The 57,671-nt window shown below is 30.2% G+C and carries 62 protein-coding genes (2 of these 62 cut by a window edge); 7 read left to right on the top strand and 55 right to left on the bottom strand.

Annotation, left to right across the window (positions count from 1 at the left end; genetic code table 11):
* From mreC to L8X30_RS06220, 8 genes are all read right to left on the bottom strand, one after another.
* Positions 1-618, bottom strand: the 5' portion of a protein-coding gene (gene mreC / locus L8X30_RS06185) for a rod shape-determining protein MreC (protein ID WP_263679500.1). Its footprint begins 126 nt before the window's first position; the window shows 618 of its 744 coding nt (coding positions 1-618); the start codon lies at positions 616-618; its stop codon lies off the left edge, out of view.
* Positions 608-1,645 (bottom strand): rod shape-determining protein, encoded by a 1,038-nt coding sequence (locus L8X30_RS06190; RefSeq protein ID WP_012662095.1) that lies wholly within the window; start codon positions 1,643-1,645, stop codon positions 608-610. The genes mreC and L8X30_RS06190 overlap by 11 nt, the downstream gene beginning before the upstream one ends.
* A gap of 2 nt (positions 1,646-1,647) precedes the next feature.
* On the bottom strand, positions 1,648-2,877 hold the full coding sequence (gene clpX, locus L8X30_RS06195) for an ATP-dependent Clp protease ATP-binding subunit ClpX (RefSeq protein ID WP_039619273.1): 1,230 nt from the start codon (positions 2,875-2,877) through the stop codon (positions 1,648-1,650).
* Positions 2,870-3,661, bottom strand: coding sequence for an acyl-ACP--UDP-N-acetylglucosamine O-acyltransferase (lpxA, locus tag L8X30_RS06200; protein ID WP_257942047.1), 792 nt, complete (start codon positions 3,659-3,661; stop codon positions 2,870-2,872). The genes clpX and lpxA overlap by 8 nt, the downstream gene beginning before the upstream one ends.
* A complete protein-coding gene (gene fabZ / locus L8X30_RS06205) occupies positions 3,661-4,101 on the bottom strand; it encodes a 3-hydroxyacyl-ACP dehydratase FabZ (RefSeq protein ID WP_257942656.1) in 441 nt (146 codons plus the stop codon). The genes lpxA and fabZ overlap by 1 nt, the downstream gene beginning before the upstream one ends.
* 68 nt (positions 4,102-4,169) lie before the next feature.
* Positions 4,170-5,243, bottom strand: coding sequence for an epoxyqueuosine reductase QueH (locus L8X30_RS06210; RefSeq protein ID WP_263679501.1), 1,074 nt, complete (start codon positions 5,241-5,243; stop codon positions 4,170-4,172).
* The gene (gene bcp, locus L8X30_RS06215; RefSeq protein WP_263679502.1) at positions 5,237-5,698 is read right to left on the bottom strand and encodes a thioredoxin-dependent thiol peroxidase; all 462 of its coding nucleotides are present in this window, start codon (positions 5,696-5,698) and stop codon (positions 5,237-5,239) included. Before bcp ends, L8X30_RS06210 begins: the two co-directional genes overlap by 7 nt.
* A complete protein-coding gene (locus L8X30_RS06220; protein ID WP_263679503.1) occupies positions 5,695-5,901 on the bottom strand; it encodes a tautomerase family protein in 207 nt (68 codons plus the stop codon). The genes bcp and L8X30_RS06220 overlap by 4 nt, the downstream gene beginning before the upstream one ends.
* A 97-nt stretch (positions 5,902-5,998) precedes the next feature.
* Here L8X30_RS06220 and ilvE point away from each other — a divergent pair, with 97 nt between their 5' ends.
* Genes ilvE through L8X30_RS06240 form a run of 4 tightly spaced genes read left to right on the top strand, consistent with a single transcriptional unit; the run spans position 5,999 to position 9,080 of the window.
* Complete coding sequence (gene ilvE, locus L8X30_RS06225; protein ID WP_012662102.1) at positions 5,999-6,913, top strand: branched-chain-amino-acid transaminase; 915 nt, start codon at positions 5,999-6,001, stop codon at positions 6,911-6,913.
* A 12-nt stretch (positions 6,914-6,925) separates the two neighbouring features.
* The gene (locus tag L8X30_RS06230) at positions 6,926-7,996 is read left to right on the top strand and encodes a prohibitin family protein (RefSeq protein ID WP_039619283.1); all 1,071 of its coding nucleotides are present in this window, start codon (positions 6,926-6,928) and stop codon (positions 7,994-7,996) included.
* Positions 7,997-8,013: 17 nt separating this feature from the next.
* Complete coding sequence (locus L8X30_RS06235; protein ID WP_263663890.1) at positions 8,014-8,550, top strand: DUF2393 domain-containing protein; 537 nt, start codon at positions 8,014-8,016, stop codon at positions 8,548-8,550.
* A complete protein-coding gene (locus L8X30_RS06240) occupies positions 8,550-9,080 on the top strand; it encodes a DUF2393 domain-containing protein (RefSeq protein ID WP_263663889.1) in 531 nt (176 codons plus the stop codon). Before L8X30_RS06235 ends, L8X30_RS06240 begins: the two co-directional genes overlap by 1 nt.
* 3 nt (positions 9,081-9,083) lie before the next feature.
* Here L8X30_RS06240 and purF read toward each other — a convergent pair whose 3' ends face one another.
* The 22 genes from purF to mqnP form a co-directional block, all read right to left on the bottom strand.
* Positions 9,084-10,424 carry an amidophosphoribosyltransferase gene (purF, locus tag L8X30_RS06245; RefSeq protein ID WP_263679504.1) on the bottom strand — a complete coding sequence of 447 codons (1,341 nt, stop codon included), beginning with the start codon at positions 10,422-10,424 and terminating at the stop codon, positions 9,084-9,086.
* Positions 10,425-11,153 carry a 4-hydroxy-tetrahydrodipicolinate reductase gene (gene dapB, locus L8X30_RS06250; protein ID WP_263679506.1) on the bottom strand — a complete coding sequence of 243 codons (729 nt, stop codon included), beginning with the start codon at positions 11,151-11,153 and terminating at the stop codon, positions 10,425-10,427.
* A 70-nt stretch (positions 11,154-11,223) separates the two neighbouring features.
* Positions 11,224-11,523, bottom strand: coding sequence for a PepSY-like domain-containing protein (locus L8X30_RS06255; RefSeq protein WP_263679507.1), 300 nt, complete (start codon positions 11,521-11,523; stop codon positions 11,224-11,226).
* A 64-nt stretch (positions 11,524-11,587) separates the two neighbouring features.
* Positions 11,588-12,526, bottom strand: coding sequence for a thioredoxin-disulfide reductase (trxB, locus tag L8X30_RS06260; protein ID WP_149062791.1), 939 nt, complete (start codon positions 12,524-12,526; stop codon positions 11,588-11,590).
* A 118-nt stretch (positions 12,527-12,644) separates the two neighbouring features.
* The gene (gene trxA, locus L8X30_RS06265) at positions 12,645-12,959 is read right to left on the bottom strand and encodes a thioredoxin (RefSeq protein WP_012662110.1); all 315 of its coding nucleotides are present in this window, start codon (positions 12,957-12,959) and stop codon (positions 12,645-12,647) included.
* A 51-nt stretch (positions 12,960-13,010) separates the two neighbouring features.
* Entirely contained in the window at positions 13,011-13,349 is a 339-nt protein-coding gene (locus L8X30_RS06270; protein WP_220555475.1) for a YraN family protein, read from the bottom strand.
* The gene (locus L8X30_RS06275) at positions 13,350-14,603 is read right to left on the bottom strand and encodes a homoserine dehydrogenase (RefSeq protein WP_263679509.1); all 1,254 of its coding nucleotides are present in this window, start codon (positions 14,601-14,603) and stop codon (positions 13,350-13,352) included.
* A gap of 1 nt (position 14,604) precedes the next feature.
* Complete coding sequence (locus tag L8X30_RS06280) at positions 14,605-15,807, bottom strand: LL-diaminopimelate aminotransferase (RefSeq protein WP_263679511.1); 1,203 nt, start codon at positions 15,805-15,807, stop codon at positions 14,605-14,607.
* 12 nt (positions 15,808-15,819) lie between these two features.
* Positions 15,820-16,626 (bottom strand): hypothetical protein, encoded by an 807-nt coding sequence (locus L8X30_RS06285; RefSeq protein ID WP_263663884.1) that lies wholly within the window; start codon positions 16,624-16,626, stop codon positions 15,820-15,822.
* Positions 16,620-17,498, bottom strand: a complete 879-nt coding sequence (locus tag L8X30_RS06290; protein WP_263679513.1) for a hypothetical protein — start codon at positions 17,496-17,498, stop codon at positions 16,620-16,622. The genes L8X30_RS06285 and L8X30_RS06290 overlap by 7 nt, the downstream gene beginning before the upstream one ends.
* A complete protein-coding gene (gene rlmB / locus L8X30_RS06295) occupies positions 17,491-18,171 on the bottom strand; it encodes a 23S rRNA (guanosine(2251)-2'-O)-methyltransferase RlmB (RefSeq protein ID WP_263663882.1) in 681 nt (226 codons plus the stop codon). Before rlmB ends, L8X30_RS06290 begins: the two co-directional genes overlap by 8 nt.
* A gap of 19 nt (positions 18,172-18,190) precedes the next feature.
* Positions 18,191-19,009, bottom strand: coding sequence for a 16S rRNA (cytidine(1402)-2'-O)-methyltransferase (gene rsmI, locus L8X30_RS06300; RefSeq protein ID WP_263679514.1), 819 nt, complete (start codon positions 19,007-19,009; stop codon positions 18,191-18,193).
* The gene (gene rpmE / locus L8X30_RS06305) at positions 19,009-19,209 is read right to left on the bottom strand and encodes a 50S ribosomal protein L31 (protein WP_012662118.1); all 201 of its coding nucleotides are present in this window, start codon (positions 19,207-19,209) and stop codon (positions 19,009-19,011) included. The genes rsmI and rpmE overlap by 1 nt, the downstream gene beginning before the upstream one ends.
* Before the next feature lie 77 nt (positions 19,210-19,286).
* Positions 19,287-19,949: a 16S rRNA (uracil(1498)-N(3))-methyltransferase gene (locus L8X30_RS06310; RefSeq protein WP_263679515.1), complete on the bottom strand. Its 663-nt coding sequence runs from the start codon at positions 19,947-19,949 to the stop codon at positions 19,287-19,289.
* Positions 19,949-20,359, bottom strand: coding sequence for a hypothetical protein (locus L8X30_RS06315; RefSeq protein ID WP_263679516.1), 411 nt, complete (start codon positions 20,357-20,359; stop codon positions 19,949-19,951). The genes L8X30_RS06310 and L8X30_RS06315 overlap by 1 nt, the downstream gene beginning before the upstream one ends.
* Positions 20,359-20,559 carry a cytochrome C gene (locus L8X30_RS06320; RefSeq protein ID WP_263679517.1) on the bottom strand — a complete coding sequence of 67 codons (201 nt, stop codon included), beginning with the start codon at positions 20,557-20,559 and terminating at the stop codon, positions 20,359-20,361. Before L8X30_RS06320 ends, L8X30_RS06315 begins: the two co-directional genes overlap by 1 nt.
* A complete protein-coding gene (locus L8X30_RS06325) occupies positions 20,559-21,143 on the bottom strand; it encodes a 6-pyruvoyl trahydropterin synthase family protein (RefSeq protein WP_012662122.1) in 585 nt (194 codons plus the stop codon). The genes L8X30_RS06320 and L8X30_RS06325 overlap by 1 nt, the downstream gene beginning before the upstream one ends.
* Positions 21,140-21,889 (bottom strand): 7-carboxy-7-deazaguanine synthase QueE, encoded by a 750-nt coding sequence (locus tag L8X30_RS06330; RefSeq protein ID WP_263679518.1) that lies wholly within the window; start codon positions 21,887-21,889, stop codon positions 21,140-21,142. The genes L8X30_RS06325 and L8X30_RS06330 overlap by 4 nt, the downstream gene beginning before the upstream one ends.
* Positions 21,889-22,857: a GTP 3',8-cyclase MoaA gene (gene moaA / locus L8X30_RS06335; protein ID WP_263663879.1), complete on the bottom strand. Its 969-nt coding sequence runs from the start codon at positions 22,855-22,857 to the stop codon at positions 21,889-21,891. The genes L8X30_RS06330 and moaA overlap by 1 nt, the downstream gene beginning before the upstream one ends.
* A 9-nt stretch (positions 22,858-22,866) precedes the next feature.
* Positions 22,867-23,388 (bottom strand): hypothetical protein, encoded by a 522-nt coding sequence (locus L8X30_RS06340; protein ID WP_263679519.1) that lies wholly within the window; start codon positions 23,386-23,388, stop codon positions 22,867-22,869.
* Positions 23,381-23,884 (bottom strand): hypothetical protein, encoded by a 504-nt coding sequence (locus L8X30_RS06345; protein WP_263679520.1) that lies wholly within the window; start codon positions 23,882-23,884, stop codon positions 23,381-23,383. Before L8X30_RS06345 ends, L8X30_RS06340 begins: the two co-directional genes overlap by 8 nt.
* On the bottom strand, positions 23,875-24,750 hold the full coding sequence (gene mqnP / locus L8X30_RS06350; protein ID WP_263663876.1) for a menaquinone biosynthesis prenyltransferase MqnP: 876 nt from the start codon (positions 24,748-24,750) through the stop codon (positions 23,875-23,877). The genes L8X30_RS06345 and mqnP overlap by 10 nt, the downstream gene beginning before the upstream one ends.
* A gap of 69 nt (positions 24,751-24,819) precedes the next feature.
* On the opposite strand from mqnP, the gene miaA reads away from it, so the two are divergent.
* Positions 24,820-25,695 carry a tRNA (adenosine(37)-N6)-dimethylallyltransferase MiaA gene (gene miaA, locus L8X30_RS06355; RefSeq protein ID WP_263679521.1) on the top strand — a complete coding sequence of 292 codons (876 nt, stop codon included), beginning with the start codon at positions 24,820-24,822 and terminating at the stop codon, positions 25,693-25,695.
* On the opposite strand, the gene L8X30_RS06360 is transcribed toward miaA, so the two are convergent.
* The 25 genes from L8X30_RS06360 to L8X30_RS06480 all read right to left on the bottom strand — a co-directional run bounded on the left by L8X30_RS06360 (position 25,686) and on the right by L8X30_RS06480 (position 56,050).
* Positions 25,686-28,049, bottom strand: coding sequence for a tetratricopeptide repeat protein (locus L8X30_RS06360; RefSeq protein ID WP_263679523.1), 2,364 nt, complete (start codon positions 28,047-28,049; stop codon positions 25,686-25,688). The genes miaA and L8X30_RS06360 overlap by 10 nt on opposite strands.
* A gap of 24 nt (positions 28,050-28,073) precedes the next feature.
* Positions 28,074-29,471, bottom strand: coding sequence for an NADH-quinone oxidoreductase subunit N (locus tag L8X30_RS06365; protein ID WP_263679524.1), 1,398 nt, complete (start codon positions 29,469-29,471; stop codon positions 28,074-28,076).
* Positions 29,471-30,940 carry a complex I subunit 4 family protein gene (locus L8X30_RS06370; RefSeq protein WP_263679525.1) on the bottom strand — a complete coding sequence of 490 codons (1,470 nt, stop codon included), beginning with the start codon at positions 30,938-30,940 and terminating at the stop codon, positions 29,471-29,473. Before L8X30_RS06370 ends, L8X30_RS06365 begins: the two co-directional genes overlap by 1 nt.
* A gap of 1 nt (position 30,941) precedes the next feature.
* Positions 30,942-32,744, bottom strand: coding sequence for an NADH-quinone oxidoreductase subunit L (gene nuoL / locus L8X30_RS06375; RefSeq protein WP_263679526.1), 1,803 nt, complete (start codon positions 32,742-32,744; stop codon positions 30,942-30,944).
* Positions 32,732-33,043 carry an NADH-quinone oxidoreductase subunit NuoK gene (nuoK, locus tag L8X30_RS06380; RefSeq protein ID WP_263679549.1) on the bottom strand — a complete coding sequence of 104 codons (312 nt, stop codon included), beginning with the start codon at positions 33,041-33,043 and terminating at the stop codon, positions 32,732-32,734. The genes nuoL and nuoK overlap by 13 nt, the downstream gene beginning before the upstream one ends.
* Complete coding sequence (locus L8X30_RS06385; protein WP_263679527.1) at positions 33,043-33,549, bottom strand: NADH-quinone oxidoreductase subunit J; 507 nt, start codon at positions 33,547-33,549, stop codon at positions 33,043-33,045. Before L8X30_RS06385 ends, nuoK begins: the two co-directional genes overlap by 1 nt.
* Positions 33,542-34,174, bottom strand: a complete 633-nt coding sequence (gene nuoI, locus L8X30_RS06390) for an NADH-quinone oxidoreductase subunit NuoI (RefSeq protein WP_039629100.1) — start codon at positions 34,172-34,174, stop codon at positions 33,542-33,544. Before nuoI ends, L8X30_RS06385 begins: the two co-directional genes overlap by 8 nt.
* An 8-nt stretch (positions 34,175-34,182) precedes the next feature.
* Complete coding sequence (nuoH, locus tag L8X30_RS06395; RefSeq protein WP_039619340.1) at positions 34,183-35,181, bottom strand: NADH-quinone oxidoreductase subunit NuoH; 999 nt, start codon at positions 35,179-35,181, stop codon at positions 34,183-34,185.
* Complete coding sequence (locus L8X30_RS06400) at positions 35,178-37,631, bottom strand: NADH-quinone oxidoreductase subunit G (protein ID WP_263679529.1); 2,454 nt, start codon at positions 37,629-37,631, stop codon at positions 35,178-35,180. Before L8X30_RS06400 ends, nuoH begins: the two co-directional genes overlap by 4 nt.
* A complete protein-coding gene (locus L8X30_RS06405) occupies positions 37,628-38,344 on the bottom strand; it encodes a hypothetical protein (protein ID WP_263679531.1) in 717 nt (238 codons plus the stop codon). The genes L8X30_RS06400 and L8X30_RS06405 overlap by 4 nt, the downstream gene beginning before the upstream one ends.
* The gene (locus L8X30_RS06410) at positions 38,341-38,568 is read right to left on the bottom strand and encodes an NADH-ubiquinone oxidoreductase subunit E family protein (RefSeq protein WP_039642382.1); all 228 of its coding nucleotides are present in this window, start codon (positions 38,566-38,568) and stop codon (positions 38,341-38,343) included. Before L8X30_RS06410 ends, L8X30_RS06405 begins: the two co-directional genes overlap by 4 nt.
* Positions 38,565-39,791 carry an NADH dehydrogenase (quinone) subunit D gene (gene nuoD, locus L8X30_RS06415; RefSeq protein ID WP_039619347.1) on the bottom strand — a complete coding sequence of 409 codons (1,227 nt, stop codon included), beginning with the start codon at positions 39,789-39,791 and terminating at the stop codon, positions 38,565-38,567. The genes L8X30_RS06410 and nuoD overlap by 4 nt, the downstream gene beginning before the upstream one ends.
* Position 39,792: 1 nt before the next feature.
* Positions 39,793-40,584 (bottom strand): NADH-quinone oxidoreductase subunit C, encoded by a 792-nt coding sequence (locus L8X30_RS06420; RefSeq protein WP_263679532.1) that lies wholly within the window; start codon positions 40,582-40,584, stop codon positions 39,793-39,795.
* The gene (locus L8X30_RS06425) at positions 40,584-41,081 is read right to left on the bottom strand and encodes a NuoB/complex I 20 kDa subunit family protein (protein WP_039619352.1); all 498 of its coding nucleotides are present in this window, start codon (positions 41,079-41,081) and stop codon (positions 40,584-40,586) included. Before L8X30_RS06425 ends, L8X30_RS06420 begins: the two co-directional genes overlap by 1 nt.
* Positions 41,060-41,479 carry an NAD(P)H-quinone oxidoreductase subunit 3 gene (locus L8X30_RS06430; protein ID WP_263679533.1) on the bottom strand — a complete coding sequence of 140 codons (420 nt, stop codon included), beginning with the start codon at positions 41,477-41,479 and terminating at the stop codon, positions 41,060-41,062. Before L8X30_RS06430 ends, L8X30_RS06425 begins: the two co-directional genes overlap by 22 nt.
* Before the next feature lie 119 nt (positions 41,480-41,598).
* A complete protein-coding gene (locus L8X30_RS06435) occupies positions 41,599-42,267 on the bottom strand; it encodes an ATP-binding cassette domain-containing protein (protein ID WP_263679534.1) in 669 nt (222 codons plus the stop codon).
* Positions 42,251-43,024 (bottom strand): ATP-binding cassette domain-containing protein, encoded by a 774-nt coding sequence (locus L8X30_RS06440; RefSeq protein ID WP_263679536.1) that lies wholly within the window; start codon positions 43,022-43,024, stop codon positions 42,251-42,253. Before L8X30_RS06440 ends, L8X30_RS06435 begins: the two co-directional genes overlap by 17 nt.
* The gene (locus tag L8X30_RS06445; RefSeq protein WP_263679538.1) at positions 43,021-43,797 is read right to left on the bottom strand and encodes an ABC transporter permease; all 777 of its coding nucleotides are present in this window, start codon (positions 43,795-43,797) and stop codon (positions 43,021-43,023) included. Before L8X30_RS06445 ends, L8X30_RS06440 begins: the two co-directional genes overlap by 4 nt.
* Positions 43,790-44,728: an ABC transporter permease gene (locus tag L8X30_RS06450; RefSeq protein WP_318529750.1), complete on the bottom strand. Its 939-nt coding sequence runs from the start codon at positions 44,726-44,728 to the stop codon at positions 43,790-43,792. Before L8X30_RS06450 ends, L8X30_RS06445 begins: the two co-directional genes overlap by 8 nt.
* A gap of 11 nt (positions 44,729-44,739) precedes the next feature.
* On the bottom strand, positions 44,740-46,275 hold the full coding sequence (locus L8X30_RS06455; protein WP_263679540.1) for an ABC transporter substrate-binding protein: 1,536 nt from the start codon (positions 46,273-46,275) through the stop codon (positions 44,740-44,742).
* 43 nt (positions 46,276-46,318) lie between these two features.
* Positions 46,319-48,262 (bottom strand): BCCT family transporter, encoded by a 1,944-nt coding sequence (locus L8X30_RS06460; RefSeq protein ID WP_263679541.1) that lies wholly within the window; start codon positions 48,260-48,262, stop codon positions 46,319-46,321.
* Between the two features lie 57 nt (positions 48,263-48,319).
* Positions 48,320-48,895 (bottom strand): DUF3226 domain-containing protein, encoded by a 576-nt coding sequence (locus L8X30_RS06465; protein ID WP_263674924.1) that lies wholly within the window; start codon positions 48,893-48,895, stop codon positions 48,320-48,322.
* Positions 48,885-49,922, bottom strand: a complete 1,038-nt coding sequence (locus L8X30_RS06470) for an AAA family ATPase (protein ID WP_114640696.1) — start codon at positions 49,920-49,922, stop codon at positions 48,885-48,887. The genes L8X30_RS06465 and L8X30_RS06470 overlap by 11 nt, the downstream gene beginning before the upstream one ends.
* A 108-nt stretch (positions 49,923-50,030) precedes the next feature.
* A complete protein-coding gene (locus L8X30_RS06475; RefSeq protein ID WP_263679542.1) occupies positions 50,031-52,298 on the bottom strand; it encodes a pentapeptide repeat-containing protein in 2,268 nt (755 codons plus the stop codon).
* The gene (locus L8X30_RS06480) at positions 52,298-56,050 is read right to left on the bottom strand and encodes an Eco57I restriction-modification methylase domain-containing protein (RefSeq protein WP_263679543.1); all 3,753 of its coding nucleotides are present in this window, start codon (positions 56,048-56,050) and stop codon (positions 52,298-52,300) included. Before L8X30_RS06480 ends, L8X30_RS06475 begins: the two co-directional genes overlap by 1 nt.
* Before the next feature lie 206 nt (positions 56,051-56,256).
* On the opposite strand from L8X30_RS06480, the gene L8X30_RS06485 reads away from it, so the two are divergent.
* Positions 56,257-56,835, top strand: coding sequence for a cytochrome C (locus tag L8X30_RS06485; protein WP_263679544.1), 579 nt, complete (start codon positions 56,257-56,259; stop codon positions 56,833-56,835).
* Between the two features lies 1 nt (position 56,836).
* A protein-coding gene (locus tag L8X30_RS06490; protein WP_263679545.1) for a molybdopterin guanine dinucleotide-containing S/N-oxide reductase crosses the window boundary here: on the top strand, positions 56,837-57,671 show its start. It continues 1,685 nt past the right edge of the window; the window shows 835 of its 2,520 coding nt (coding positions 1-835); it begins with the start codon at positions 56,837-56,839; its stop codon lies beyond the right edge, outside the window.

A 57,671-nucleotide genomic window follows, 5' to 3' on the forward strand; every position in this document is an offset into this window, starting at 1 on the left:
GAAAATTTCATCTAAGCCACTTGTATAAACCTTATCACCCATTTTAAGCTCAAGCCATTTAGGGATATATTTAACTAAAACATAATCATTTCTCCCATGAGCTATACCTGGTGCTTGTTCTTTACCTATATAAACAGAAAAAATACATTCTTCATCACCTTGCAAAAGCCCCAAGGCTCTTCCATTTTTTTCTATGACTATGCCTGCTGTATAGCCATTATAAATCAAGCCTTTGATTTTTCCTTTATAATCAACATCAAGCCAAACCTTATGATAATCACTAATTTGCGCATAAGAAGTTGCCTTAACTAAACTCACATTAGGATAATAAAAACTTGAATTTTTATCGCTTAAAATATTATTTAGCTCATTAGCAAAGTTTTTCATGTAGATATTATTTTTTTCAAGCTCAGTATTTCTTTCTCTTAAAGTTCTAATTTCTTCAGCTTGATTAAAATGTTCGTTGAATTTGTTTTTTAAAAGATCAATACTTTGAGAAAATTGATTAACAATAGCAATATTTAAATCTAAAACATTTCGTTTTATTACATCTCCATAATAAAACGAAATAAATACTAAAAAAGATAATATTAAAACGCTAAGAATTTTACTCTTCATTCGTTAGCTGGTGTAATAATGAAATTTCTTCTAAAGCTTTACCTGTACCTTTTGCAACTGCTAAAAGTGGCTCATCAGCTACATATACTGGAAGTTTTACAATTTCAGATAAATATTTATCAAGCCCGCGTATTAAAGCTCCACCTCCTGTTAAAACAACACCATTTTCAACAATATCAGCTGCAAGATCAGGCGGCATCATTTCAAGAACGATTTTTAAAGCATCAGCGATTTCTTTTAAATGTTCGCGCATAGCTTCTCTTACATCTTCACTTGTTAGTTCGATTCTATTTAACAAGCCTGTTACTTGATCACGCCCTTTAACCACCATAGAAAGCTCTTTTGGAAGCTGAACTGCTGAACCAATAGCGATTTTAATTTCCTCGCCAGTTCTTTCACCTATGACAAGATTATATTTTTCTTTTACATAATTTACTATACTAGTATCAAGTTTATCACCGGCTGTGCGGATAGATTTTGAAATCACAAGCCCGCCCAAAGAAGTAACACCAATTTCAGTTGTACCACCACCAATATCTACCACCAAGCTCCCTTGAGGCTCTCTGATTGGTAAATTTGCACCAATAGCTGCTGCCATAGGCTCTTCTATCAAAAATACTTCTCTAGCACCCGCACTTAAAGCACTTTCTCTAACTGCTTTTCTTTCAACTTGAGTTAAACCATAAGGTACTGAAATGATAATTCTAGGTCTTAAAAAAGATTTTCTTCTATGAGTTTTTTCTATAAAATAACGGATCATTTTTTCAGTCATATCAAAATCAGCAATCACACCATCTTTCATAGGACGGATTGCTTCGATATTACCTGGGGTTTTTCCTACCATTTCCTTAGCTTCTTTTCCAACAGCTAAAATTTTAACCCTACCATATCTTTCACGCTCTACTGCAACAACCGAAGGTTCATCAATCACTATACCTTTATCTTTTACCAAAACTAAAGTATTTGCAGTACCTAAGTCAATCCCCATATCACTTGAAAAAAATCCAATTATTTGATCTAAAATCATTCTCAGCCTTTAACTTTTTTATTTTTTATAAATAAAGGTTTTGCACCTTCTTTGATTACCTCTTTGGTAATTACTATACTATATCCATTATACTCTGGCAAATCAAACATCAAATCTACCATCATCTCTTCAATAATACTTCTTAAACCTCTAGCCCCTGTTTTACGCTCCAATGAAAGCTTAGCAATCTCTCTTAGTGCTTCATCTTCAAATTTTAATTCCACATTATCAATAGCAAAAAGTTTTTGATATTGTTTAATAATGGCATTTTTTGGCTCTGTTAAAATACGCACCATGCTTTCTTCATCAAGCTCTTCTAAAGAAGCAAGCACATGCAATCTTCCTATAAGTTCAGGGATAAGCCCAAAATGCACTAAATCATCAGGTTCTAATCTTTGAAGTAAAGCTTCTTTTTCATCTTTTTTATCATCAGTAAAAAAGCCCATGACATTATCGCCTAGTTTTCTTTTAATGATATCACTAATACCATCAAAAGCTCCACCACACACAAATAAAATATTAGTCGTATCTATTTGTATAAAATCTTGATTTGGGTGTTTTCTACCACCTTTTGGTGGGATATTTACTAAAGATCCTTCTATGATTTTAAGTAAAGCTTGTTGCACACCCTCACCGCTCACATCTCTTGTAATGGAGCGATTTTCACCCATCCTTGCGATTTTATCTATCTCATCGATAAATATAATCCCTTTTTGAGCTCTTTGCACATCTCCATCAGCAGCTTGCAAAAGACGAGTAAGGATATTTTCAACATCTTCTCCTACATAACCTGCTTCAGTTAAAGAAGTCGCATCGCAAATTGCAATAGGCACATCTAAAAATCTAGCTAAAGTCTGTGCTAGTAAAGTTTTTCCACTTCCTGTTGGACCTACTAATAAAATATTTGATTTTGCTAATTCTGTATCATCATCTTCTAAGTCAGATCTAAAAAGTCTTTTGTAGTGATTATACACCCCTACACTAAAGATTTTTTTAGCCCTATCTTGCCCGATGACATATTTATCTAAATATGCTTTTAATTCTTTAGGGGTTATGTCTTTAAAATTTTCTTTATCAACTTCTTTATTTTTTAGCTCTTTTTCCTCTCCAAAGAAAATATTGCAAGCACTTTCAGCACAATACTCACATATAAAGGCATTATTATAATCATTTACTAAAATTCTTCTTTCGCTTGTTTCTATTTCGTTACAAAAACTACATCTTTTAACCATGGTTTTTTTCCTTATATATAGGAATTCCTCTTTTTGTTTCTAAGATAAAATTACACATTTTTTTAACATTTTCACTAGAAGTACTTTCTAATAAATTCAAAGCATTATCTTTTAAATTTCCTTGTCTGAATAAAAATTTAAAAGCTTTGCTTAAAACATCCACTTCTTCTTTATCAAAGCGTCTTCTAATGCCTACTAAATTCAAACTTCTAATGCTTGCACGATTTCCCTCAGCCAAGCAAAATGGCACCACATCTTGAGAAAGTGCGCTAGCACCTGCTATCATACACCCTTCTCCTACTTTTACAAATTGATGTATTGGAGTAAGCCCACCTACTACAGTATAATCTCCAAGTTCTACATGGCCTGCTAAAGTAGCATTATTTGCTAAAATGATGTGATCTCCTAAAGTACAATCATGCGCAATATGAGAATAAGCCATGATAAAAGCATTATCGCCTATCCTTGTGAAGCCATCGCCTTTAGCTGTACCTGAGTTAATAGTAACAAATTCTCTAATAACTGCATTCTTTCCTATGATAACACCTGAGCTTATCTCATCTTTATAAGATATATCTTGCGGGATATCTCCAACTATAGCATAAGAAAACACTTTTGAATTCTCACCTATAGTTACATTAGGTAAAATTCTTGCACCTTGTTTGATGATGGTATTTGCACCTATGTTAGCATTTTTACCAACATAAGCATAAGCTTCTACTACAACATCATCTGCTATAATAGCTCCATCTTCTATAACTGCACTTGGATGAATTTTGCTCATCATTTATCTACTATCATGGCTTTAAGTTCAGCTTCTGCAACTAATTGTCCATCTACAAAAGCTTTTCCTTGGAAAATCCACATATTTCCACGATTTTTTACTACACTCATTTCATAATCAAGTCTATCGCCTGGACGCACTGGATTTCTAAATTTAGCATTATCAATACCTGTAAAATATACTACTTTGATACTTGGATCTACTTTATCATCCATACTTTCAAATGCTAAAACCCCTCCAGTTTGTGCCATGCCTTCTAAAATTAACACACCCGGATAAATTGGATGATCTGGAAAATGTCCCATAAAAACATGATCGCTTATACTAATATTTTTATAACCTCTAACAACTTCTTTGTTTTTTAATTCTACGATTTTATCTACAAGTAAAAATGGATACCTATGTGGTAAAATTTTTTGAATTTGCATTACATCTATCATAAATTTAGCCTTAAAATATATTCAAAATTCAGATTTTACAAAAAAAATATTAATAAATTAATTAAGTTTTATAACTTCACAATCTTTTCTTTACTATCAAAATAAATTTCACTTTTTGCCATAAATTCATAAGCACCTTTAATAATATTTTCAACAATAATCACCGGTGAAAGATCATAAGCACCAAAATGTTTTTGCCTTATTTTAATTTCTTGCTCTATTTTTAAAGGATTTTGTAAAAAATCTTCGTAATTTTTAAATTGCATTTTACATAAGCTATTGAAATAATCAAAACTCCATAAATTAATCTCATCCTTTGCACTTTTATAATGCTTTAAACCCTCATCTAAAATACTAAATTTAGTGTAAGAATTTTTAAAATGTGAGTAAAATAAAACATGAGTTTTTATAGCTTGTTTGTTTTGTTTTATCAAGGCTCTTAGCAAGCGGTAATTTAAAAATTTTTCTCTTTGAATTTCAAATTTAATGCCTTTTTTTTCTAAACTTTTTACTTGGTTGTAGAATTTAATTTTTTCTTCTATACTTGAAGGCAATATTTGTTTATTAATAGGACTCATAAGCTCATCTATAAAGGCTTTTTGACCTTTTTGTTTAGAAAGTGCATAAATACATCCGCAATAATTTTGATGATAAAGCATATCTTGCTTTGCTAGGGCAAATTGTCTTTGCGTACCTCCATTTTTTCTAAAATCAGGCGCTAAAAACTCTATGCCAAATTTATCACATTCTTTTTGCAAAGCTAATTTTAGTTGCTCTAAATCTTTTTTAGGAGATGTTAAAAGAGTTGTTGTAAGTTTTTTTTCTCCTATTTTTTGAGCAAATTCAACACTTTTATGCATTCTAAAATCAAAACAAATTTGACATCTTGCACCTTTTTCAGGCTCATCCTCATAACCCTTTACACTCTCAAGCCATTTTTCATACTCATATTCACCCTTATAAAGTTTAATGCCTAATTTATCACAACTGCGTTTAACATCTAAAAATCTAAGTTCATGCTCACTATATGGATGGATGTTTGGATCATAAAAATACCCGATGATTTTCTCATCAGGATAAGCTTTGCTTAATTCTTGTATAAAATAATGACTATCCACGCTACAACAAATATGAACTAACATAATTCTTTTAACACCTTAAAAGCATGATCTTTAGCTTTTACATTTTTATAAATTTTTGCGATATTTCCTTCCTCATCAACTACAAAAGTAGATCTTATAAGCCCTTCATACTCTTTTCCATAATTTTTCTTTAAACCCCAAGCACCATAAAGTTTGCAAATTTCTTTTTCGCTATCACTTAACAAAGTGTGCTTTAAATCATATTTTTTTATGAAATTTTCATGTGATTTCACACTATCTGGACTAATACCTATAATCACAGCATTTTGCCCTAAAAAATCTTCATAATTTTGACTAAATTCACAAGCTTGTGTAGTACAACCTGGGGTATTATCTTTTGGATAAAAATACAAAATAATTTTTTTACCCAAAAAATCACTTAGAGAAATTTTAACCCCATCTTGATTTAAAAGTTCAAAAACTGGGGCTTTATCGCCAATTTGCAATTCTTTCATTTTTTACCTTTCAATCTTAATTTTTCTACACTTTCACCACCAAAAGCAATATTATATGGCTCAATATCTTCTAGCATTATGACTATATTTTGCTTTGGTTTATTATATTTTGTATACAAAAGCTCTGTAATATCTGCTATTAACTCTTCTTTTTGTACTTTGCTAAATTCTGGTTTAGCGAGTTTGATACTAATAATAGGCATTGTTTTTCCTTGCTTTAAATAAAGAATTTTACTATATTCTAGCAATTATTAGTATATTTTTGATAAAATTAGTTTTATTTTCAATAAAGGCTTACTCATGATTAGGGCAAAAAAAATTTGGATGGATGGAAAAATCATTGATTTTGATGATGCGAAAATTCATGTTTTAACACATTCATTACATTATGCAAATGCAGTTTTTGAAGGAACAAGAGCTTATAAAACACAAAATGGTTTAGCAATTTTTAGATTAAAAGAACACACCAAAAGACTTTTAGAGTCTGCAAAAATCACTTTAATCAACTCACCTTTTTCTCAAGAAGAACTTGAAAATGCACAAGTTGAACTTTTAAGAGCAAATGATTTTCAAAATAACACTTATTTGCGCCCATTGATCTTTTTGGGTGATGGAACTATGGGAGTTTATCATGCTAAAGCTCCTGTTAGAGTAGCTATTGCTGCTTGGGAATGGGGCGCTTATTTGGGCGAAGAAGGCTTAGAAAAAGGTATTAAGGTTAAAATTTCTTCTTTTGCTAGAAATAGCGTAAAATCTAGCCTAGGTAAAGCCAAAGCAAGTGCAAATTATTTAAATTCTCAAATGGCTAAATATGAAGCTATAGAAGCAGGATATGAAGAAGCTTTAATGCTTGATGAAGAAGGTTTTGTAGCAGAAGGGACAGGCGAGTGCTTTTTTATGGTTAAAGATGGGAAATTAATCACCCCGCCAAATGATTTTTCATTAAAAAGTATTACCCAAGATACTGTTTTAAAAATTGCACATGATTTGGGCATAAGCGTAGTGCGCCAAAGAATTTCAAGAGATGAAGTTTATGTGGCTGATGAGGCATTTTTCACAGGAACTGCAGCAGAAATAACCCCAATAAATAATATTGATGCAAGAATTATAGGAAATGGAAAAAGAGGTGAGCTAACGACAAAGCTCCAAAATGCGTATTTTGATATAGTTTATGGACGCAATGAAAAATACGCTTCTATGCTAACTTATATTTAACAAAGGAACTAAATGCCAGCTGATTTGAATGATTATTTTAATAAAAAAAACAATCAAAACAACAATAAGCAAAATTTAAATTTCAAAGCCCCAGAATTTAATTTCAAAGGTTTTGGGAAATTTTCTCCATTAATTTATAGCGCGATTGCAATTATTTTAGTCTTTGCGCTTTTTAAACCTTTTGCAATAGTTAATTCAGGAGAAATGGGGATCAAGTCTACCACGGGTAAATACAGCCCTACTCCGCTTGAGCCAGGACTTCATTTTTTTATGCCGGTATTACAAAAAATCACTATCGTAGATACTAGAGTAAGACAAATTAATTATGCTTCTATTGAAGGCGTAAATGAAAATTTACAAATAGGCTCAGGGGTTGTAAATAAAAATAGTATTTCGGTGCTTGATTCGAGAGGTTTGCCTGTGTCTATTGATGTAACTGTTCAATATAGATTAAATCCTTTACAGGTTCCTCAAACTATCGCGACATGGGGGCTTAATTGGGAAAATAAAATCATTGACCCAGTTGTAAGAGATGTAGTAAGAAATGTGGTAGGTCAATATACTGCAGAAGAGCTTCCAACAAATCGTAACACCATAGCAGTGCAAATTGATCAAGGTATTAGAAAAACTATAGAAAGCCAACCAAATGAGCCTGCTGAGCTTCAAGCAGTTCAACTTAGAGAGATTATCTTGCCTATAAAAGTAAAAGAGCAAATTGAAAGAGTACAAATTGCTAAACAAGAAGCTGAAAGAACCAAATACGAAGTAGAAAGAGCTAATCAAGAAGCACTTAAAAAAGCAGCTTTAGCTGAAGGGGAAGCAAATGCAACCATAATTAGTGCTAAAGGTAGAGCAAGTGCGGTTAAAATAGAAGCTGATGCACAAGCGTATTCAAATAGAGAAATAGCAAAAAGTTTAAATAATCCTTTGCTTGATTTAAAACAAATTGAAACTCAAAAGCAGTTTAACGAAGCACTTAAGGTTAATAAAGATGCCAAAATTTTCTTAACACCTGGTGGAGCTGTGCCAAATATTTGGGTTGATAGCAAAGATAGTAAAAGAACAAGCTCAGTAGCAAATTAAAAACTAAAGAAGTGATAATGAATGCCCAGCACATTCGAGAGCAAATGATTTTTTATACTACTCATTTACACTTAATAGATTTTTTATTAATGGCCTTGGTTGTATTTTTTTTCATTATCACTTTATTTTTAGCTTTAATCATCAGAAACAAGCCTGCTTTTGCCTTTATGGTGATTTTTTTAGGAATTTTATGTTCAGCAGGTATCGCTTATTTAGGATATTTTTTAATTGATACTAAAGTTAGATCAAGAATAACCAGCTTAGATAATGCTCAATTTTTTGTATATGATAACTCACTCAGCGTTGATTATAGCTTAACAAATACTTCTAAAAAAAGCTTTAGATACTGCAAATTAAAAGTAGAAGTTTTTAAGAAAAGTGATGATAATAGTACTTTTAAAAATTTAATACATACTATAAAACCTCTAAGAAGCAAATCAACCATGATAGAAAAAACAATAAATCCACAACAAACTATTAATTTAAAAACCAAATTTTCCGATTTTAAAGAAGGTCAAAATTTTGACATTGAGATTAGTTCAAAGTGTTTTTAATGGGATATTTTACATTTTTTCATATTTTAATCATTGTTATTATGTTAGCTTCTACAGGTTTAACTTGGGTTTTGCTTTACTTAAAAGTTCAAAATAAAAAATATATGATTATTTTTTGCATAGTGAGCTTTATACTAGCATTAATTTTAACCATTTCATTACTATTAACTATAGATCAATATACCAAAAAAGCAAGTTTGAGTAATTTTTCAACCTACAGACGCTTAGCAACAGAAAGTATTATTGTAAAAGGTAGAGTAACTAATGATACTAATTTTAAAATTTCTGAATGCTTTTTAGAACTTAGGATAATTGATGATAACAAAAAACATGAGGTAAGTGGTGAAATCTTTAATCAACAAAATTTTGATAGCATAAAAAGAGCAAATCAAGAACAAAGAGATGCTTCATATAATATCAATATTGCAAAAAATTTACCAGGGCATACTTATAAAGATTTTTCATTTGAAGTGGGATTACCGCCTCATTTTCAAAGCTATAAGGTATTTAAACAATTAAAATGCAGATAAGGATTATTTAATAAAATAATCCCCATCAAAACTAATTAAAGAGTATTTTCTTTCATCGCCAATACTTGAAACTAGTTCATTAATATCCAAAAAAGTCAAGCTATCTGCACCTGTATACTCTCTAACCTCTTCAACGCTTTTATTAGCTGAGATTAATTCTTCAAAGGTAGGTGTATCTATACCATAAATATCAGGAAATTTAATTTCTGGACATGCAATCGCTAAATGGATTTTTCTTGCACCTGCTTGTTTTAAAAGCGCAATAATTTTTTTAGAAGTTGTTCCTCTTACCACACTATCATCAATCACCACTATATCTTTGCCTTCTAAGACTTTTTTCATAGGATTGAGTTTTAATTTTACCTTCAAATTTCTCATTTCTTGAGTTGGCTCTATGAAAGTTCTTCCAACATAGTGATTTCTCACTATTGCCATTTCAAGTGGGATTTTTAAATATTGCGCAAAACCTATAGCAGCACTTACACCACTATCTGGAACTGGCACTACAAAATCCACTTTTTCTTTAAATTTTTTAGCCAAGGCTTCACCCATTTTTTTACGCACTTCATATACGCTTTTACCTTCTATAATACTATCAGGTCTAGCAAAATAAATATACTCAAATGCGCAAATTCTTGGATCTGTCTTATCAAATACTTGAATGCTTTCAAACTCATCACTACCTTGAGTAAAAACTAGCATCTCGCCTGGTTTTACATCGCGGATAAATTCAGCCTCTATCAAATCAAAAGCGCAAGTTTCACTCGCTACAATATACCCACCATCTTTTAATCTACCCAAAGATAAAGGTCTAACCCCATAAGGATCTCTTACTACAAAAAGTTGATTTTTACTAGCAAGCATAAAACAATACGCTCCCTTGCTTTGAGTCAAGCTTTCTATAAATCTATCTTTTAAAGTTTCTTTTTTGCTTTTTGCTATTAAATGTACCACATTTTCTGTATCCATATTAGAATGAAAAATAGCCCCGTTGTTAATCAGTTCTTTTCTAACTTCTTCTTTATTAATCAAATTTCCATTATGCACTAAAGAAATATCACCCAAAGAACAAGTAGCTGCAACAGGTTGGGCATCATGCAAAGAAGAATTTCCTGCAGTAGAATAACGATTATGTCCTATGGCTATCTCGCCTTTTAATCCTGCTAGAATTTGTGTATTAAAAATTTGCCCTACTTCACCTTTAGCTTTGTGTGTTTTGATACCCAAACCATCACTTACGCTAATCCCACTTGCTTCTTGTCCACGATGTTGCATAGCAAACAAAGCATAATAAGCCACCGTACTTGCATTTTTTGAATTAATTACTCCAACTACTGCACACATTTAAATTCCTAAACAATCATCTATATCATATAAGCCATTTTCTTGAGAAGCTAACCATTTTGCACATTTTATCGCACCTTTTGCAAAAGTAGCTCTTGAAGTAGCCGTATGATTTAATTCTATAAATTCACCTTCATTGTAAAAACCAACCCTATGTGAACCTACTATATCACCGCCTCTTAAACTCATCACCGCGATTTCATCTTTACTTCTTTGCCCAATAACCCCATCTCTACCGCTTACTCTGACCTTTTCTAAGTCTAAATTTCTAGCCTTAGCAACATTTTGTGCTAAAGTCATTGCGGTACCACTTGGAGCATCTTTTTTCTTATTATGATGCATTTCAAGTATTTCTATATCAAAATCTCTCAAAGTCTCACTAGCTAAATAAGAAAGCTTTTTTAAAATCGCCACACCAAAAGACATATTAGTTGCATAAAGAATAGGCATAGTAATACTTGCACTTTGCATTAACTCATTTTGCTTAGCATCTAAACCTGTAGTACCTATCACCAAAGGCTTGGGATTACTTCTTGCATATAAAAGCAAATCCTCACAACCCTTTGGAGTAGAAAAATCAATAATTACATCACATTTATTAAAAAAATCTTCATAATTTGATCCTTGATCAAAAAACGCACTAGCCTTTGCCTGCTCATCATCTTCTAGGCAAAGTCTTATTTGAGTACCCATACGCCCATTACTTCCATGGATTCCAATATTAATCATTTTAAATCTGCCTTTTTAGAATTTGAAAAATTGTAGCGTTTATTTATTTAAAAGCAAATAACGCTTTTAATTAATCATCCCATTTTTGCCCTAAAAAATTTCCATTTCTATCAAAAAACATTTCCATATTATTACTTAGTTTAATTTCATAACCAAATTCTTCCCAATCCACATCTACAATAAAAGCTCCAGGAAAAGAACTTTGAATTTTATCCATAATAGGTTTAGAAAGCCCATAATAATTTTGCGCATAAGGATTATACTGAGGCATATGAGGCATATTTTGTTGATATGAATTAGTATTTTGTTGTGTAATATTTGCACTAGCCATTAGCGCTAAAGTTGTACTTAGAATTAGTATTTTTTTCATTTTAGATTCTCCTTGATTTTTTATAGGAGAATCTTAATTAATTTTTGTGAAATTTATGTGAAGATTAATGCAAATTTTCAATATATGCTAAAGCACTAAGTGCTGCTACTGCTCCATCACCTGCTGCACATATTACTTGTTTTGGAGCATCTTTTCTTAAATCACCTGCTGCAAACAACCCTGCTATATTAGTTTGCATTTTAAGATCAACACTCACTTGACCACCTTCTTCCATAGCACATAAAAACTCACCATTTTCTTGTTTTAAGATTTCATTTCTCACATTCAATCCAACAAAGGTAAAAATTCCAGGCACATCAAGATCTCTTTTAGAGCCATCATTAAATGCTATTTTTACCTTATTAACACCCATATTATCACCACAAACCTCATCAACCACTGCATTTGTGATTAATTCTATTTTATCATTATTTCTTACTTTTTCTACCGTTGAAGGCGCTGCTCTAAACTCATCTCTTCTATGGATTAAATATACTTTTGAGCAAATATTAGCTAGATACAATGCCTCTTCTAAGGCTGTATCTCCTCCACCTAAAACAGCTACTTCTTTATTTTTATAAAAAAATCCATCGCAAGTTGCACAAGTACTTACACCTTTGCCAAAAAATTCATCCTCGCCTTTAAAACCTGCACGACGTGGGGTAGAACCTGTACAAACAATAACAGCCTTTGCTTGTTCGACTTTACCATTTTCTAATTTGATATTAAAACTACCATCAGTATTTTTGCTAATTTGTTCTACACCTATCATTTCATGTTTTAAACCAAAACGCATACATTGCTCATTCCATGGAGCCATAAAAGAAATTCCATCTAAAACTTGTGCAACTCCAGGATAATTTTCAATTTCTGAACTTGAAGTTATTTGCCCACCTGGTGTACCTTTTTCAAACATTACAACATTTTTTAATCCGCCTCTAGTAGCATATAATCCCGCACTTAAACCAGCAGGGCCACCGCCTATAATAGCTAAATCTAACATCGTTATTTTCCTTGTGATTTATTTCAGAGATATTATACAAATTTTTCTTTAATTATAAATAATAAAAATTATTAAATAGTAAAAAATATGAAGAAAAGCCACTAAAAGTGGCTTGAGATTATAAAAGTGAGTTTAGTTTATCTGCTAAAACTTGTTTTGATTGAGCACCAACCAATTGATCAACCACTTCACCATCTTTAAAGAAAAAGATAGTTGGAATAGATCTTACACCAAATTGCGCAGCTAAATCACCTTGCTCTTCTGTATTTACTTTGCAAATTTTAGCCTTGCCATCAAAATCATTTGCAAGCTCATCAATTACCGGTGCAAGCATTCTACAAGGTCCGCACCATGGAGCCCAAAAATCTACTAAAGCTACGCCTTCTTTTGCTTGTGCAAAATTTTCTGCAGTTAAATCAATATATTTTCCCATGTTATCTCCTTTAATTTTTTAAGATTTTATTAGATTAAAATAAACATTCTCTTAATAACTAATGTTTTCTAAAAGTTTTATATCATCTTTATACACGCAAAGTAAATCTAATTGAAAATTTTCATTACTTTTGTGTTTCATAAAGTAATACTCTATGGTTTTAATAATTTTGTTAAATTTTTTGCCATCTAGTCTATAGGCTACTTCATAATTTCCTTGTGTACTTTTAACTTCAATAAAATGTAAAATTTTATCTTTTTTAGCAATAATATCAATTTCTCCAAATTTAGAATGAAAATTTCTTTCTAAAATTTCAAAATCTTTATTTTTAAGATATTCACATGCTATATCTTCACCTTTTATACCAAAAAGATACTGTGATAAAGCCATTTAATCTTCTATTCTCATCATAAAAACATCATCTTCAACAAATTCTTGTTCTTTAAGTTTTTGAGTTAAAATTTGTATATTTTTTTCATAAGTTTGATGAGTAATAAAAAATAAAGTACTACAATCTTGCTTTTCTTTTTTTGGCTTTTGCAAAAAAGTATCAATTGAAATTTGATGTTCGCTCATTAATTGTGTAATTTTTGATAAAACCCCTATTTTATCTAATACCTTTAATCTTAGATAATACCTTGTATAAATTTCATCCTTATTTAAAAGCTTATAAGAAGTATCATTTAAATATCCAAAAATAGCACTATTTTTTTCTTTTCTTGCTATATCAATTAAATCTGCTACAACAGCACTTGCAGTTGCCTTACCACCTGCTCCTGGACCATAGTATAAACTTTCGCCCAAAATATCCCCATCTATACTGATAGCATTCATCACCCCATCAACTTTTGCTAACATTTTATCTTTATTTAACATAACAGGATGAACCCTTAATTCTATTTTTTCATCTTTTATTTTAGCAATACCTAAATGTTTTATGGTGTACTCAAATTCCTTTGCAAAATAAACATCCTCATCGCTTACCTTACTAATACCCTCAATCAAGATATCCTCAGGTTTTACTCTTAATCCATAAGCAATATTTGCTAAAATTAAAAGCTTGTGCGCAGCATCAAATCCTTCTATATCAAAAGTAGGATCAGCTTCAGCATATCCTAAATCTTGGGCTTTTTTTAATACTTCTTGAAATTTGGCATTATCTTCTGCCATCTTGCTTAAAATATAATTACTTGTGCCATTTAAAATGCCTTTAATAGAAACGATATTATTGGCACTCAAACCCTCTTTTAAAATTTTAATAATAGGAATTCCACCTGCTACACTTGCCTCATAACCAAAAGCTGTATCTTGTGCTAATTTTTCAAGCTCATAACGATGATAAGCAAGTAAAGCTTTATTAGCAGTTACTACTGATTTTTTTCTTTTTAAAATTTTTGAAATTATCTCAAAGGATAAATCAATACCACCCATTAACTCCACAAATACATCAATATCTTCACACTCTAAAACCTCATCAATATCATTAACCACAGGAATCAATGCATTTGGTTTTGCACTTCTTGCTAAAGCAATTACCGGAATAATTTCTTCATCACATCTTGCTTTAATTAAATCTTGATTTTTTAACAAAGTTTCTACAACAGCACTTCCTACCGTGCCATAGCCTAAAATCGCTATTTTCATTTTATTCTCTTAAGTATTTTTTGATATTTCTTGCTGCTTGACGAATACGGTTTTCATTTTCTATTAAAGCTATTCTAACATACTCATTACCCGCTTCACCAAAGCCAACTCCAGGACTTACTGCTACATTTGCTTTTTGTAAAAGCTGCTTAGAAAATTCCATACTACCAAGATAGGCCTTGCTTTGAGGGAGTTTTGCCCAAACAAACATACTTGCATTAGGTTTTTTTAATTCCCATCCTGCTTGGTAAAATGATTCTAGTAAGACTTCCAATCTTTTTGCATAAGTTGCCTTAATCTCTTCAACACAAGTTTGATCCCCATCTAAAGCTACAGTAGCAGCAACTTGTATAGGCGTATACATACCATAATCAAACCAAGATTTGATCTTTTTCAAAGCCGCAATTAAGCGTTTATTACCCACCACAAAACCTACACGCCAACCTGCCATGTTGTAAGATTTTGAAAGTGTATAGGTTTCTACTGCTACATCTTTAGCACCTTCAACTTCAAAAATCGAAGGAGTTTTATAAGAGCCAAAAGTTAAGTCCGCATAAGCAATATCAGAAATAATATAAAATCTTTCTTTTTTTGCCATAGCAACCAATCTCTCATAAAAACTTTTTTCCACTGTAACTGTTGTAGGATTATGCGGAAAATTTACCACTACATATTTTGGACGCGGAATACTTTCATGCAATGTTTTTTGTAAATTTTCAAAAAAAGTATTTTCGTTTAATTCATAATTTTCATTAAAATCAAAATTCATAGTTGCTACATTACCACCTGCTATGATAAAAGCTTGAGTATGTATAGGATAAGCAGGCGTAGGCACAATAGCTACATCTCCTGGGTTAATAACAGCTCTTGCTAAATTTACAAAGCCTTCTTTAGAGCCCATCGTTGCAACTACTTCACTTTCAGGATCTAAATCAACATCATATTTTCTTTTATACCAATTACAAATTGCAAGTCTTAGTTTATAAATTCCACTCGAAGCAGAATACCCTGAAGTTTTGTCTTTATTTGCACTTTCGCAAAGCTTGTCTATAATATGCTGAGGAGTTTTGCCATCAGGATTTCCCATAGAAAAATCTATTATATCCTCCCCTGCTCTTCTTGCTGCCATTTTAATCGCATTAACTTCAGCAAAAACATAATTTGGAAGTCTTTCTATGGTATTAAAATGAATTTCTTCAAACATCGTCCGTCCTTTTTAGCGTCTTAAGTAAATTTTTAAACCCCTTTTTATATTATCAAGGCTAAACATATCTCCTATAATAGCATATTTTGCGCCCAATGGTATATTTACATTTACTTCATTTTGCTTATGTGTATTTTCTACACCTTGTATAAAATTTAAGTTTTTATCTAAAAATTGAATTTTGCAAAACCAAGAATCAAGATTGTGTGCACTAAGCTCCATACTTTTTGCACCTTGCAAATCAATAATATATTCTCTTAAAGGTTTGTTTAATTGAGTAATAGTATTTAATGGAATTTGAGTATTGACTTTAGGTTTTGCTTTTGAAAAATCTAGCTCATATTCATAATTTAACTCTGAAATTTTATAAATATCTTTAATAAAAACAGAACTACCCAACAAAGCCTTATAAAAAACTCCTGGATCAAGCATGTACTGAGAATCTACGGCTAACTTATATGTGATATAGTTTTCCCTTAAAGTTAATTCAGTTGGTATAAAATAAATATAACCTAGTTCATTTAAAGTATCATTGATTGTTTTAAAAAACAAAACAGAATCAGCTTGGGCTTTAAAACTAAAAGTTAAAGTTTTTGGTTCATTTAATATAAAATTTGCCAAAGAATTGGTTTTTAAAATTTGAGAAATAGTGTAAATATCTACATTTCCGCGCTCATCTTTATAATCATTTCTTGCAAACAAAAGTTCCAATTGTGCATCTTTAGAATTATCATTAACAATATGCTTAGCAACTTCTAAAGCACTTAGCGCAAAAGCATTAAGAGCAAAAAAAATGGAAAATATTAAAATTCTTACCATAATTTTCCTCTATTTTCTTTTATAAACTCAGCTTTTGCAATTTGTTTGATTTTACCATCTTTAATCATTAAAAACTTAGACACGCCATTTTTAAACTCTAAAGTATTATTATTCTCATCATTTAAACTAAAAGCAGCATGACCCGTAGTAATAAGCATATCTTTATCTAAAGATAAAGTATAATCATTTTTAATAGTCAAAGAACTTTTTCTAAAAGTTTTTAAATCTACCATACCAAGCCAAAGCTCTGCACTTGGTCTTATAATACTTTCTTTAAGCAAAACCATATTTTCTTCGGGCATATTTAAACTAGTATTACCCTCTAATGTTTCTTCTATAGTATTATTACTCTCATCTATTGGTTCTAAAATAGCACTTGTGTTTGTTTCATTGTTTTCTGTGGTTTCATCAGCAAAAAAATTAAGAACCGGAGTTTCATTCTCATCAACTTTTTCTTCTAAGATAATTTGTTCTTGATTTAGCACATTAGTAGTATTTTCATCTAGTGTGGAACTTTGGAAAAATCTTGAAACACCCCAAGCTAAAGCCACTATCAAAAGCACTACTACTATAATCACAATATACCATACACTTGAGCTTTCTTTGGTATATGAGTTCATTCTAGGAGCAATATGCACATGATTTTTTTTCTCAATACCATTTTCTTCTAAATAGGCATGATATTCTTCTAAAAAGCTAGAAAAATCAAGCTCATATTCTCTTTGTAAAATTTTGATAAAACCATTTATATTAAAACGAGATAAAGACTTAAAATCTTTTTTAATAATATATTCAAGACAAGTTATTTCTATTTGTGTTCTTTTTTGAACTTCTAATAAATTTAAATCTTCTAATTTTTTCCAACTATCCATTTTTCATCCTATCGCAAAGTATTGCAAATGCTGCACTAACATTTAAACTATCAAAATCATTGTGCATTTTTATCCCTACACATTCATCGCATTTTTTAAGCACCTTTGGCGCTATACCAAAACCCTCACTTCCCATAATCAAAACTTTTTTATTTTTGGCCTTGATAGTATGTATATCACTACCTCCGCTTGCGCTAGCATAGATATAAAAACCTTTTTGTTTTAATTCATTTATCATGCTTAAAATATCATCATTTAAAACTATTTTCATATCTAAAGCCGCGCCACTACTTGCACGAATAACTCCATCCATAGCCACACTTTTAGCTACCAAAATAATCCCATCAGCACCCAAAGCATAAGCACTACGCACGATAGCGCCTATATTTCCAACATCGCTAATATTATATAAAATAACTATAAAATCTTTTTCTTTTAAACTCTCAAAAGAGCTAAATTCAAAATCATCAATTTCCATTAAAAAACCTTGATGATTTCCACCTCTTGCCAAACTTTGCGCGGCCTTAAAATCAAGTTTTTTAATTTTTTTTGACGCCTTTGCTATTTTTGAAAAATCAGCTTTTTCACATTCTTTTGCTAAATAAATTTCTTTAATTTTTTCTTTGTGCTTTTCTAAGATATAAAAAAACACTTGCTTACCATAAACTATCATTTTTAAATAATAACCAAATTCAACTTAAAAGCAGTTTTTGATAATTTTCTTTTGGAGATTTCGCATTGATTTTTGAAAGAAGCTTTGCCTTTGTTTTTAAAGGCAAATCAAGTTCATAAATATCTTGCTCACACAAGGTATTTTGGTGAAATTGCTTTTCTTTAGCACTTACGACTACACACCATTCACCACGCAAGTCCATTGTTTTTAATTTTTCTAAAGCTTCTAAGGCATTTGCTCTAAATTTGGCTTCAAATTTCTTTGTTGCTTCTTTTATGATAAAAATTTCTCTTAAAGGATCAATTTTACTAATTTCTTCTACTAAATTAAGTATCCTAGTAGGTGCTTCATAGACTATACTAGGATAAGGATTAAGCATTAAATTTTCAATATCTTTTTGTCTTTGAGGATTTTTATTAGCCAAAAAACCCATAAAAATAAATTCTTTTTTACAAAATGCACTTGAAACTAATGCAAGTAAAGCAGCATTTGACCCTGCCAAGACTTCATAATCAATATTATTTTTAATGGCATATTCAATTAAAAATTGCCCCGGATCACTAATACCTGGCATACCCGCATCACTCAAATATGCAACATCTTGTTTAAAAAAATCATCATCTATTTTTGCTAAAAAATCTTTTTCATTATGAGTATGTAAGGCTAAATATTTATCAGGTTTTATTTCTAAATTAAATTTTTCATTAAGGAGATGAACTAAGGATTTGCAAACTCTCGTATCTTCGCATAAAAAGAGTTTGCATTTTTGTAAAATTTCTAAAGAATGAAAAGAAATATCGTTTAAATTTCCTATGGGCGTAGGAATAAAATATAACATTATTGCATTGCGTATTTTTTCTTAAATTTCTCTACACGACCCGCAGCATCTACGATTTTTTCACTACCTGTAAAAAATGGATGACAACTTGAGCAAATATCAACTTTAATTTCTGGTTTATTTGACTTAGTAGTAAAAGAATTTCCACAAGCACAACTAACTTTGCATTCTACATATTCTGGGTGAATTTCTTTTTTCATTGTTTATCCTTTTTCAAAACATTAAGGCGTAATTATATAAATTTTTATATAAAAAATAGCTAAATTTAAGCATGTTTTTAAATTATGAATTTTGAAGCAACCCCTATTAAAGCTGTTTGCGCTTTAAGTATAAAACCAGCCTGTAATTTTGCTTTTTTTACATTCTCCTCTCTTTCTTTTTGCGAAAATCCACCTTCAGCGCCTATTAAAAATACATGTTTACTAGGTTCAAATCCCATCAAATCTTCACCTTCAAAGTCTATTAAAACAATATTTTCATAAGCTTGCTGAAATTTTTTAAAATCATCAAAGCTTTCAAGCTCCATTAAAGAGGCACGACCGCATTGCTGGGATGATTCTATAAGAATCTTTTCCATTCTTTTAAAATCTAATTTAAAATTCTTTTGTGAATAATCCATATACACAAAAGAAAGCTTAGCTACTCCAAGTTCATTTAAAAAAGGTAAGGTTTTTTCTATAATCTTTGGATCAATCACCGCTAAAGCTAGGTGTAAATGCGTTTTTAATTCTTGTTTTTCTTCTTTTTTATCAAGTAAATTTAATGCACATGAGCGTCTAGAAAACTCTATGCATTCATAAGTATAAGCAAAAAAATCTTTTAAATTTTTTAATATGATTTTATCGCCTACTTTCATTCTTCTAGCTTTTAAATGCAAGAAAGCTTCATTTTCTAACTCTAAATTTAAAGCACCGCTTTGTGGGTGATACAAAAATCGCATTAAAAATAAAACCTTTGAAGCAAATAAGGCACAAAAAGTAAAAATATTCCTAAACATAAAATAAAAAAGCTTAAAAATCTAAATTTAGCATAACGTTTGAACAATCTTGCTTTTTTAAATAAAACAAATTGATAAATAGCCAAAGCAAAGATAAAAATCCAACAAAACCACATAGAAAGCATGTATAAATTTAGCTCAAAATGCTTTAAAGCCCAAAGCAAACTTCCTGTAAAAAGTGTAATTGCTAAAAATAAATAATAAATTGGCAAAAATAGGCGAATTCTTTTTATAAAAATAAACTCTTGCGAAAAACTACTTTGAGTTAAATACAAATAAAACAACATTAAAAAGCCATTTGCGTATAAACTATATACATGCAATGCTAAAAAAAACTCATAACTTTGATCCATCACTGTCCTTGTGTGTTATTTTCATCTTTGATATCATCATCTACAGGTATAGGAAGCGTATCATCATCTATAATCACATTAGAATCACTTTGCTCAATTTGAACTTGCTCAGTCTGCACCTCTTTTTTTACGTTTGTATCTTCTTGACTTGAGCAAGCAATAAAAAACAATAATGGCACAATCAATAAAATCTTTTTCATTACACCTCCTTTTGATTAATAAAAACAAAATTTGCATCTTGAAGTTTTTTAAAAAAATCTTTATCTTTCCATTCATCGCTTATAGCTTGTGAAAATTCAATATCTGCCAAATTTATCTTTGGTAAAAACTCACTATAAGCATCTTCTCTAAAACCTTGTGCATAGCCTGTTCTTGTTTCATGCACAATAATACTTTTTAAACTAACACCTTGCTCTCCATTGACCATCTTAGTCTTTAAAAGCAAGGTATCTATCAGTACAAAAAATATGCGTACAAAATTTTCTGCACTTACATTCACAGGTAAACTTACCCATCTTTGTGAGTGTTTTTTCATATCTTCTAAATAAACTTTATCATCATCTTTAAAAAGCGTAATAGCATGGTCAAAACTATCAATAATTTGTTTTATTTCATCTTTTAACAAACCAAAATCATATACCATTCCCGCATTGTCAAGGTATTTACTCTCAAGTAAAATTTCTACCTTATAAGAGTGGCCATGTATGCTTGTTTTACATCGCTTGGAGCTACAAAATCTAACAATATGAGCATTTTCAAATTCAAACATTTTTCTAATAATCATACGCCTTCTTTATCTCCCCAAATTCTAATATGCAATCTATCGGAGTAATTATATCCATTTTTTATACAAAATTCAGCAACACTTAAGGCATTTTTAGAAATTTCTTCTTCACTTGACCCCATAGGCATGCAAAATACCTCATTTTCACAAATTTGTAAAATTTCATTAATTTCGCCTAAGGCTTTATTTTCTTGTAAAAAATCCTTATCTAAAACAAATTTATAAAAACTATCTTTAGCATAATATTTAAAAGCTTTCAACGCTTTTTCATTAATCCTTTTTTCTTTTTTAACCCCGCTATTACTAAGCTTTACACCCAAAGCAAAATAACATTTTTTATACAAAGGATATTTTTCAAAATCAATTTCAATGCTTGCATTTGTTTCAAAATGCACTTTAAAATCATTTTCTAAAAGCAAATTAATAAAACACAAAAAATCTTTATTTTGATAATTTAATAAAGGCTCACCACCGGTAATAACAACCATAGCTTTGCGTGAATTTGCTAACTTTAAAACCTCATCAAAAAGCTTTGCTGAAGTATAGGTTTTATAACAAGTTTTAAATTCTTTGGTAAAAACAGCTCTTATAGTATCACAGCCCAAAAGTATTTTAGAATCTTTTTCTTTTTTTACTCCAAAGCCTATACAGTTAAAATTACACCCAGCAAACCTTACAAATACAGCTAAATTTCCACTATATTTTCCCTCACCTTGCAAGCTTAAAAAAGTTTCAACAACTTCCATTATCCACCTGTTTGATAAAAGGCTCTTGTAGAACTTTGATTGGCTTCATTTTCTGCCCATCTATTTTTTTCTGATTTATTTTTTATCACGGTTTTTAAAACCTCACAAGCACCTGCTATGTCTTTATTACGTATAGCCTTTTTAATGCTTAAAGCTTCATCATAATATAAACAAGGTATTAAAAGCCCTTCAGCTGAAAGTCTTATACGGTTACAACTATCACAAAAATCATGGCTATGTGGATCAATAATGCCAAACTCATACCCATCTTCAAGCTCATAAATAGTCGCAGGTGCATTTGGACTTTTTTGTCCTTGTTTAAAAGAATATTTTTGAGCAATAATATTTAAAATTTCTGCTGATTTTAAGCCTTTTAAATCTCCATAAGCATGATAATTTTCCATAAATTCTATAAAGCGAATTTGGCTTTTGCGTGCTTTGGCAAATTCTAAAAGATCGATAAATTCACTATCATTAATCCCTTTAAGAGCTACGGTGTTAAATTTAATATTAAAGCCTAATTCTAAAGCCTCATTAATACCATTTAATACATCTTTAAGTATATTTTTTTGGGCTAACTTAAAAGCCACTTCTTCTTTTAAGGTATCTAAAGAGATATTAATTCTTTTTAAACCTGCCTGTCTTAAATCTTTTGCTTGTTGTTTTAACAAAGAAGCATTAGTAGTAAGTGCTAAGTCTATATCCTGCTTATACTCACTAATCATAGCAATAAATTTATGCAAATCTTTTCTTACTAAAGGCTCACCGCCTGTAATACGAATTTTCTTAACCCCTTCATCAATGCAAACTTTAACAAACATAAAAAGTTCTTCAAATGATAAAAGATTTTCCTTAGCACTCCATTCAAATGGAGTTTTTGGCATACAATAAAGGCAACGAAAATTACATCTTTGTGTTACTGAAATTCTTAAATAATCTATCACTCTTCCATAACTATCTACCAACATCAAAGGCCTTTATAATAATTTATTAAATTTCAAAATAAGCTCAACTCTACCCATACCTATACGCAAATCTTTGGCAATTTGCTCAATGGATTTTTTTTGATTAAAAAGCTCTATTACCTTTTGTTCTTCATTATCATAGCTTGGGCTTAATTTTGTAATGCTTTGAGTTTTTTGTTCTAAATTTAATAAACGATTTTTTTGCTCACTTTGAAATTCTTCAATCACCTCTTCTACTTCTTTTAAAGCACTTAAAATAGGAATGATATTTTGATTAATTTTTTGTTCTAATATCTGCAAAAGTTCTTCTTTTAGCTCTTCTTTAATGGCTTCAGTATCTATTTCCTCTTTTTCTTGCTCTTGTTCATCTAAACTTTCTTTTTTTAAATAATGATATTGCTTGTTTAAATCTTCTATCATCTTACCAAGCTCGTTAATCTTAGCAATACTTTCTTTTTCTTTTATCATCATATAAGCAAACATAGCAAAAATTAATAAAGCTACCACAAGCCACAATAATAAATCACTACCCATTTTCTTGCTCCTTTAAAATCTTAATCATCGCTCTTTGCATATTTGCCACAAAATTATCATACACAAGCTCATCTTCTGCTTTTATTTGTGTAATTTTTGCCTCATTTTCATTTAAAGCTTTAAAAAAAATACTAATTTTTTGACCATTTAACTCAAATCTTGCATAATATTCCTCATCTTGAGTTAAACACTTATCTTTAAATTGAATGTGTGCAAAATTTACACCTACCACAAAAGCTTTATATTTTAAATCTGTAAATAATTTTGTTTTATTGATATCATTTTTTATCAAATACAATTCTTGCTTTAAATCCATAAGCAAATCAAAAATAATTTGCTCACCCTCGCTAAATTCCACTCTTGAGGCAAGCTTTTTCCATTTGCTTAAATTAACATAGTTATTACTTGAAAGATATTCTTGCAAAAACTCTTCATATCTTTCTTTACTCTCTTCAAACTCAAGTTCTAATGAGCTTTTAAAAAAATTTATCTCCATAAAAGATCAACCCAAATAAATATAAAAAACACTATACTTAAATACCCATTTAAAGTAAAAAATGCTTTATCAATTTTTGCAAAATTCTTTCTAACTATGCGGTGCTCAAAAAATAAAATAATCGCACTAATTATCACGCCTAAAAAGGCAATATTTCCCGTTGGAGCCACCCAAACAAATAAAAGCCAAAAAAGTACTGCTAAAACATGACAAAACGCTGAGATAAATAAGGTTGCCTCAAGCCCAAATTTAGCAGGTATAGAGTACAAGCCTGTTTTTTTATCATATTCCATATCTTGCAAAGCATAAAGCAAATCAAAACCAGCTGTCCAAAAAGTAACACCCAAACACAAAATCACACTATAAATTTCAATACTTCCCAAAACTACAATGCTACCTGCAATAGGAGCAAGCCCTAAGCAAAATCCTAATACTAAATGCGCTAAGGATGAAAATCTTTTAAAAGCTGAATAAATAGCTAAAATAAATAATACCGGCAAGGAAAGAGCAAAAGCTAGCTTATTAATAAAATAACTTGCCAAAACAAAAACAATAGCATTTAAAATAATAAAAAGTAAAATACTAGTTTTACCTATACGCCCATCGATATTAGGTCTATTTGCACACCTTGGATTATTTTTATCAATATCCTCATCCATCAAACGATTAATCGCCATTGCAAAATTTCTTGCACTCACTGCACAAATAACACCCAAAAATAAAGCCTTAAAGCCAAACCAAGTGCTATCATTTAAAATAACAGAAGCCACAATCATTGAAGTAAATAAAAAGGGCAAAGCAAAAATAGAATGCTTAAAAACTATCAAGTCTAAAATATCTTTCAATTTTTCTTTTAATATAGGCATTTTTTCTCTTTATAATATATTTTTGTTATGATTTTACTAAAATAATTTTAAATTTAGGATATTTTTACGATGTTTTTTGAATTTGCACTCATTGGAACCACTGCAAGTGGCAAAACAGAACTTGCTAATAAACTAGCCTATGAATTTAACGCAAGTATTTTAAGCCTTGATAGTCTTTGCGTGTATAAACAAATCAACATCGCTTCAGCAAAAACAGAGCAAAAAACCCTAGATGAGCTTGATTATTTTGGTATAAATTTGTTAAATGTCAATGAGCATTTTAACATTGCTTTGTTTTTTGAAGAATACAAAAAAGCAAAAGCCTTTGCTCAAAAAAACAATCAAATGCTTATCATCACAGGTGGAACTAGTTTTTATCTAAAAGCCTTAATGGATGGTTTGAGTGAAAATTTTAAAGAAAGCCAAAGCACACTAAGTAATGATGAAATTTATCATTTAATGATAAAAATTGATCCACAAGCAAAAATAGAAAAAAACGATACTTATCGTTTGAAAAAATGGCTTGGAATTTATGAGCAAACCAATAAAATTCCAAGTGAAGTTTTAAAAGAAACCAAACAAGAAGCTTTGATTAAAAAACTTGATATTTTTGAAATTTCTTGGCAAAAAGATCTTTTAGAAAAACGCATTATCAAGCGCACTAAAAATATGCTAAATGAGGGCTTAATAGATGAAGCTAAAATGTTATTTGATAATTATGATCATCATTTAAAAGCACTAAACTCCATAGGTTTAAAAGAATGCAAAGAGTTTTTAGATAAAAAAATAAATTTAAATGAGCTTGAAGAGCTCATCATCATCCATACAAGACAACTTGCCAAAAGACAAAGAACTTTTAATAAAAAATTCAATAAAGAAATTTTAGATTTTCAAAGTGCTTATGAGAATTTAAAAGCTTATATTTTAAAAAAATATCAAGGCTGAGTATTTAAGACATTTAATTTATCTTTACATAAATTTTGCCAATTACTCGTTACATTAATATCTATACAATTTTGTAAGCTTTGTTTTTGATTTTGCACATCTTTTAAATCTTCATAAATATTGCTTTGCACATAAAAAACTCTTGCGCGCTCATCATCTTTTAAAGGATTAGCAAGTAAGTCTTTAAACAAAGTTAAGGCTTTTTGAGCTTGATTGCTTTGTTTTAAAGCTTTGATATAGATAAATTCTAAATCGGGACTAAAAAGATTTACTCCCTTTAAGTTTTGATAATCAATAGCCTTTGGAGCATAGTTTAAAATACTTGTTAGAAAATTATTTTTTTCACAATAACGCAAAAACTCATAATATAATTCCACCATACGATAATTCATAGGAAATTGCTCTAGTTTTTGTAAAGTTCTTATCATGGCATTATAATCTTGCAATCTAAGTTCGGCAAAAAATTTAATATAATTTGCTTCAAATTTTTCATTATCGCTAATAATCGTTCTTGTGTTTAAAATATCGTTAATTGTTTTTATAACAAAGTTATAGCGTTTATCTTTAAGAGCTAAATCAGCACTTTGAAGCTTATAAAAGATAATATCATCGTTTTCATTTTCCACTATGTATTTTTTAGCTTCTTCTATGCGCGTTGTGCGTTTAAAACACTCAAGCATTTGTTTTTTATTTTGTATTTTGCCTCCTATATTATAAGCTTTAAAATCATCATATATTTTAATAGCAGCCAAACACTCATCATTTTTTAATCTTTGCTCTAAAACCAAAATAGCAGCTTGTTCTAAAAGATTTTTTACTTCTTTATTGGAGTATTTTTCAATGTCTTTTTGATAACTTATAACCTTTTCATAATTTTTTTCTTGAAAATATAATTTGACATTATCAAACAGCGCCTTACTAGAAATTTCTCCAGCGTATTTTTTCATAATTTCTTCATATTTTTGATGCAAAAAGCTTGCATTAGCATCTTTTAAATATAAAAAGTTTTTATCTTGTGCTTCTTTAATTAAACTCACATATTCACCCAAAGGAAAATCTTCTGCATAAAGATCTAAATATTTTTGAGCTTTAATATGCTCATTTGCATTTAATAAAGACAAGGCAAGATCTTTTAATACTCTTTCATATTCTTTATCTACCTTGGTTAAATGCGTAAAAATATACTCATAAATTTTAGAACTTAAATCATAAACCCTATTATTAGCAAAAGCTTTTGCTAATAATAGAGAATTTTCCAAATCACTCATGAAAAATTCAGGGTTTGATTCTAAAATTTTATTTGCTAACTCTTTGGCTTCTTTTATATTTTTTGCCTCTAGATGATTTTTTGATAAAAATAAAGCAGCTCTACTGGCTAAATCTGCATTTGGAGTAGAATAATACACATCTTGATAAATATTATTTGCGGTATTTTTTTTACCCAAATGATACAAATAATCTGCATAATCAAGTAAAGCCATTATAGTATATTTATCGCCTTTGTGTTCAGTATTTAAAGTATCTATAATATATTCAACATTAGATCTTTGCGATAAACCCATATAAACTCTCATCATAATATACATTACTTCTGTATAATCTTTATCGTTAATATAAGTTCTTACCCATCTTTTAGCATCATCTAACATTTGCTCTAAAATTACTTGGTCTTTATCAAGTTCATAAGTGTATAGTTTATTTTGAGCTCTTAATTTATAAAGCTCAAATTCATTCATAAATACACTACCCTGATAACGCTTAATAGCGCTAGTTGCATCCCTTAAAACCTGATCATATTTTTTTGCTTCATATTCTTGTTTTATACTAAAATAAGCATTAAAATCTGCACTTTTTGAAGTTTCCATAGGATTAGAATTTAAATCTAATGCTCCAATATAAGGCATTAATGCATCATCAAAATAAATATCAAAATCAAGCCCATCGCTAGGTTTATAATACCTTAAATCTTTGGTAAAAATAAATACAAAATGCTTAGAAGCATCTTCACTTTGACTTTGAATTTCTTTAGCATTAAAAATATCTTGAGAATAATTAAACATCTTAGCTAAAATTTTAGGATAGATTTTGATTGTCAAAAAAGTTTGGTGCTTTTCAAAATAAATCGTAAAATCATCAAATTCTTTATTTTGAAACTGCATATTGCTAACACCTAAAACATTGCACTCAAAATGGGTTTTTTCAAATTCAAAAACGCTTTTGCAAGTAAAATCCTTATCATCTTTTAAATGCAAAAGCGTAAAAGGGCGTTTATGCTCTTCCCCTTTATTAACAATAATTTCAAAAGAAAATGTATAAGTTATACTTAATAAAAATAAAAATAAAACCCTTATCATAAGCGTGATTATAGCAATATTATTTTACAAAAGCAAAAACACGCAAGAAACACTTCCAATCAAACACAAGCATAAAATAATCTTTTGTTTTACATCTAAGTTTGCACTTTCTATGATTTGAGCCTTTTTGAAAAAAACATAAATTAAAATTTTTAAATAAGCATAAAGCATAATCATAGAACTTAAAGCTATAGCAAATACAAGTACATAATAGCCTGAATTTAAAATAGAAGCTAAAATTAAAATTTTACCCCAAAAAATACCAAAAGGCGGAATACCTGCTATACACAAAATGAATATAGCTAACATTATAGACAATACTGGTCTTTGATCAAACAAACCTGAAAAACTCTCAAATGAACTTTTTTGAAATAAACTCAATATTAAAAAAATTCCATAATTTGCAAAAGCAAAAGATATCCAATACACAAACAAAGCAAAAATTGAAAGCAAATAAGAAGTCCCATCTCCTTGAGAACTCACACTCATACTAGAAACAATAACTGCTAATATAAAAGAAGAATGAGTAATAGAACTATATGCTAGCATTTTTTTCACATCTTTTTGGATTAAAGCTACTATACTTACAACAAGCATAGAAAAAATTGCTAGTAATGCTACTATGTATTCAAATTTTACTCCACCGCCTAAAGCAGAAAAAATTCTTAAAACTACTATTATCATAGCTATTTTTGGTACTATAGATATAAATGCTATAAAATTTGTATGCACTCCACAATACACATCTTTTAACCAAAAATGAAAAGGTGCAATAGAAAGTTTTACTCCAACAATAACTAAAAACATTACCCCAGCACAAAGCAAGATAGGATCTGAAATATATTCAGAATGCAATAGATTATCTAAATCCAAAGATTTTGTTTTTAAATATACAAAAGCACAAGCAAAGACAAAAAACCCAGTGCCTACCGCAGCTAAAGTAAAATACTTTATACTAGAGCTAATAGCATTATGAGTTCCTCTTAGTGCTATTAACGTATAAAGAGCTAAAGAAGAACCTTCTAAAGCTAGGAAAATTACAATTAAATTAGTGCTTGATATCATTAATATCAAAGAAGCAATCATAAATAAAAACAAGGAAAAAAACTCTGCCTTTTGCTCATCTTTATCCATTAATAAATAAAGCATTGAAAAAACTAAAATAACTATTTGAGCAAAAATTGCATAATTATCACTTACAAATAAACCAAAAAAGGCATGAGAATTATCTAAAACAAAGCCATTATAAAGCAATAAAAAACACAAAGCGCTAAATAAAGCTATAACACTTGCTCCTATATAAAAATTTCTAGAAAGTTTTTTAAATGCATCCAATAAAAGCAAAACAATAGCCCAAAAAAACAATGATAACACAGGAAATAATAATACAAAATTGAATTTTTCTAAACTAAAGCCACTCATTAAAAACCTCTTATATCATCTATGATTTTTTGATTTTCTATTGCAATATTTCTTGTTTGCATAACTTCAAGAATGCTATTTACATTCAAAGCAATTTCATCAAGCATAGCACTTGGAGCTATCCCTAAATAAATTACCAAGGCACTTAAAATACTCAAAACAAAAATTTCACCTTTTTTTAATATTATTTTCTCTATTTTTTCTTCACTAGTGGCAAAAAACATATTTCTATAAATATTTAACATATAAATAGCCCCTAAAATAATCACACCACCTGCAAATAATGCATACCATAAATTCACACTTGCTATGCCTTGTAAAATTAAAAACTCACCTACAAAAGAAATAGTCAAAGGTAGAGAAATAGATGAAAATAATAACACCGCAAAGAAAAAGCTAAATAATGGAGCTGTTTTAGCTAAATTTTTATAAAAGTCTAAATCAAAAGTATGATATCTTTTATAAAGCATATAAGCAGCCAAAAACAAACCACCTGTTACTATACCATGTGCAAACATGTAAAATACAGAACCACTAACCCCATTATAAGTAAAAGTCACAATACCCAAAATCACCACACCCAAATGCGAAATTGAGCTATAAGCAATTAATTCTTTCAAATCTTTAGTTTTAAAAGCAATTAAAGCTGCATATAAAATTCCAACTATACATAAAATAGCAAGTAAAGAATAATAATGATTTAAAGTATCAGGTGTTAAAGGCAAGATAAATCTTAAAAATCCAAAAGGAGCCATTTTAAAACTAACAAGCATTACAGATACTAAAGTCGGACTTTTTGCATAAACTTTTGGCGCCCAAGTGTGGAAAGGAAACAAAGGACTTTTAATCGCAAAAGCGATAAAAAATCCTATAAAGATTAAATTTTGCACACTTTCAGGTATGAAAAATTCACTCTTATACCAAGCAAGTAAATCAAAACTCCAATACCCAAAACTTTGATAATACAAAAATCCTACATAAATAATAGCTAAAAGCATGAGCATAGAACCGCAAAATGCATAAATGAAAAATTTAATCCCTGCTTTATAATTATCTGAATATCTGCCTATTAAATAAATAAGAGGTATAAGAGAAAACTCCCAAAATACATAAAACAATAAAGCATCCAATGAAGCAAAAAGTCCTATAATACAAAATTGCAATAAAAATATACTTACAACAACACTTTTATCTTGAATATCCAAACATATAAAAGATAAAAAAATCATAATAGAACAAAGCAACATCAAGTAAAGCGCTATAGCATCTACACCGATATGAAAATTAACTATTAAAGAATTTAAACTAAACTCATAAGCTATACCATTATGATAATTAAACAATAAAAAAACATTAAAAACTAAAATCAAAAAGCTAACTAAAATAGCAAAAGACTTACTATCTTCTTTTTGCAAAAACAAAGCTATAAAAGCTGCAAAAAATGGAAATAACATTAATAAACTAAGCATTCTACACCGCCAACGCTAAACAAAATAAACATACAAAAGCCAACACTGCAATTCTTAAAACCAAAGAATAATCCTTACCTATACTAAGAGTCCTAGCAAAAGTTTTAAGGAAAAATGCAACACTATCTACCAAAGTATCTAAAATTTCTTTATCGCTTTTTCTTAAAAATTCACAAAATAAAGCATATTTACTAACAATAAATTGATGATAAAACCTTGGTATATAGTATTCATTAAACAAAAGCTTATAAATACTTGTTTTAGAAAGTGATGGTTTAAACCAATTTTTCCAATAAGCCATGATAGCCAAAAGCACTCCAAGTACCGCAGCAGCACTTGCAAGCACCATAACTAAAGAATTTTGCCCATCAATAAAAGCTAAATTTTTACTTACAAACTCCATAAAGCTATGCTCAAAAAATCCTACAACAATAGCAAGCAAAGCCAAAGGACTCATCGCAAATAAAGCTATTTTACTAGCTTCATGAGGATGTTCTTCATGTCTTTTTGGAGTAAAAAATACAAGCATTAAAAGTCTAAAACTATAAAAAGCTGTCATAAAAGCTGCTGTTAAAAGTACCAAGAAAATTCCATGATGATGACTTATAAAAGAAAATCCTAAAATTAAATCTTTAGAGAAAAATCCTGCAAAAGGATAAATTCCTGCCAAAGCCAAAGAGCCTATAAGCATTAAAATAGCACTAAAACGCATACTTTTATAAAGTCCACCCATCTTGCTAATATCAAGCTTATCATTCATCGCATGCATAACATTACCTGCACCTAAGAACAATAAAGATTTAAAAAATGCATGGGTTGCTAGATGAAATAAAGCTATAGCATAAGCCCCAAGACCTGCTGCTACAAACATATACCCAAGTTGAGAAAGCGTTGAATAAGCAATAATTCTCTTTAAGTCTTTAGCCACCATAGCCATAGAAGCGGCAAAAAGCGCTACAAAAGCTCCAAGTATAGCGATAAAATACCCTACTTCAGGGACTTGCAAATAAAGCTCTCCAGCACGAATCACCAAATAAACTCCAGCAGTAACCATAGTCGCAGCATGGATTAGTGCTGAAACTGGTGTAGGTCCTGCCATAGCATCAGCAAGCCAAGTATGGAAAGGAAATTGTGCTGATTTACCCATAGCACCTACAAAAAGCAAAACCGCTATTAAAATCAAAATCATATCATTTTCATGCCCTAAAGATAAAAGGGTAAAAAACTCATCGTATTTTAAAGAATTGAACTCTATATAAATTAAGAAAATTCCTAAAAGCAAAGCCAAATCTGCAATTCTATTCATGATAAATGCTTCATTAGCAGCAAAGGTATATTTTTCATTATGATACCAAAAACCTATCAAAAGCCATGAGCAAAGTCCAACGCCCTCCCAACCTATGAAAAGTCCTAAGAAATTATCACTCATAATCAAGAACATCATAGAAAAAACAAAAAGTCCTAAATAACTAAAATAGCGATTAAACCCTTCATCGTGTTCCATATAAAATATACTATATAAATGCACAAAAGTAGCAACTATGCTTACTACATTCATCATAATTAAAGTAATAGAGTCTATTTTAAAACCAAAACTAACATCTACCAAAGATATCCAAGTACCAAGTTCAAAATTAAAATGCACTCCATTGCTTAATAAAATAATTGAAGCAAGTGCCGAAAAAGCTATAAGCAAAGAAGCTAAATAACCTAAAATAATTTTCTTAGCACTAAAAGCAAAAATACCTAAAACAATAGCTGAAACTAAAGGAGAAAAAAGCGCAATTAAAGCTAAATTTTGCATTTTAACTCTCCTTTTTCAGCTAAAGAACTAAGCTCTAGTGTTCCTGTTTTTCTATACCATAAAACACAAAGTGCTATCCCAACAGCTACCTCACAAGCTGCAACCCCCATTACAAATAAAGCAAAAATTTGTCCTTCAATATCTTTATGAGAAACTCCTGCTGTAACTAAAGCTAAATTAGCAGCGTTTAATAAAATTTCACTTGAAATAAAAAGCATAATTAAATTTTGGCGTTTTATAATACCTATTAGACCAATGATAAACATCAAAATAGCCGCAATGTAGTATTTTTCTAACATCATTGCTCATCCTTTTTTATATTTTTTTGAGTAAGTGCTATAGCGCAAATTAAAGCTATTAAAAGTAAAATTGCCATAAATTCAAAAGCAAGCATGTATTTTGTAAATAAAGTAAAACCTATTTGCTGAGTTGAATCAAGATCATAAACTTCACTAGTTTCATTTAAACCAAAGTTATAGCCCATAATAATACTAATTAACAAAATAGCACTAAAAATCACAGCAAAAATAAATACTCTTTTACCTTTTAGACTTTCCTTTACTTTTATCGAAGCATCAAAAAACATCATAGCAAAACTATAAAGACCTAAAATAGCCCCGCTATAAACGATAATTTGAATTGCTCCAATAAATTCAGCATTAAGTAAAAAATAAAATCCGCTCAAAAAAACCATAGCCGCAGCCAAAGAACTAATAGCATAAAGTACACTAGTACTTAAAACGCTAATTAGAAAAAATCCCAATACCAAAACACTTAACAAACAAAAAGCTATCGTTTCAAACATTTTCTTCCTTTGGGGTATCTTGCTGTCTTTGCAAATCTATCTCGTAATAATTTGGAGTTTTCTTCACTAAATCATCAGCATCTTTTCTTAAACTACCACTTCCTTCAAATACCACTTGATTTTTAAGCTCATCAATAGGAGTTAAAAAATCTTGCTTTTGACCAAAATACGATCTTTGCTCTGCTGCATTTTCATACTCTTTACCATGTACAATAGCAAGTTCAGGACAAACATCAGCACAAAAGCCACAATAAATACAACGTCCTAAATTGATACTATAATTTTCAACCTTTTTGCGTCCATCTTCGCTTAAACTTGTTTCCATTCTTATGCAATTACTAATGCAAATTTTTTCGCACAAGCCACAACCAATACAACATTCATTTTCACTTTCAATAAAACGCATCAAACGATGTACCGCACGGTAGCGATTATCTAAAGCAACTTTTTCCATAGGGTATTTAATCGTTGCACTATTATTTTTTTTAAACATTTCTCTTAATACGACAAACAAACCTACAAAAAGTTCTGTATTTAAAGAACGCTTGATTACTTGTATGAATTTTTCATAAGCATTTTGAGGATTTTTACGCTCAAAATCTACTTTAAAATAACCTTTTTTCATTGTTTTTCCTATATCACAAGTACTAAAGCACTAATTAATAAATTTAAAACCGCTAAAGGAATTAAAATCAAATAACACATTCTCATTACTTGATCAGGACGCAGTTGCGGAAAAGCCCCTCTAGCCCAAAAATACCAAAAGAACACAAAAGACACTTTCAAAAGCATCATAATAGCCCCTGGTATAATCCAAAAATCATTAAATCCACCCAAAAATAAAAGCGATATCATAATCGCTCCTGTTATCATGGCTGTATATTCTCCGATAAAAAACATACCCCATCTAAGCCCACTATATTCAGTGCCATAACCTGAAACAAGTTCAGTTTCGTTTTCGCTTAAACAAAGTGGAGTTCTATTGGTTTCTATAAAAATGGCTATTACAAATAAAATAAAAGCTAAAGGTTGTTTAAAAATAAGCCAAGAAAGTATGCCTTCACTTTGATAATTATTAATATCTACTAAAGACAAAGATCCAACAAGCATTACAACACACACCAAAGAAAGTCCTGCAACACTCTCATAAGAAATGATAGAAACAAGCCCTCTTGCCCCGCCTAGCAATGACCATTTATTATTACTAGCCAAACCTCCTAAAAAAATCGCATAAAAACTAACCCCGCCCATACCTATGACAAATAACAAGGCCACATTAATATCAGCGATAATAGGACGAATCACTCTACCAAATAAAGTAAACTCAGGAAAAATAGGTATAGCCGCAATTGCCACAAAAGCACAAATTGCTGCAATCAATGGAGCGATTAAAAACACCACTTTTTGAGCATAAGTTGGAACAATATCTTCTTTAGTAAAAAGCTTAATCATATCAGCAACTACTTGAAGCAATCCAAAAGGACCTACCATATCAGGCCCTAAACGACGATGAAATAAAGCCAAAGCCTTTCTTTCAAGATAAGTTGCCAAGCCTGCTAAAGTTGCAAAAATAGCTATAACAAGCACGCATTTGATAATTGTTTCTATAATAAAAAAAGTAATATCACTCATATTTTAGCTCCTACTTTTTCAAGCCAAACTTTGGCATATCGAGTATTATTAAATAAAGATTTATAATCAATCTTACTATCATAATCCCCCAAATACGCGCCATTTTCTAAAGATTCATCACATTTTACACTTATAGCAATTTGAGTTTTTTCATTTTTTAAAATAACACTATCATCTTGGTTTAAATCAAATTTTTGCATTAAATCAGACGATAAAAATAAAGCTCCAACCTCATTAAAAGCTCTATTGCTAAGCTTTGAAAACTGGTGAATACAATTTGCATGATATAAGGTTAAATTTCCTTCATTTTGCTCTTTGACTTCTTGAGTGCTTAATGTTTTTTCAAACTCAAAATGAGAAAAATCAAGCTCATAGCCTCTATGATTTGCCCCACCATTATCATAATGATTTTCCAACTCATCAAAATCAATTGCCATAAAGCCTTTATTTTGTGGTAAAAATTTAGTATAGTTGATTGTAAATTCCTCATCAAAACCTAAAGCATTTGCTAAATCATTTAAAAAATAACCTTTAAATTCTAAAGCTGCATTTGTAGGAACTAATCTTTTGTCATAATTTACAAAGCTACCTTCTTGTTGATTTAAACTAGAACTTGCAAGATCAAAATGCCCATCATAAGAAAAAGTAAAATCGCCTTTTTCGTTATAACCTAGTGTTTTTCCCGCTTGAAAATCTTGACTTAAATCACAAATTAAACTCACGCCTAAAGTATTGGTACAAGTTGGATTTAAAAAGACTTTAAAATCAGTATATTTTTGCACCAAAGCACAAAGTTTTGCTAGCTTTACACTTTGCTCGTCATAGTAAAAATCACTTCCTATAACAAGTGTAAATTTTTGCTTTTTTGCGAGCAAAGTTTCTAAAATATCCTCATCTATGCCAAGATTTTTCGCATAATTTGATCTTTGCACCTCTATGCTTTTTTTAATTTTTTTAGGCACAAGCTTTTTAACTTCTTCTATAATAGTTTCGCCATTTTCATTTTGCTTTTCTATCTTTTCAATAACTTCTTCATTAATAGTTTCTTCTATTTCTTTAGTGCCTTGATAATACGCATTTTCTAATGTATTTTTAAATTCTTGTGGAAACTCTTTAGCAAATTTTTGCAAGATAAACAATAAAATATTTTCATTATCTTTAATATCATGATTAATCTGCAAGAAATTTTTAGAATATTTATCCACACCTTTATCTTTTATAGGATGAAAATATAGTCCCGCACCTTTATTCATCACTAAAGCATTATTAACTTTATATCCTAGCGTTGGCGCATCATAGCGTAAAAATGAACCTACGATGATTAAAAAATCACTTTGAGTAATATCATCTGTATTTGCATTATACATTGCATTTACATTTTGATAAAAACAAGCTAAGAAATCTTGGAATTTTTTAGCTTCATGATTTATAAGGTTAAGATTAAATTTTTTACTTAAATTTTGTAAGATTAAGGCTTCTTCGTTAGTAATAAAACTATTAAATAAAATATTTTTTATTTCATCATTTTTTATCATATTTACTAGTTTTTCAAAAGCTTTTTCATCTTTACCTTGAACTTCATTTTGGGTATTAAAACCATATCTTGCAGCTTTATTTAGCGTAGCAAAAGCAAAATCATTGCTCACTCTATAAATTTTTTCTTTTTGATTATTAATACTAGTTTGTTTAATATCATAATACATCAACTCACAATCACTTGAATGGGGATTACTAGCTGGAATTTTCTTTAATTCCCAAGCATTAGAAGTATATTGAAAAGCTGCACCTACCAAAGCTCCTGTTGGACATACACTTGTACATTCTCCGCAAAAAGAACAATCAAGCATATCACCACTATTTGGCGCAATTAAACTCTTTTGAAATTTAGTCCAAATCGCTAGCGCGTCTTTACTCATACTTTCTTTAAAGCTTGCATCGGGCGCGTTTGCTCCTCTTGGAGTAGTTTTTAAAGCACTTTCACCTATTTTATCTTTACAAACTGTAATACATCTTTCACACACTATACATAAAGCTGGATCATAATTAATCTCACCCCATTTTTTATGCTCTTTATGGGTATCTTTAATCCAATAATTTTGCACATTTACTCTTGCTTTGTGTGTAAAGTTTTGAAGCTCACATTCGCCAGATTTATCACATACCCCGCATTGTAAAGGGTGGTTGATACAATATGCTTGCATGATAGCATTGCGTTCATCCCATAAATTTGGCAAATCACTCTCTACTACCATACCTTCTTTAACTTTAGTATTACAAGAATAAACCTTTTTACCATCAGCTTCTACCATACACATACGACATGCAAGTGTTGGAGAACAACCATTTAAATAACAAATTGCAGGAATGAAAATATCATTTTTTCTTGCGACATTTAAGATATACTCACCCTCATTTGCCTCACATTCTATACCATTAATGATAACTTTCATTTTATAACCTTAACTTGAGCTTTTGAAAAAGCAAAACCAGCGCTTTCATAATCAAACAAAGCCACCGTGCCTTTTAAATCATGATTGATTTTTACTATAGTTGTAAATTCTTGAGTGTTTATTTTTAAATTAATTTTATCCTCATCCTTAACCTTGGCAATCAAAGCAAAAGATGAAGAACAATGCAAATTTTTATCCTCTAAAGGTGCTTGCATGATGATAGTTCCGTCAAAATTATCAAGTTCTAAAAGTTCACTAAAAGAATTTTGTATTGACAAATTTTCTTCATTTTCATTAGAACAAATCAATAAAAGTTCAAATTTATGACAAAGTTTTTCTAAAAAATACTTAATATTTTCAAAGTCTTTATGTTGGTATAAATTTTCATCAAAAATAATACACTTTGCTTCTTTTAAAAACTCCAAAATCTCTAAAGCCTCTTCTTCGCCAAAGCAAGATTCAGCACTTAAATAACCCTCATCAAGCTCGTTAAATTCAGTATCCAAACTCATCTTACAAAGCAATGCAAGTACAAAAGATACACTCGCAATCTCACATTTATAAAAGCTTGCTTTTAAATTTTTATCTTCTAAACAGGAAATATTGTAATTTTTACTTTTGTTAAGCTTAGCACAAAGTGAAGGATTTTTTAAAGAAAGTAAATCCACAAAACACAAAGCATTTAAGCCTTCTTGATATTTTGCTAATTTCATTGTCCTACCTTTTTAAAAACTATAGTCCAATCTACTTGATTAAATTTTAAAGAATTTAAAAGTTCACAATTTTGCTCTTTTATGAAAGCAAAACTTTTTTCTACATTAGAAAAATCTCCTATTTCAAACAAAACCACCAAAACTTCACCCATATAAGCATTTTGAATGATTTGTTCTAAATCCTTAAACAAATCTTGACTTTTTCTTAAATCCACGCGTCTCATCGGTCTATCTCACCTAAAACTATATTAATACTCCCTAAAATCGCCACCGCATCAGCCAAATATGACCCTACAAGCATTTCTTCTAAAAACGCACAGTGAAAAAAACTTGGAGTTCTAGCTCTTAATCTATATGGCCTACCGCTACCATCTGAGTGAATAAAAAACCCAAGTTCGCCTTTTGGACTTTCAGTTGGCACATACACCTCTCCTTTTGGTGGTTTTAAGCCTTGGGTTACTAGGACAAAATGTTGCATAAGCGAATAATTTTGTGTCATGATTTGCTCTTTTGAAGCACTTACATACTCAGGATGATTGCATAAAATTTCAGGCGGAGTATCTTGATAAAGCTTAGCACATTGAACTAAAATTTTTAAACTTTCTCTAAATTCTTGCATATAAACTTTATATCTTGCATAAGAATCACCCATTTTAGCCACAGGCACGCCAAAATCTACCTCATCATAAAGCAAATAAGGCTCTTCTTTTCTAACATCATAAGCAATCCCACTTCCTCTTAACATAACCCCGCTACAACCCCAACTTAGCGCTTGTTCTTTACTTACCACTCCTACATTTTCAGTTCTTGCACGCCAAATTCTATTATCATCAAGCAAGGCTTCATAATCTTTTATATCATTTGGAAATTTATTGCAAAATGCTAAAAGTTCATCTAAAAAACCTTCAGGTAAATCAAGCATTACCCCGCCTATTCTCATAGATGAATGTGTAAGTCTTGCCCCACAATATTTTTCTATTAGATCAAGCACATATTCACGCTCTCTAAAGCAATATAAAAATACTGTCATCGCACCAATATCAAGCGCATGTGTAGCAAGCCATAACAAATGCGAAGCAATGCGGTTTAACTCAAGCAAAATCATCCTTATCACACTTGCTCTGCGTGGAATTTCTAAACCACAAAGTTTTTCTACAGCAGCTACATAGGCATAATTATTTGCACTAGCTGCGATATAATCCATTCTATCAGTAGTTGGAATAAACTCTTGATAGATCATATTTTCAGCCATTTTTTCCATACCACGATGCATATAGCCTATACAAGGAGCAGCCTTGGTGATTTCTTCTCCATCAAGCTCTAAAATAAGGCGTAAATTTCCATGAGCGCTAGGGTGTTGGGGACCAAGATTTACTATCATAGTACCATCTTCACGCTCAAAGCTTATATTTTCATAATAAGGTTTTAATTTGGTAGAAATTTGCATTTTATCTTCTCTTATCTAAAATTTTTACTTGCGTTCTTTTGGCTTTTTTCACAAAAGGCACGCCGCCTTCTTCTTGATATTCTTGTAGATATTTATCTTCTCTTGGGACTTCGCCTTTACCAACCTCATGATAAATTCTGCTAAAGTTTAGCGTGTCTTTTTCATCTACAAAACCTGGATCTCTATTTTCCTCACCTACAACCTCGCGATATTCTTTTCCAAAAATTTTATCTATCTCATACCATTTAGCAAATTCATCACCATGCAAAGGATAGCTTTTTAAAAAAGGATGTCCATACCAATCATCAGGCATTAAAAGTCTTTTTAAATTCGGATGATTGATAATGAAAATTCCAAACATATCATATATTTCTCTCTCACACCAATTAGCACCCTTAAAAACACTCATAACACTTTGAAGTCTTTCTTTTAAACCAACAAAAGTCTTTATTCTCACTCTTAAATTTTTCTCCATATTTAAAAGCTGATAATATACTTCAAAACCTTGTTTTTGAGCAACAAAATCAATCGCACTTGCGTCAGTAAAACAACTATAACCTAAATTTTTAAGCTTGCTAAGAATAGCAACATTATCATCTTTATTTATTTCAATCACCCAAAAATCAAGCTCTATAAAAGAATTTTTTAACTCAAATTCTTGGCTTAAAATTTGATGATCACTCTCAAAAGCACTACCCTCTGTGCTTAGTTTTTTAGTTGCAGGTGCATGGTAAAATCTATCTTCATAATAATTTTTTAGCTGAGCATTTTTCTTATCGCTATATTTTCTCATCATATAAGCCTTTTTGGAGCTATTTTTCTGCTTGCTTTTTCTTTACGAATTCTTTTTTGCAAAATCATCAAAGCAAATTGAAAAGTTTCAGGACGTGGGGCACAGCCTGGTACATAAATATCAACAGGAATGATTCTATCTACCCCTTGAACAGTAGAATAAGTATTAAACATACCACCGGTATTTGCACAAGAACCCATAGAAATAACCCATTTAGGATCAGGCATTTGATCATAAAGTCTTCTTGTAAATTCAGCATGTTTTTTGCTTAAAGTACCCGCTATAATCATTACTTCAGATTGTCTTGGACTTGCTCTAAAAATCGTTCCAAATCTATCAAAATCATATCTTGCACCACCTGCTGCCATCATTTCAATAGCACAACAGGCAAGCCCATAAGATAGTGCCCATAAAGAATTACTCCTACCCCATTGCACTAACTTATCAACCGTAGTTAAAACAACTGGTGCATTGCTCATTTTTTGATACTCTGCCATGCGAATGCTCCTTTTTTATAAGCGTATAAAAAACCTATTGCAAGCAATAAAATAAAAACAAATACTTCCACTAAGGCAAATAAAGATAGGCCATAATTTGAAAGCTCTGCGGTTAAATCTTTAAAAATTACCGCCCAAGGAAATAAAAATACTACTTCAATATCAAGCAAAATAAAAATCAAAGCAAAAACAAAGAATTGAGAATTAATTTTGTTTGCTTGCTTAGAAGCCATAGGCCCACACTCATAAATCCCAAGTCCGAGTTTTTTTCTATTATGAGAGGCGAGTTTGGATCCTATTTTAGAAGAAATGTACACCAAAGTAAAAAATATAACACTTGCAATAACAAGCATTGCAAAGATGCCAAAGTATTGATGCTCTATAGTTGCGTGCGTCATAATAAACCTTTTATTCAAGCATAATTAAAATTTATTTTACTTTAACTTAGCTATATAAAAACTTATTATCAAAAAAATAATTTTTTAAGTATTTCAAAATGAAACAATTTTTATCTTTATTATAAAAACACTTTTTTATGGCATATATCTTGTAAGATTTTTTCTTGATGAGAAATAAATATATAAGTAATATCATGCATTTTTTGAAAAGTGTGCAAGTAGTTTAAAATTTTATAAGCAGTCACCACATCAAGCGCTGCTGTGATTTCATCTAAAATAAGCAATTTTGGCCTTAAAAGCAAAGCTCTAATCAAACCTAGTCTTTGACTTTGACCACCACTTAGCTTAGAGGGTTTTAAATTTAAAATATCTTTTTCAAGTTCAAAAGCATCAAAAAGCTTAAAAAGCTCTTCAAAATCGGGCTTAAGTTTAAAATTTTCATATACATCAAGTAAAAGTCTTTTAGTGCTTTTATAAGGATTTAAAGCTAGCTTTTGATCTTGGAAAACATATTGAATTTTTTGGCGTAATTTTCTTTGAGTATTAAAATCTAAATTTAATATATTTTCATTTTCAAACAAAACTTCTCCAGTATTTGCTCGTTCAAGCATACAAAGAATTTTAGCTAGAGTGCTTTTACCACTGCCACTTTCCCCACAAAGCAATAAATTTTCATTTTGTTCTAAAGAAAAACTCACATCTTTAAAAACAAAAATTTCTTCTTCTTTTAAATACCAGTGTTTTTTAATTTTATAAGATTTGCTTAAATTTTTAACTTCTAAAAACATTTTCATTCTCAAGACAATTTAACAATTCTTTAGCAAAAACACCTTTTGGATTGTTTAAAAACTTTTTCATAGGCATTTGATAAAGTAAAGTTTTATCTTCTATGATAGCTACCTCATCGCAAAGTTCTTTAGCTAAATTTATATCATGCGTGATGAAAATGAGATTTTTAAATTGTGTTTTTAGCTCTTTTAAAATAGCGATGATTTTTTCTTCATTAGCTCTATCAAGAGAACTTGTAATCTCATCACACAATAAATACTTAGCCTCGCTTAACAAAGCTAGCGCTATTTGAATGCGTCTTGCCATACCACCACTTAACTGATATATAAAAGAATGCCACAAAAGATCATGATTTTTAAGCCCTAAGCACTCAAAATAATAAAAGGCCTTTTCTTTAATCTCTTTTGTGGTTAAATTAGTATGAGTTTTTAAAACTATATTAAAATAACTTCCTATATCAACAAGAGGATAAAAACTCCCATAAACATCTTGAAAAAGCAAATTTATCTTAACTCTTAAGGCATTTAGTTCTTTTTCTTTTAAATTTAAAATATCTTTTTGATCTATCTGAAATTTTTGCGCATTAAGCTTATAGTGTTTATCAAAAAGCTTAATCATGCTTTTTAAAAGCAAGCTTTTTCCTGCTCCACTTTTACCCATGATAGCCAAAGCTTTGCCATCTTCTAAATTAAGATTTACATCCTTTAGTAAGATTTTATCTTTAAAACTAAGGTTAAGATTTGAAATTTCTATCATGCTTTAATCTCTTCTTGTAAATCATTGCCCAAAGCAAGCAAAGGCAAAATAAGCATAAGTATAAAGGCTACTGGAAAAACTATCATCCACCAAAACCCTAAAAACACGGCCTTGCTTGCTTCATTTAGCATATTTCCTAAACTTGGAGTCCAAAGCTCTACACCCAAGCCAAAAAAGCTCAAAGTGGCTTCACTTGTAATAGCATGAGCAATATTTAAAACAAAAAGCACAAAAAGCAAATTCCAACAAGCAGGCAAAAGTTCACTAAATAAAGCTTTCATCTTGCTAGAACCTAAAATGATAGCATTTTGATAAAACTCAAGTTTTTGAAATTTATTCAGTTGGGTATCAAGCACTTTTGCCACAAAAGCAAAATGCCCCAAAGCGATGATAAAAATCATACTCCACAAAGATCCTGCCAAAAAACTTTGAAAAAACATAATCACAAGCAAAGAAGGTAGCGCTAAAAGCATATCAAGCACCCTAGCAAAAAAAGCATAAGCAAAAAATCTTGTTAAAAACACATAAGCACAAGCAAAAAGCACACTAAAAAATGCTGCCATTACCCCTACAAATAAAGAAACACGCAAGGCGTATAAAATACGTGTAAAAACATCTCTGCCAAGTAAATCTGTACCAAAAATATGACTTAAATTTGGGGCTATTTTAGCCTTACTTAAATCCACTAAATTAGGATCATAAGAGCTTATTAAAGGTGCAAAAAGTGCTAAAATAAAACTTAGCAAAATCATCATCACGCAAAACTTACGCATTAGCAAACCTTGGATTAATCATCTTGCAAATTATCTCTACAATCAAATTTACAAGCACCACTACTAAAATGCTAAAAATCACCACAGCTAGCACCACAGGATAGTCTTTAAACAATATGCTTTTAATCACCAAATTTCCCACACCTTCATAAGAAAACACGCTTTCTACTATATAAGTTCCCATTAAAAAACTCACAAAAGAAGCACCAAAATACGCGAGTATAGAAGCAAAAGCATCTTTTAATACAAAATGTAAATAAATTCTTTTTTTACTAAGCCCTCTTGCAAAAGCACTTTCTATAAAGCTTTGATTTAAACTATCAATCAAACTTGTCCTTATAAAACGCACAAAAACAGCTAAATGTGAAAGCACTAAAGCACATACTGGTAAAAACAAATGCCACAAACGATTAAATACATCATCTTCAAAGCCAATATCAGCAATAGCCGAACTTGGAAAAAGCTTAAAAAATACAGCAAAAACTAAAATAAGCATTAGCGATAAAGAAAAAGCAGGCAATGCAAAAAAACTCATCGTTGAAAAGGTAATAATTTTATCTAAAAAACTATCTTTATAAAGAACGCAAAAAAGTGCTAAAACCAAAGATAACACAAAAAGCACCAAAAAAGCTAAACTCCCCAGTATGATGGTATAGGGAAGTTTTTCTTTTAAAATTTCACTAACCTTTTCTCCGCTGATTAAAGAGTAAGAAAAGTCTCCCTTCATGGCATTAAAAAGCCAATTTTCATACTGCTCTAATAAAGGCTTGTCTAAATTTAAATTATGCTCGATTTGCTCTTTTATTTTAAGGCTAGTTCCTTGAGGCACACTAGCAAAAACCACACTTCCTTTAGCATAATAAATCATCGCAAAACATAAAAAACTTGCAAAAATCATCAAAAAAAACGCCCACAAGAGGCGTTTGAAAATGAGTTTTAGCACTAATTTTTGCTCCACTCATAAGCATTCCAAGTAAAACCTACCCCATGATGACCTAAAATATGAGGTTTTATACCTTGGACATTTTTAGCAAAAACTAAAGGATAATCAATATAAGCTATAAATAAAAACGCTGGATCTTCATGCAATGCATCGATAAATTCTTTATAGTGTTTTTTTCTTTCATTTACATCAAGTGAATTTCTAGCCTTTGTTAAAGCCTCGTCAACTTTAGCATTTTGATAATGACCAAAATTCCATCCACTAGAGTTTAAAGCACTATCTTGAGAGCTTGTAAAAACTCTAAAGGTATGAAAGTCAGGATCATAAGGACTACCCCAACCCACCAAAAAACTATCAATTTTCGTATAATCAAAACTTCCACTTGGCTTAGCTACCGCTTTAGCTTTTATGCCAAGCTTTAAAAACTCACTTTGTAAGATATTTACCAAAGCCACTCTTAGCGGATCTTCACTCATAGCATACATTTCAAAGCTAAATTCTTTGCCATTTTTTTCTAAAATACCATTTTTATTTTTTACAAAACCTGCTTTTGCTAAAAGCTCATTTGCTTTTTTTATATCATAAGCATAGCTTGCAAATTCTTTAGGATTTGCCCATGATTTTTCTAAAGGATGATTTGCTACCTTTCCAAAAGAATGCAAAAGTGAATTTATAATAGCTTGTTTATCGATAGCATAATTTAGCGCTAAACGTACATTTTGATCTTTTAAAAACTCATGATTAAAATTAAACATCAAAGCACGATAATCAGCCGAAGGTTCTATAAGCATTTTGAAATTTTTATCATTTGCAAAATTTGAAGCTAGAGCAAAATCAACCAAAGCCACATCAATAGAACCATTTTTAAGCTCAATAGCACTAATACTTGGATCTTTAATGTGTTTTAGTATGAGTTTTGGTGTTTTTACTTTAGCTAAATGATAATTTTCATTTGCCTCTAAGATCATATATTGGCCTTTTTTCCATTGTTTTAGCTTATATGATCCTGTTCCTATAGGCATTTGATTAAATTTAGTAGTGTTTAAATTTTCTTTTTCAAGTAAATGTTTTGGTAAAATCCCTACGCTCAAAGCATCTAAAAATGCAGGAAAAGGCTTTGAAAGTGTGATGGACAAACGATAATCATCAATGATTTTTACTTCTTTAACTGCGTCAAAATTTACCTTTGAAGGCGAATTTAATTTCTCATCTTTTAAAGCATTTATACTAAATTCCACATCTTTAGCACTAAATTTAGCGCCATCATGCCACAATACATCTTCTCTTAAAGTAAATTCATAAACAAGTCCATCCTTGCTAACTTTCCAAGAACTAGCAAGATCAGGCGCTAATTTCATATTCTCATCAAAGCGTGTAAGCCCTGAAAACACAAGAGCAATTGCCACATCATGATCTTCACTAAAAAGCGGATTTACACGCTCTGGCTCATTTTCCACTGCGATGATGATAGTATCTTTTGGCGTAGTAGCAAAAAGATTTAAAGCACAGAAAAGCATGATAAAAAATCTCAACATAAAAGGCCTTTCTTATAAAATAAAGTAAAATTATAACGCTTTTTTAATCATAAGCTTTGGTAAAAATTTCATTTTTATCATCAAATAAAAGTTGCAAATACCTCTCATACTGCTTTAGTATATCTACAATGATTTCTTGCTCGTTTAAATACTCTATATTATAACCATTACGCGAATCAGCAAAGAAAGTTTGTGGCTCAAAAATAAATTCTTTAGAATAAGTTGGCATAAATTTATCATCGATTATGCTTTGACTTGCTTGTTTTTTTACTACTTGCACTCCATAGATAAAATCTTTTGCAAATTCTTTTTTTATAATCAAACTTATACTTGATTTTTCTTGAACAATTTGTGTTTTTAAGCCATAATTTTTTAGGCTTTGGCTGAGTGATTCCATAGCATTTTTAACTTTGGTGTTTAAGAAATTTTGTATGTCTTGTTCTTTGCTTTGTTTTAAAATTCTAGCTAGTCTTTCTTGCCAAAATTCCCCTGAAAAATACACACTACTTTGACTAAGTTTAGTTAAAGAGTAATTTACATCTACGATTAAACCTTTAAGCAGTGAAAAACACATCAAACAAAGCAAAAAGGCAAAAGGTAAAGCCACTATCATAGTAATACTTAAAATCGCCCCCAAACCACCTGAATACAGCAAAGAAGTAGCCAAAAGCACAAGCACAAAACCCCAAAGGATATTTTGCCATTTGTATGGCTCATGAGCCCCACCACTACTTAAAGAATTTAACACAAATATCCCACTATCTGCTGAAGTGATGAAAAACAAAGCTAAAACCAAAAGTGCAAGTAAAGAACTAAAATAAGAAAAAGAAAAATTTTGTAAAAAATAAAAAAGCAAACTTTCAGGTGCTGAAGTAAAAGGACTTAAGATATCATTGAAATTTAAAGCACTATTACCAAAAATGCTAAACCAAAGTATATTAAAACTAGTAGGAACTACAAGCACGCCAAAGATAAATTCCCTTATCGTTCTACCGCGAGAAATTTTAGCGATGAAAAAGCCCACAAAAGGCGCCCAACTAAGCCACCAAGCCCAATAATAAATAGTCCAGTTATTAAACCACTCTATATGTTCTTTTTCATAATAATAAGTCTTAAAGCTCAAAGAAATTAAATTTTGCAAATAATTGCCAATATTAGAGCTAAATTGCGAAAGAATTTGGATGGTGTTGGTTGAAAAAAGCACAAAAAGCATTAAACACACTGCAAAAACCAAGTTTGCCTCGCTTAAAATTTTTAAGCCCTTTGTCAAACCACTAATCGATGAAAGCGTAGCTAAAGAAATGATGATGATTATAATCACGCTTTGTTCTAAAAAGCTTTGTTCGTTTAAAATGCCTAAATTTAAAAAGCCAGCATTAAGCTGAGATGCACTATAACCAAGCGTGGTACTAATACCAAAAACCGTGACAATTAAAGCTAGCATATCGACTAAATTTCCCCAAAAACCATAAATTTTGTCTTTAAGCAAAGGGTAAAAAGCACTACGCAAGCTAAGAGGCATTTTATATCTAAAACCAAAATACGCCATAGCCAAAGCACACACCCCATAAATAGCCCATGGGTGAATTCCCCAGTGAAAGATAGTATGTAGCATAGCTTCTTCATCGCTTGTTTGTAAGGCTTTTTTATGTATGAGAGGTTCAGCCACACCAAAATACATAAGCCCCACGCCCATACCCGTAGCAAAAAGCATAGCAAGCCATGAAGTGAATTTAAAATGAGGTTTTTCATCATCATCGCCGAGCTTGATATCACCAAATTTTGAAAGAGCAAGTGCTAGCATAAAACACACAAAAAAACTCACGCTTAGTATATAAAACCATGAAAAATTTGCAAAAATACCACTTTTGATATGATTGATAAAATCATTTGTAAGTTTAGGCAAGAAAATACAACTAAGACTTAAGATGATTATAATGCTAATGCTTGGGATAAAAACTGATTTTTTAAAACTTGTCTTTAGCATGGTACTCCTTTTTTGGATAATTTTCATTATACCATAAGCTAAAAACGAGCAAAAAACCTATTTACAATAACTATTATAATGCTTTATGAGAAAATCTTTCAGAGACTTAAGTGCTATGTGATTAAAATCAAAAATTTCAGCATAAGAATTTTTTCTTGCTTTTTTAGCTTTTTCATCATTTGATGGAGAAAAACCTAATGCTTCAAAATAAGCAAATCTAGCTGATTTTTTATGGATATTTTTACTATATTGTGGATTAAGCTTTTCTATGCATTTTTTATAATTTTCAAAGCACTGACAAATTTGTGCTTCTTTGGCTATGGCAAATAAAAGGGTTTCTAGTTCTCCATTTTCAAAATTATTTGGAAAAAGAAAGATATTTTCATCTTGTAATAAATCTTTACTTTCTTTTTTAATCCTTTCTAATGTTGAGTTAAAATTTTTATCTGTATCAAAAATAAGTAAAATTTTTTCATTATTATCTTTTGCTTCTTCCATTTTAGATATAGCATCTTCATCAAGATGATTTTTTCCACATGGTATTATATTTGCATTTGGAAGTTTTAAAAAATTTAAATATTGTTCTAAAAATTCTTTATCATGCTTTCCTTCTACAAAAATATTAATTTTCATTATTTTCTCCTCTAGGATCTATCCTATCAAGAGTGAAATAAGCTTCGCCATTTTGAGAATACGAATAAGTCTTAATGCCTTTTTCTGTTAAAGCTACTTTAAATATTTTACTCTCATCATTTAAAATTTTTCTTGCTATATCTAAAAATTCAAGACTATGAGTAGTAAAAAAGAATTGAAAATCTAATTTTTTTGATAATTTTAAAATACTTTTTAAAAGTTTTTGCGTGCTAGAAAAATGCAAACCATTTTCAATCTCATCTATACAAACGCAAAAACGCGTATGCCATTGATTTGCTGCTAGCATTAAAGCAAGTATGCAAGTGTATTTTTTAAACCCTTCACCTAAAAAATTAATATCAATCAACTTTTCTATGTTTTTAAGATTAACCAAAACACTATTTGCTTGTGTTTCTATATCGATAATTCTCTCATCAAAAAGTCTTAAATACCCCAAAAGCTCATCTCTTTTTTTCTCTTTTCTTACAATATCAATAAAATACTTCAAACCCCACTGCTCTATATCACTTGGAAGGTATAAAGCTAAAAGTGGAAGTTGCTCGTCGCTTTTGGTGGAATCTTGTATATCGCCATTAAATTGAACACTAAAATGAGAGTTAAATTCTTTTTTTTCGTGTATTCTTGTGAAATTTAAACCATTGATATTTTGCTCTAGCATAGAACTTTGTTTAAATTTTTCTTGAGAAATGCTTTCACTTTCAGTTTTTGGTTGAATTTGAACTTGGATGTTTTTTTCATCATAGTTTGAGTGTATTTTAACTGGTGTTAAAAAATCAAAATTATAAAAAATACTAGAAAGATTAGCAGGTATTACCATAGTGCGACGAAAATTTTGAATTCTTATCAAAGAATTTGCTTCTTCTTGACTATAACACATAAAAATAGCTTCTAAGATACTCGTTTTACCACAACTATTTTCTCCGACAAAAATATTAAAACGCTTAAAATCTTTGATTTCTAAATCTTTCAAACCTCTAAAATTTGTAATTTTTATAGTTTTAATCATTTAAATTCCTAAGAAAAATTGATTTAATGCTAGATTTATTCTTTGATTTTAATTATATATCTTTTAAGCTAAATTTTTACAATAACACAAAATAAAAAAAGCCAAGCTTTAGCTTGGCACTATGGAGTTTTTGCGTGCGGTTTTTTGGAGTGAGAATATCACTAAAGCTACAAGTATAAAATACACTACCGATAAACTAAGCAGTAAAGGATAAGTAGCGTTGCTGTCTTTTTCTAAAAAGCTTCCAAACACAGGAAGCATTAAACTAGGTTTTGCAAGCAGCGTAAAAATACAAACTATATAAGAAACACTTACAAAAAGAAATCTTTCAGGCCTGCTATCAAAAACCACTATAAATACAAAAGTACACGCAAATAGCATTATAATCATAAAATGAGTAATAATCGACATAGGAAATTCTACGCAATAAACCACCCCTACAAACAAAGGCAAAAGCAAGAACCATAAGTATTGTTTATTCAACAAAGCAACAAAAGTCACTAGCAATACAAAACCGAGAAAAAAATAAATCTCAGTTTTAGATAATAAATTATCCAAGTTTTTAAATTCTTGCTCTATATTCAAGGATAAAAAATTATAAGTCGTTTTATTGTGTTCTTTAAAGATATAGCTTTCGTTAGTATCTACTTGAACGATGTGATATTTTGCATGATTTTCTATGTTAGGTTGTTTAAATTTATCAAGTACAAAAGAAAAAACGCTAAAAAGCATGATGATTATAAGTAGATTATGAAACACCTTTAGCAAGTCTGTATGATGATCACAAAGTTTACGATAAAAGAAAAGTTGATATTGTTCTATTTTTTCTTTTAAGCTTTTATTTTCTTTATGTTTTAGTTCTAATTCTCTGGCATAAAGTTCTTGAATTCTTAATTCTGAAGCATCAATTAGATTATGATGGGCTATGCGGTTGCTTTTTAATTTTCTAAATAAATCTCTAGAATTTAAAAACTCATCATAATTGTTTTTATTTTTTTCAATTTTTTCTTCTAATTCATTGTAGTCATATTGTATGTAATCATGCTTTATATTAAATTGATTAGAAAAAGTACAATTTATAAAATTTGCCTTTTTTTGTATTTTATTTGTTTGATTAATCTCATTAAAAATAACAATACCACCAAAAACAACATTTTGAAAATCCGATTCACCTATATTAATATTTTCAATTTCAAGTATTTCTGCAAAATTTGAATTTGTTATTTTTATTCCTTCATTGGTATTATTTTCTAAAAAATTAAATTTAGCTTTCTTAAAATTAATTCCATTAAAAATTAAGTTACCTTTTAAAGAATTAAATACTATAAATTCAAATTTTTCATTAAAACTTGAAAATTCAAAACTTATTTTGGATTTTATTTTTACGCTATTAAATGAAACATTATCTTTAAAAATTGTCCACAGAAAATTATTTTCTATGGTATTATTTTGTATCGCCAAAAATTCAGTATTAATAAAATCAACCTTGCCTTTAAAATTAGACATAGAAAAATTAGTTTTTCCTTTAAACATAGCATTGCTAAAATTAGCATCTCCTAAAACAGTTATTGCGTAAAAATTATTTTCTATTGTTTCATTTTGCGTACTCGAATTGATAAATTTCACAGGTTGATTAAAAGAATAGCTATATAAAAATTTAGCATTTAAAAAACTGACATTATCTTTAAATATAGAATTAACAAACTCTACTCTTCCTTCAAAAACAGCACTATCAAACGAAACCTCATCTCTAAAAATAGTATTAAAAAAAATGTTTTCAACTACTTCTTTTCCGTTTTGAACTTGAATAGATGTGGTTTTTTCTGTCGTTTTTGACTTTGCCAAAAAATGAACTTGTGTAAATTTCGCCTTTTTAAATTTAGCATTAGAAAAATCTACTTTGCCTTTAAAAACGGATCCTGAAAAATCCACGAAACTTTCAAAAACAATTTCTTTAAATGTGCTTTCAAGATTTGAAAAAAAATTAACCCTTAAAAATTTTACTTCATCATTAAATCTTGAAATATCAAAATTTACTATAGAATTAAATTCAACTGCAGCAAATTCTACATATTTTTCAAAAATACAATGAAAAAACTTAATATCTTTTTTAAAAATAATTTTTATGTTTACGAACTTATTTTTAAAAATACAATCACTAAAAGTAAATTCTATATCGTTTTCTTTTGCAAAGAAAATATTTTTAACTTCGCTGTTTTCTATATAGAGTTTTTCTATTTTGTTTTCTTGTAAGATATTAAAATCAATTTTTTCTATATCAGCATTAATTAAAGTTATGTTATTTTTTTGAATAGATTTTGTTCCATTTTTTGCAAGAATTCCATATTGCGCTAATGTTTGATCAAATTCATTCATTACTTACCCTCGATTGTTTTTATTTCTTCTTCGGTTAGGTTGTAAAGTTTATAAACGATAGAGTTTATTTTGTCTTCTTGGGTTTTGGTATTTGCGTTTTTGTCTTGTTCTTTAGCTTTTAAAATCTCATCGACTAGACTTATTAACTCGTTTGCTAGTTTTTCATTTTTAGAATTTATTTTTGGTATAGGAAGTTTTTCTATTTTATCTTTAGCTCCATAAGCATAAGAACCCGTTTGTATTAAATTTGTTTTTAAGGTAATTAGCCATTTATAACAATTAGAATTCATAAAAGCTAATATATATTTTAAACTTACTTCATCTGAAGTCATCATAAATAAAGAATTATTAAAAAACATAGGATCATTAATATATGAAAACAAATACTCTCCACTCACTGGGTTCCAAACTATTTTTTCTTTTTCAAATTCTTGATAATAAGCTATATTATCTTGAGTTTCAAACCACTTATTACTTGTTTTTTTACGACAGCCTTTTTCTCCACTTTGCTCTATGCGTGGTAAAAATTTAGATAGATAAGATTTTAATGATGGGTATTGTTCTATATCTATTTTTAAACTTGGAAAAGTTTCTATCACCCAAAGCCCTGCCCACTCATAACTATATCTTTTTATATCTCTACCGCGTAGCATTTTGCGTATGAGTTTGGCGGTGCGTTCTTTTTCGGCTTCATCTTTGCATTTAGCTAGAATTTCATCTCTTTTTTCAGTAGTGATGATAAAGGCTTCATTATAGCCCGTTTTTATACCATAGTTTATATTAAGCCCATGCCAGTCTTTAAGCGGAGTGCCGTGTTTTTCTATCTTTGCTTTTAGTGCGTTTGTGCTTTCATCGTTAAAAGTAAAGCTTTCTTTGCTTAAAGAGTTTTGTGCGATTTTGTTAAAATTTAAAATGCTTTCTATGCTAAAGTCGTTTTCTTTTAAAAGCTCGGTGTTTGGGGCTAGGTACTTAAAGCTATTATCTTTAGTTTTTGCTTTTTCAAAGCTTAGTATGGAAGTATCTACCGTGGCACTATCAAAGACTTTTATACCATTTAGATCGATGTATTCTAAAAGTGTGGTATTTTTAAGCAAAAATTCACGCAAAGCTTCTCCATAACCTGCTCTTGTGTATTTGTTTGAAGTAATGAAAGACAAAACACCATTTTGCTTTAGCACATTAAACCCAAGCTCATAAAAGTAGGTATAAATGTCGCTTGTGCCTTTATATACCTTATAGTTTTTGGCTAAATTTGGTTTTAGTTCTTTGATGTCTTCTTGTCTGATGTAAGGTGGGTTACCGATGATGAGATCAAACCCTTGAAAGCTCCCGCCTCCATCAAGCACTTCGCTAAATTCAAAACGCCATTCAAAAGGATTTGCACTTTCTAAGTCAAATATACTCTCATAAAGCTTTTTAAGCTTTTTAAATTCTTTCTTAGCGGCACTTTCATCAAAGTCAAATTCAAACATATTTTTAGAGAAAAATGCTCTAAAATTCTCATCTTTTTCATCTTGTGCTAAAAAATCGCCGTATTTTTTAGAGTATTCATTAGCCCCGTTGGTAAGTTGCTTGATCTCTTTGGCAAATTTGTCTTTTAAGCAGAAATTTTTAAAAGACTCTTTAAGGTTTTTAATCTCTTTTGCAATGAGAGTTTTATCGTTGTAAAAGCCTTCTTTGTAGTCTTTGACTATGCGTTTGTATTTATCCATGCGTTCTTTGATGTTGGGGTAGTGAGAAAGGCTTTTGTGAATTTCAAAATAACTTATAAGCGAATTCCCGCATTTTATGTTGATATCGATATTTGGTAGGGTTTTAAGATCATGATAGTTTGTATCATCAAAGCTTTCATAAAAGCTGTGTTTTAAAAGCTCTATCCAAAGCCTTAGTTTAGTGATCTCACATGAGTTTGGGTTGATATCTACTCCAAAAAGGTTGTTTTCTATGATGTCTTTTTTACGCTCAAAAAGTTCTTTTTGACAAAGGTGGGTTTTGTCTTTGTCAAAATCAGGGCGTTTATACTCTAAAAACTGGCCTTTGTGATTTTGCACTAAAATTTCATCATTTTGCACGCTTAGGTAAAAGTCCTCTTCAAACAAACCAAGCTCATAATGCACCATAAGCATGGCATTTAAAGCTGAAACTAAAAAATGCCCACTTCCCACCGCAGGATCGCAAATGCGTATGGAATTTAGCAAGGCTAGTTTTTGTTCTTGAGGGATTTTTTCTTGACGCAACTGGGTTCTTAGCTCGCTTAGCTTGGTGGCATTTAGCTTAAAAGTATGGTTAAACTTATCTAGCACGACTTTTTCTATACTTGCTTTGCACATATATGAAGTGATAAAGCTTGGGGTGTAAAAACTGCCTTCTTTGTAGCCATTTAGCTTTTCAAAGACATTTCCCAAAACGCTTGAGTTGATGAGTTCTTTTTGCTTGATGAGTTCTTCGCTTTGCTCATCTGCTCCAAAATCAAAGCTGTCTAAAAACTCAAACAAATACTCAAGCAAACCTACTTTGCCTTTTTTACTTTTTCCTTTGTCATCTTTTAACTGCGTGTGTGGGTGATACTCTAACAAAGCGTCATTTTCTAAAGTGGCGATTTCTAGCGTGGTTTTTTCGATGGCTTGTTTTTCAAAAAGTGATGAATTTAAATAAGGCAAATAGCTAAATTTACTCTGCACTCTTGTGTGCTTTTCTTTAGCTAAGATATCAAAGAAAAGGTGTGAAAGGGTGGTGAAATTTGGAATTTTTTCATAGTTTAGAAATTTAAGGGTTTTATCATCGTTAAATCTAATTAAATTAGACTCAATAAGCTTTAAAAATAAAATACGATTTAGCCAAAGTATGATGAATTTTAACACCTCTTCAAAATCATGCTTTGGAAGCTTGCTCGCTATGAGATGATAAAGTGTACCTTGGGCTTGTTTGCTTTGCTCACTTTGCGTGATGATGAATTTAGAAAGCTGTTTACTCTCGTTTAAACCTAAGATGTATAAAAGCTCTTTATAAAATGCGTTGTTTAGTGAGTTTGCGTCATTTGGACTAAATTCATTTAGCAAAAAGTCTCTATGAAAGGTTTTAAAAATGCTTGCTAGGTTTTTGAAATTTGACTTTTGCTTGTCTTTTAAAAATGCCAAGTCGATGAAAAAGCCTTTTAAGCTTTCTTTGAAATTTTCTATGAGTTTGCTTGCTTCATTGTAAAATTCATCGTTGTTGCCTTTAAAAAGTGAATTTGAGCTTTGAAATTCTTCAAAAAGCTTTTTAAAGCTTGTGTTTTTATAAAAAAGCTCTTCAAATTCACTAGCTTTGAAAATGTAGAATTTATAAAAGTCTGTGATGATGATAAATTTCAAACTAAAGCTATGCTCTCTGTTTCTAAAATAATACAAAATGGCTTCATGTAAGGCTTTGGAATTTGGCTTTGTATGGGTGATGAATTCTTTTGAGTTGGGCTTTTTAGCTTCGATGAGAACTTCTAAGTCTTTGCTAAGTTCATCTTTAGCAATAGCTAAATCAATCTCGCTTTTGCCTTTTTGCTTGGTTTTGATGTGGGTTTTGAAATTTAGCGTGGTTAAAAATGGACTAAGTGCGTTAGCCACAAGATAGTCTTCATTTTCACTTTGTGAGCTTTCAAGCCTTTCTAGATACTGTGTTAAAGCCTTGCTAAAAGTGTCAAATTCATTTTGTGTGATTTGCTTTTTGCGGTAGTAAGGGTTGAAAAAATCTTTTTCATTTAGCAAAGTAAAGTGCATTTTTAACCTTTATAAAGAATATTTTGTATTTTACTAAAATTTACTTTAAAGGATTGAAAAGACTTTGTGAAAATATAAAAACAAATAAATTACAAATCAATAAAAAATTATTAAATAATATTTAATTTTATGATTTTTGTACTAAGAAATTTTTAATTTTATTGATATACAATAAGTTTATATCAAAAAAATGTCAAGGAGGCAAAATGGGAAAAATTTTGGTTTTCTGCTTAGCACTTGTTTCTTTTGTTTGTGCTAAAAATGAATTTTTTACAAGTGAAGTAAGCTCACTTTACTTAAGCAAAAATGACACAAAAGCTGTTGGTAGATTGCTACCTACAAATCCTTTTGAAGTATTAAAAACTGATGGAGATAAAGTTTTAGTCAAGATCACAGGCTATGTTAATCCTGCTTCGCCTTCTGTGCTTTATTACAACGATAGTCAAAGAATCATAGTTGCTGCATTTTCTAAAAATACAAAACTTGATTTTAAAACCTACACTAAAAGTAAAAATGGCAAATGGGATAAAGCTATCATAGAAGTTTGGACTGATAAGAAAGATTTTGCAAAAAGCAATAAAGAAATGTTTATAAAAGCAAAAGAACTTTATATGAATAACTGTGGAATTTGTCATAGCGTTCATAAAGAAAGTGAATTTAGCGCTAATGGTTGGCCTGCTACTTTTAGATCAATGGTAAATAGAACAGGAATTGATAAAAAAGATCATTGGTTAGTGATACAGTATTTACAAAAAAATGCAAAAGATTTTAAGGAGGTAAAATAAAATGGGGCTTGATAGAAGAAAATTTTTAAAAATTGGTGCTGGTTTAAGTGTATTACCTCTGGTTCCTAGTTTGGTTATGGGAAAAAGTGTTGAAGCTTCAACTATAAATTCAGGTTTAGTAAAAAATGGAAGCGTTATAACAGCAGCGCATTGGGGAATTTTAAAGCTTACCATTAAAGATGGCATTGTGATCAAAAGTGAGCCATGGGAAAAAGTAACACAAATTGACAATCCCTTACAACACTATACAGCAGATATGATCTATAAATCACGTGTGAAATATCCTTATGTAAGAAAAAGTTATCTTGAAAATCCTGACAACCCAAAGCCTGAGCTTAGAGGAAAAGATGAGTTTGTGCGTGTAAGTTATGATGAGGCTATAAAACTTATAGCAAAAGAACTTAAAAAAACAAGAGAGCAAAAAGGAACTCAAGCTATATTTGGTGGAAGTTATGGGTGGAAATCTAGCGGAAATATGCAAAATTGTAGAATATTACTTCATAGATTTTTAAATGTCACAGGTGGGTTTGTAGGGACTACTGGAGATTACTCAACCGGAGCTTCTCAAGTGATCATGCCTTATGTTGTAGGCTCCATTGAAGTTTATGAACAACAAACTTCATGGGAAAATATTTTAGAACATTCTAAAATAGTAGTTATTTGGGGTGCTAATCCTATCGCCACTTTAAGAATAGCTTGGACTTCAAACGACCAAAGGGGTTTGCAGTATTTTGAAAAATTAAAAAATAGCAAGATCAAGGTTATTTGTATAGATCCTATAAAAACTGAAACTGCTAAATTTTTAAATGCACAATGGATCTCCCCAAGACCAAATA

Origin of the sequence: Campylobacter sp. CNRCH_2015_0338h (genome assembly GCF_025772785.1) — a bacterium.
GTDB lineage: Bacteria > Campylobacterota > Campylobacteria > Campylobacterales > Campylobacteraceae > Campylobacter_D.

Bases quoted from the DNA above. Each gene is read 5' to 3' on its own strand.
- L8X30_RS06420 (WP_263679532.1), bottom strand. From the start codon at position 40,584: ATGAGAAAATATAGCGATAAGAAAAATGCTCAGCTAAAAAATTATTAT.
- L8X30_RS06315 (WP_263679516.1), bottom strand. From the start codon at position 20,359: ATGGATCAAAGTTATGAGTTTTTTTTAGCATTGCATGTATATAGTTTA.
- L8X30_RS06240 (WP_263663889.1), top strand. From the start codon at position 8,550: ATGGGATATTTTACATTTTTTCATATTTTAATCATTGTTATTATGTTA.
- L8X30_RS06280 (WP_263679511.1), bottom strand. From the start codon at position 15,807: ATGTTTGAAGAAATTCATTTTAATACCATAGAAAGACTTCCAAATTAT.
- nuoH (WP_039619340.1), bottom strand. From the start codon at position 35,181: ATGAGTGATATTACTTTTTTTATTATAGAAACAATTATCAAATGCGTG.
- purF (WP_263679504.1), bottom strand. From the start codon at position 10,424: ATGTGTGCAGTAGTTGGAGTAATTAATTCAAAAAATGCAAGTACGGTG.
- L8X30_RS06385 (WP_263679527.1), bottom strand. From the start codon at position 33,549: ATGTTTGAAACGATAGCTTTTTGTTTGTTAAGTGTTTTGGTATTGGGA.
- clpX (WP_039619273.1), bottom strand. From the start codon at position 2,877: ATGGTTAAAAGATGTAGTTTTTGTAACGAAATAGAAACAAGCGAAAGA.
- L8X30_RS06410 (WP_039642382.1), bottom strand. From the start codon at position 38,568: ATGAGACGCGTGGATTTAAGAAAAAGTCAAGATTTGTTTAAGGATTTA.
- L8X30_RS06470 (WP_114640696.1), bottom strand. From the start codon at position 49,922: ATGATTAAAACTATAAAAATTACAAATTTTAGAGGTTTGAAAGATTTA.
- L8X30_RS06440 (WP_263679536.1), bottom strand. From the start codon at position 43,024: ATGATAGAAATTTCAAATCTTAACCTTAGTTTTAAAGATAAAATCTTA.
- L8X30_RS06345 (WP_263679520.1), bottom strand. From the start codon at position 23,884: ATGGAGATAAATTTTTTTAAAAGCTCATTAGAACTTGAGTTTGAAGAG.
- rpmE (WP_012662118.1), bottom strand. From the start codon at position 19,209: ATGAAAAAAGAAATTCACCCAGAATATGTAGAATGCAAAGTTAGTTGT.
- ilvE (WP_012662102.1), top strand. From the start codon at position 5,999: ATGATTAGGGCAAAAAAAATTTGGATGGATGGAAAAATCATTGATTTT.
- nuoD (WP_039619347.1), bottom strand. From the start codon at position 39,791: ATGCAAATTTCTACCAAATTAAAACCTTATTATGAAAATATAAGCTTT.
- L8X30_RS06340 (WP_263679519.1), bottom strand. From the start codon at position 23,388: ATGGGTAGTGATTTATTATTGTGGCTTGTGGTAGCTTTATTAATTTTT.
- nuoK (WP_263679549.1), bottom strand. From the start codon at position 33,043: ATGTTAGAAAAATACTACATTGCGGCTATTTTGATGTTTATCATTGGT.
- bcp (WP_263679502.1), bottom strand. From the start codon at position 5,698: ATGAAAGAATTGCAAATTGGCGATAAAGCCCCAGTTTTTGAACTTTTA.
- dapB (WP_263679506.1), bottom strand. From the start codon at position 11,153: ATGATTAATATTGGAATCCATGGAAGTAATGGGCGTATGGGTACTCAA.
- L8X30_RS06230 (WP_039619283.1), top strand. From the start codon at position 6,926: ATGCCAGCTGATTTGAATGATTATTTTAATAAAAAAAACAATCAAAAC.
- L8X30_RS06435 (WP_263679534.1), bottom strand. From the start codon at position 42,267: ATGTTTTTAGAAGTTAAAAATTTAAGCAAATCTTATAAAATTAAAAAA.
- L8X30_RS06290 (WP_263679513.1), bottom strand. From the start codon at position 17,498: ATGGATAGTTGGAAAAAATTAGAAGATTTAAATTTATTAGAAGTTCAA.
- L8X30_RS06285 (WP_263663884.1), bottom strand. From the start codon at position 16,626: ATGGTAAGAATTTTAATATTTTCCATTTTTTTTGCTCTTAATGCTTTT.
- trxA (WP_012662110.1), bottom strand. From the start codon at position 12,959: ATGGGAAAATATATTGATTTAACTGCAGAAAATTTTGCACAAGCAAAA.
- trxB (WP_149062791.1), bottom strand. From the start codon at position 12,526: ATGTTAGATTTAGCTATTATAGGCGGTGGCCCTGCTGGTTTAAGTGCG.
- L8X30_RS06320 (WP_263679517.1), bottom strand. From the start codon at position 20,559: ATGAAAAAGATTTTATTGATTGTGCCATTATTGTTTTTTATTGCTTGC.
- L8X30_RS06430 (WP_263679533.1), bottom strand. From the start codon at position 41,479: ATGACGCACGCAACTATAGAGCATCAATACTTTGGCATCTTTGCAATG.
- moaA (WP_263663879.1), bottom strand. From the start codon at position 22,857: ATGTTGGTAGATAGTTATGGAAGAGTGATAGATTATTTAAGAATTTCA.
- L8X30_RS06255 (WP_263679507.1), bottom strand. From the start codon at position 11,523: ATGAAAAAAATACTAATTCTAAGTACAACTTTAGCGCTAATGGCTAGT.
- L8X30_RS06325 (WP_012662122.1), bottom strand. From the start codon at position 21,143: ATGATTATTAGAAAAATGTTTGAATTTGAAAATGCTCATATTGTTAGA.
- L8X30_RS06455 (WP_263679540.1), bottom strand. From the start codon at position 46,275: ATGTTGAGATTTTTTATCATGCTTTTCTGTGCTTTAAATCTTTTTGCT.
- L8X30_RS06190 (WP_012662095.1), bottom strand. From the start codon at position 1,645: ATGATTTTAGATCAAATAATTGGATTTTTTTCAAGTGATATGGGGATT.
- rsmI (WP_263679514.1), bottom strand. From the start codon at position 19,009: ATGTTATATTTTATTCCTACGCCCATAGGAAATTTAAACGATATTTCT.
- L8X30_RS06370 (WP_263679525.1), bottom strand. From the start codon at position 30,940: ATGCTTAGTTTATTAATGTTATTTCCATTTTTTGCAGCTTTTATAGCT.
- L8X30_RS06210 (WP_263679501.1), bottom strand. From the start codon at position 5,243: ATGTTAGTTCATATTTGTTGTAGCGTGGATAGTCATTATTTTATACAA.
- L8X30_RS06465 (WP_263674924.1), bottom strand. From the start codon at position 48,895: ATGAAAATTAATATTTTTGTAGAAGGAAAGCATGATAAAGAATTTTTA.
- L8X30_RS06235 (WP_263663890.1), top strand. From the start codon at position 8,014: ATGAATGCCCAGCACATTCGAGAGCAAATGATTTTTTATACTACTCAT.
- L8X30_RS06310 (WP_263679515.1), bottom strand. From the start codon at position 19,949: ATGCGATTTTTGTATCACCCACAAAGCGGTGCTTTAAATTTAGAGTTA.
- L8X30_RS06330 (WP_263679518.1), bottom strand. From the start codon at position 21,889: ATGGAAGTTGTTGAAACTTTTTTAAGCTTGCAAGGTGAGGGAAAATAT.
- L8X30_RS06275 (WP_263679509.1), bottom strand. From the start codon at position 14,603: ATGAAAATAGCGATTTTAGGCTATGGCACGGTAGGAAGTGCTGTTGTA.
- L8X30_RS06365 (WP_263679524.1), bottom strand. From the start codon at position 29,471: ATGAGTGGCTTTAGTTTAGAAAAATTCAATTTTGTATTATTATTTCCT.
- nuoI (WP_039629100.1), bottom strand. From the start codon at position 34,174: ATGAAAAAAGGTTATTTTAAAGTAGATTTTGAGCGTAAAAATCCTCAA.
- L8X30_RS06460 (WP_263679541.1), bottom strand. From the start codon at position 48,262: ATGCTAAAGACAAGTTTTAAAAAATCAGTTTTTATCCCAAGCATTAGC.
- L8X30_RS06480 (WP_263679543.1), bottom strand. From the start codon at position 56,050: ATGCACTTTACTTTGCTAAATGAAAAAGATTTTTTCAACCCTTACTAC.
- L8X30_RS06425 (WP_039619352.1), bottom strand. From the start codon at position 41,081: ATGGCAGAGTATCAAAAAATGAGCAATGCACCAGTTGTTTTAACTACG.
- L8X30_RS06445 (WP_263679538.1), bottom strand. From the start codon at position 43,797: ATGCGTAAGTTTTGCGTGATGATGATTTTGCTAAGTTTTATTTTAGCA.
- miaA (WP_263679521.1), top strand. From the start codon at position 24,820: ATGTTTTTTGAATTTGCACTCATTGGAACCACTGCAAGTGGCAAAACA.
- L8X30_RS06360 (WP_263679523.1), bottom strand. From the start codon at position 28,049: ATGATAAGGGTTTTATTTTTATTTTTATTAAGTATAACTTATACATTT.
- L8X30_RS06400 (WP_263679529.1), bottom strand. From the start codon at position 37,631: ATGAAAGTTATCATTAATGGTATAGAATGTGAGGCAAATGAGGGTGAG.
- L8X30_RS06485 (WP_263679544.1), top strand. From the start codon at position 56,257: ATGGGAAAAATTTTGGTTTTCTGCTTAGCACTTGTTTCTTTTGTTTGT.
- L8X30_RS06270 (WP_220555475.1), bottom strand. From the start codon at position 13,349: ATGGCTTTATCACAGTATCTTTTTGGTATAAAAGGTGAAGATATAGCA.
- L8X30_RS06475 (WP_263679542.1), bottom strand. From the start codon at position 52,298: ATGAATGAATTTGATCAAACATTAGCGCAATATGGAATTCTTGCAAAA.
- L8X30_RS06220 (WP_263679503.1), bottom strand. From the start codon at position 5,901: ATGCCTATTATTAGTATCAAACTCGCTAAACCAGAATTTAGCAAAGTA.
- rlmB (WP_263663882.1), bottom strand. From the start codon at position 18,171: ATGATAGTTTATGGTAAGCAAGTGTTTTTTTATATCTTAGAAAAGCAC.
- fabZ (WP_257942656.1), bottom strand. From the start codon at position 4,101: ATGATAGATGTAATGCAAATTCAAAAAATTTTACCACATAGGTATCCA.
- mqnP (WP_263663876.1), bottom strand. From the start codon at position 24,750: ATGCCTATATTAAAAGAAAAATTGAAAGATATTTTAGACTTGATAGTT.
- nuoL (WP_263679526.1), bottom strand. From the start codon at position 32,744: ATGCAAAATTTAGCTTTAATTGCGCTTTTTTCTCCTTTAGTTTCAGCT.
- L8X30_RS06405 (WP_263679531.1), bottom strand. From the start codon at position 38,344: ATGAAATTAGCAAAATATCAAGAAGGCTTAAATGCTTTGTGTTTTGTG.
- lpxA (WP_257942047.1), bottom strand. From the start codon at position 3,661: ATGAGCAAAATTCATCCAAGTGCAGTTATAGAAGATGGAGCTATTATA.